The following is a 57,671-nucleotide window of genomic DNA, read 5'->3' on the forward strand; positions in this document are numbered from 1 at the left end:
CGCGCGCTTCGTCGAGCAGGCCCCCGACCTGGTCTCCGCGCAGCCGCAGATCATCTACGTGGACGCCCCCGACGTCACCGGCTGGGGCCCGATGGGCGAGATCCAGCCGCGCTGACCGGGTGAAACCCTTCCTGCTGCTGTCCTCCCGCCCCGAGGACGAGGCCGCGGACGAGGAGCACGCCTCCTTCCTGCGCTGCACCGCCCTGCCCGCCGCGCGGCTGCACCGCATCCGGCTGGAGGCCGGGCCGCTGCCGGCGCTCGACCTCGACGACTACGCCGGCGTCTTCCTCGGCGGCGGCCCGTTCAACTCCTCCGACGCGGAGAAGTCCGCCGTCCAGGTGCGGGTCGAGCGCGACGTCGGCCGCCTGCTCGACGAGATCGTCGACCGGGACCTGCCCTTCTTCGGCGCCTGCTACGGGATCGGCACCCTCGGCACCCACCAGGGCGGCGTCGTCGACCCCACGTACGCCGAACCGGTGTCGGCCGTGCAGGTGACCCTCACCCCGCAGGGCCGGGAGGACCCCCTGCTGGCCGGGGTGCCCGACCGCTTCTCCGCCTTCGTCGGCCACAAGGAGGCGTGCCGCGTGCTGCCGCCCACCGCGCTGCTGCTGGCCTCGTCGGCGACCTGCCCGGTGCAGATGTTCAAGGTGAAGCGCAACGTGTACGCCACCCAGTTCCACCCCGAGCTCGACGTCGCCGCGATCGTCGCCCGGGTGCGCATCTACCAGCACGCCGGTTACTTCGCGCCGTCCGAGGTGGAGGCCGTCGTCCAGCGGCTGACCCCCGCGGTGGTGACCGCGCCCGGCCGGCTGCTGGCGAACTTCGTCGCCCGCTACGGCTGAGGCCGGCGCAGCACCGCGTAGGTGAGCGCGTCGACGAGCGCGTGCCACGACGCCTCGACGATGTTCGCGTGGACGCCGACCGTGGTCCACTCCCCCACCCCGTCGGTGGTGTCGATGAGCACGCGGGTGGTCGCGCTGGTGCCGCCCTTCCAGCCGAGGATGCGGACCTTGTAGTCCGCCAGGGAGACGTCGGCCAGCTGCGGGTAGCGATGCACCAGCGCCTGGCGCAGCGCGTTGTCCAGGGCGTTCACCGGGCCGTTGCCCTCGCCGGTGCTGATGATCCGCTCACCGTCGACGTGCACCTTGACCGTCGCCTCGCTGACGACGACGCCGTTGCCCCAGTGCTCGACGGAGGTCCGGTAGCTCTCCAGCTCGAACAGGGGTGGCGGCGCCTCCGGCAGCTGCGCGCGCAGCAGCAGCTCGAAGGAGGCGTCGGCGGCCTCGAAGGACCAGCCGTCGGCCTCCAGCACCTTCACCTGGTCGACCACCCGGCCGATCGCGTCGGTCTGGCCGGTGAGGTCCACGCCCAGCTCGCGCCCCTTCAGCTCGACCGAGGCCCGCCCGGCCATCTCGGTGACGAGGATGCGCATGTCGTTGCCGACGACCGCTGGCTCCAGGTGGTTGTAGAGCTCCGGGCTGACCTTGATCGCACTGGCGTGCAGGCCGGCCTTGTGCGCGAACGCCGAGGCGCCCACGTAGGGCTGGTGGTCGTCGGGGGCGATGTTGGCGAGCTCGGCGATCGCGTGGCTGACCCGCTGCAGCTCCGGGAGGCACTCGGCGGGAACCGCGGGGACGCCCATCTTGGTGACCAGGTTGGCGATCAGCGCGAACGTGTCGGCGTTGCCGGCCCGCTCCCCGTAGCCGTTCGCCGTCCCCTGCACGTGGGTGACGCCCGCCTCGACCGCGGCCAGGGTGTTGGCGACGGCGCACCCGGTGTCGTCCTGGCAGTGGATGCCCAGCTTCCCGTCCACGCGGGACGACACGTCGGCGACCACCCGACCCACGCCCATGGGCAGCATGCCGCCGTTGGTGTCGCACAGGACGCCGACCTCCGCCCCGGCCTCGAACGCCGCCTGCAGCACGCGCACACCGTAGTCGCGGTCGGTCGCGTAACCGTCGAAGAAGTGCTCGCAGTCGAGGAACACCCGGCGGCCGTGCGACACGAGGAAGGCGACCGTGTCGGCCACCATCGCCAGGTTCTCCTCCAGCGTCGTGCGCAGGGCCTCGCGGACGTGCCGGACGTCGGACTTCGCGACCAGGCAGACCACCGGCGTCCCGGCGTCCAGCAGCGCGCGCACCTGCAGGTCGTCCTCCACGGCGACGCCGGCCTTGCGGGTCGCGCCGAACGCCACGAGCTGCGCGTGCTTGAGCTGCAGCTCGGTGCGCGCACGGGCGAAGAACTCGGTGTCCTTCGGCAGAGCCCCGGGCCACCCGCCCTCGATGAAGCCGACCCCGATCTCGTCCAGCAGCCGGGCGACCGCGAGCTTGTCCGCGACCGAGTAGCTGATGCCCTCGCGCTGGGCGCCGTCGCGCAGCGTGGTGTCGAAGACGTGGAAGTCGGTGCTGGTCATGAGGTCTCCCGGGGCGGTGGTATCGGCCCGAACACGAAAAAGACCCCCCGGGTACGGGAGGTCTGCGCGCAGTCGGGGAGGTGACTGCGCGCTAGGCGATGATGATCGTGCCGGTGGGGTGCATCGCGGTCAGTCAATCACAACTGGAACGGCCCCGACCATGATCGCCGTCCTCACCGCGGGTCCGCCCGCCGCGGGCGGCCCCCCCCCGCCGGCGCCCGGGCGCAGAGGGCGGCCCCCGGGGGGCCTGAACCCGGCCGCTCCTCAGCCGCCGGCGAGCGCCGCGAGGCGGTCGCCCACCTCGGCCGTGCGGATCGTCGCCCGCGGGTCCCGCGTGGACAGGTCGAAGGCGACCGCCGCGTCGACCTTGCGCGCCTGCTCGCTGCGGCCCAGGTGCTCGAGCAGCAACCCGACCGACAGCACGGTGGCGGTCGGGTCGGCGATGCCCTGGCCGGCGATGTCGGGAGCCGAGCCGTGCACCGGCTCGAACATGCTCGGGTTGGTGCCCGAGGCGTCCAGGTTGCCGCTGGCCGCCAGCCCGATGCCACCGGTCACCGCGGCGGCGACATCGGTGACGATGTCGCCGAAGAGGTTGTCGGTGACGATGACGTCGTAGCGGCACGGGTCGGTGATGAAGAACATCGAGGCGGCGTCGACGTGCTGGTAGGCGACGCTGACCTCCGGGAACTCGACCGACACCTCCTCCACGACCCGCGACCAGAGACCCCCGGCGTGGGTGAGCACGTTGGTCTTGTGGATCAGGGTCAGGTGCTTGCGCGGACGGGTGACGGCCCGCTCGAACGCGTACCGGACCACGCGCTCCACGCCGAAGGCGGTGTTGAGGCTGACCTCGGTGGCGACCTCCTGCGGGGTGTCCTTGCGCAGCACCCCGCCGTTGCCGACGTAAGGCCCCTCGGTGCCCTCGCGGACGCACAGCATGTCGATCGGCCCGGCGTCGGCCAGCGGGCTGCGGACGCCGTCGAACAGCTTCGCGGGGCGCAGGTTGACGTGGTGGTCGAGCTCGAAGCGCAGCCGCAGCAGCAGCCCGCGCTCGAGGATGCCCGGCGGGACGCTGGGGTCGCCGATGGCGCCGAGCAGGATGGCGTCGTGCTGGCGGAGTTCGTCGAGCACCGTGTCCGGCAGCAGCTCACCGGTGCGCTGCCAGCGCGCGGCGCCCAGGTCGTAGGGCGTCGTCTCCAGGTCGGGAGCGACCGCGCGGAGGACCTTGAGGCCCTCCGCCACGACCTCGGAACCGATGCCGTCTCCGGGGATCACTGCCAGGCGCATGGGAAGGGACACTAGGTCAGACGGTGGCCGGGTCTGCGGGCCGGGCTGCCGACGCTCCGGTGGAAACGCTCGCCGGCCCCGTCGTCCCGGCCATCCCGGCCGACCGCGGCGGTCCTTGCCCCCGCTCGGGGGCACCGCCATCCTGACCGTGACGCCGGCGCAGGCCGGCCCCGACGGAGGAGAACAGTGAGCCAGTCCGACGACCAGCGTCGTTCCGAGTCCCAGCCGTACGGCGCCGGGAGCGGGCAGGAGCACGGCCAGCCCTCCTACGAGCAGCAGCAGTACGGTCAGCCGCAGCACGGGCAGCAGGGGTATGGCCAGTACGGCCAACCGCAGTACGGACAGCCGCAGTACGGGCAACCCCAGTACGGGCAGCCGCAGGGCTACGGGCAGCAGTACGGAGCACCGTCCCCCTACGGCCAGCAGCCCCAGCCCTACGGCGGGTACGGCGACCCCGGCGTGCCCGCGAAGCCGGGCGGGGTGATCACGGCGGCCGTGCTCGGCTTCGTCTACGGCGCGATCGGGCTGCTGGTCACCTTCTTCCTCCTGATCATCGGCGCCGCCGCCAGCGGCGCCGGCGGCGGTCTGGACGAGGAGATCCCCGGCTTCGGCGCGGTCACCGGTGCCGTCGGGGGCGCGCTCCTCGGCTTCGGCGTGCTCGCCCTGGCGTGGACGGTCGTGATGGTCTGGGGTGCGGTGTGGGCCCTGACCGGCCGCAGCCGGGTGCTGCTGCTCGTCGGCGGCTCGATCGCCCTCACCTTCACCACCATCGGGCTCCTCGGCAGCGTGGTCGACGGCACCGCCGGGGACGTCGTGGTGAACCTGCTCTTCTTCCTGGCGGCGCTCGCGATCGTCGTCCTGCTGTCGCTCAAGCCGGCCGCCCAGTTCTTCGCCGCCCACCGCTACCGCCGCACCGGTCGCTGAACCGGGTGGTTCCGGCCGGAGAAACTCCGGCCGGTGCTGCCCCGGCCCGACGCCGGTGTGACCATTCCTACGACCCGTTCCCCGTCGGTCACGACGAGGACCCCGAGCAGGAGGAAACCGCGATGTCCAGCTCCACCGGTCCCGATCCCGACCACCCGCAGGGCAGCTCACCGCAGGGGCAGCCGGACTGGGGGCCGCCGCCCGGCCAGCAGCCGGCCCCGGGGTACGGCCAGCAGAACCCCCAGCAGTACGGGCAGGGCTACGGCCAGCAGCCCGGCGGCTACCCCGACGCCCCGGCCGGCTACGGGCAGGCGCCCGGCGGGCAGCGCCCGAGTCAGGTCACCGCGGCGGCGATCATCGGGGTGGTGATCGGCGGCCTGGGCACGCTGGGCGGGCTCCTCACCCTCTTCGCCATCGGTGCGGTCTTCGAGATCGACGCGCTGCTGGGCATCCTGGCGCTGCTGTCGTTCGCGGCGGCCGTCGTCCTGCTCATCGGCGGCATCCAGGTGCTGCGGGGGCAGGAGCCGCGGCTGCTGCTGCTGGGCAGCTACGCGTCGATCGGGCTGCAACTGCTGTACCTGCTCTGGGGCCTCGTCCAGGACGAGGGGTTCGTCTTCACCGGCCTGCTGGGCTTCGTGCTGCCGATCCTGGTCGTGGTGCTGCTCCGCACCGAGCAGTCCCGGCGGTACTTCGCCTCGCGCGGTCAGTCCGTCTGACCTCCCGCCGGACGCACGACGGCCCCCGCTGCCTCGGGCAGCGGGGGCCGTCGTCCATCAGTTGCGGGCGGCGGTGCCGGTGTAGTCGTCGGACGCCGACACCCAGCTCATGAGCCCGCGCAGCTTGCGCCCGGTCTCCTCGATCGGGTGCGCCTCGGCGGCGGCCCGCTTGGCCGTGAAGTCCGGCGCCCCGGCGTCCTGGTCGGCGATGAAGGCCGCGGCCCACGAGCCGTCCTTGATCGCGTCGAGGACCTCCTTCATCGACTCCTTGACGCGGGCGTCGATGACCTTCGGGCCGGAGGTGTAGTCGCCGTACTCGGCGGTGTCGGACACCGACCAGCGCTGCTTGGCGATGCCGCCCTCGTACATGAGGTCGACGATCAGCTTCAGCTCGTGCAGGCACTCGAAGTAGGCGACCTCGGGCTGGTATCCGGCCTCGGTGAGGGTCTCGAACCCGGCGGTGATCAGCGCGCTCGCGCCACCGCAGAGCACGGCCTGCTCGCCGAAGAGGTCGGTCTCGGTCTCCTCGGCGAAGGTCGTCCGGATGACGCCGGCGCGGGTGCCGCCGATGCCCTTCGCGTAGGAGAGCGCGAGCGGGAGCGCGCTGCCGCCGGCGTCCTGCTCGACGGCGACGAGGCAGGGCACGCCCTTGCCGTTCTCGAACTCCCGGCGCACCAGGTGGCCGGGGCCCTTCGGGGCGACCATCGCGACGTCGACGCCGGCCGGGGGCTTGATGTAGCCGAAGCGGATGTTGAAGCCGTGGCCGAAGAACAGCGCGTCGCCGTCCTGCAGGTTGGGCTCGACCGACTCGGTGTACAGATGCCGCTGCACGTGGTCCGGGGCCAGGATCATGATCAGGTCGGCCTCGGCGGCCGCCTCGGCCGGCGTGACCACCCGCAGGCCCTCGGCCTCGGCCTTGGCCCGGCTCTTGCTGCCCTCGGGCAGGCCGACGCGGACGTCGACGCCGGAGTCGCGCAGCGACAGCGCGTGGGCGTGGCCCTGGCTGCCGTAGCCCAGGACGGCGACGGTCCGCCCCTGGATGATCGAGAGGTCGGCGTCGTCGTCGTAGAAGATCTCGGCGGCCATGCTGGTGGTTGTTCCCTTCGGTTGGAGGTGCGAAGACTTAGGCGCTGCGTTCGACCGGGCGCAAGGTACCGGCGCCGGACATCGCGCGCGGTCCCCGCCCCAGGGCGACGGTGCCGGACTGGGCCATCTCCTTGATGCCCAGCGGCGCGAGCACCGCGAGCAGCGCCTGGAGCTTGTCGGGTGTCCCGGTGGCCTCCAGCGTCACGGTGTCCGGGTTGACGTCGACGACGCGCGCCCGGAACAGCTCCGCGGTCTGCAGCACCTGGGTGCGCTCGGTCATCGGCGCGCGGACCTTGACCAGCAGCAGTTCGCGCTGCACGGCGGCCTCGCCGTCCAGCTCGACGATCTTGATGATCTCGATGAGCTTGTTCAGCTGCTTGGTGATCTGCTCGAGCGGCTGGCTCTCCGCGTCGACGACGATCGTCATGCGGGAGAGGTCGGGGTTCTCCGTCGGCCCCACCGCGAGCGACTCGATGTTGAACCCGCGGCGGCTGAACAGCGCCGAGACGCGGGCCAGCACACCGGACTTGTTCTCGACCAGCACCGAGAGCGTGTGCCTGCTCATCTGGTTCACACCTGCCCGTCGCCGAAGACCGGGCGCAGGTCGCGCGCGGCCAGGATGTCGTCGTTGCTCGCGCCGGCGGCCACCATCGGCCACACCTGGGCGTCGGCCCCGACCACGAAGTCGATGACCACCGGGGCGTCGTCGATCTCCATCGCCTTCTGGATGACCGCGTCGACCTCCTCCTTGGTCTCGCACCGGAGCCCCACGCAGCCCAGGGCCTCGGCCAGGGCGACGAAGTCGGGGATGCGCACCGGCTTCGGGGTGCCGTCGGCATGGCGCGCGTGCAGCTTCGTGTTCGAGTAGCGGCCCTCGTAGAACAGGGTCTGCCACTGCCGGACCATGCCGAGGTTGCCGTTGTTGATGACGGCGACCTTGACCGGGATCCCCTCGATGGCGCAGGTCGCGAGCTCCTGGTTGGTCATCTGGAAGCAGCCGTCACCGTCGATGGCCCACACGGTGGTCCCGGGGCAGCCGTACTTGGCACCCATCGCCGCGGGCACGGCGTATCCCATCGTGCCGAGCCCGCCGCTGTTGAGCCAGGTGCCGGGCTTCTCGTAGGAGATGAACTGCGCGGCCCACATCTGGTGCTGGCCGACGCCGGAGGTGTAGATCGCCCCGGGCCCCGCGATGGCCCCCAGCCGCTCGATCACGTACTGCGGGGACAGCGCGCCGTCCTCGGGCCAGTCGTAGCCGAGCGGGTAGCGCTCCCGCCAGTCCTCCAGCTGGGCCCACCAGGCCACGAGGTCGGGCGTGCGGCCGGCCTCGTGCTCGGCGCTCAGCGCCTCGACCAGCTGCGCGATGGTCTCCTTCGCGTCGCCCACGATCGGCACGTCGGCCTTGCGGTTCTTGCCGATCTCGGCCGGGTCGATGTCGGCGTGGACCACCAGCGCCTCGGGCGCGAAGCTCGACAGCTGCCCGGTCACCCGGTCGTCGAACCGGGCACCCAGGGCGACGATCAGGTCGGCCTTCTGCAGCGCGGTCACCGCCGCGACGGTGCCGTGCATGCCGGGCATGCCCAGGTGCTGGGGGCTGCCGTCGGGGAAAGCGCCGCGGGCCATGAGGGTGGTGACGACCGGGGCCCCGGTCAGCGCGGCCAGCGCGGCCAGCTCCTCGGTCGCCTGCGCCTTGAGCACACCACCACCGACGTAGAGGACCGGCCGGCGGGCGCCGGCGACCAGCGCCGCCGCCTCGCGGACCTGCTTGCCGTGCGGACGGGTGGTCGGCTTGTAGCCGGGGAGGTCGAGCCGCGGCGGCCAGGTGAAGTCGGTGGTCGCCTGCAGCACGTCCTTCGGGATGTCCACCAGCACCGGACCGGGCCGGCCGGTGGAGGCCAGGTGGAACGCCTCGGCGATCCGCTGCGGGATCTCCGCGGCGCTGGTCACCAGGAAGTTGTGCTTGGTGACCGGCATCGTGATGCCGCGGATGTCGGCCTCCTGGAAGGCGTCGGTGCCGATCGCGGCGCTGGGGACCTGCCCGGTGATCGCGACGATCGGGACCGAGTCCATGTAGGCGTCGGCCAGCGGGGTGACCAGGTTCGTGGCGCCGGGCCCGGAGGTCGCCATGCAGACGCCGACCCGGCCGGTCGCCTGGGCGTACCCGGTGGCGGCGTGGCCGGCGCCCTGCTCGTGGCGGACCAGCACGTGGCGCACGTGCGAGTCGAAGAGCGGGTCGTACGCCGGCAGGATCGCGCCGCCGGGGATGCCGAAGACCACGTCGACGCCGACCGCCTCGAGGGAGCGGACGAGGCTCTGCGCGCCGGTGATGCCGGCCACGGGCTGGGCGGCGGCCTCGGCCACGGAGCGGGCCGTGGTCTCGACACCGGTCAGCGCCGCGGCGGCCTCGCGGGTGGCGGCCTCGGAGTCGGGGGCCTCGTTCGGGGTGGTGGTCATCGCGCGGGTCTCCTGTGCCTTGCGGCGTGGTACGGGCTGGTGCGACGGACGACGTGCTCGCTGTGCGGCAGGTCACGGCCAACAAAAAACCCCTCGTGCCCCGGGCACGAAGGGTCAGCGCGTCGGTCGGTGACCGGACGCGCTAGGCGATTACGAGGACGCCGGGGGTGCGGGCGTCGGCGGGCATGCTGGTGCGAGGCACGGGGACACTGTGCGCCCGCGGCCCGCCCGCCGTCAACCGTCGCGTCCCACCAGGTGGACACCTCCGTCCATTTTCGTCGCGGGGGGCTCGGGGACGTCCAATACCGAGTCGTCGAAGCCGGCGAGCAGCGCGCGCAGCTCGGCGAAGGGCATCGGCCGCCCGAAGAGGTAACCCTGCAGGTAGCGGCAGTCCATGGCCTGCAGCTCGGCCAGCTGGGCCTCGGTCTCCACGCCCTCGGCGACGACGTCCATGCCGAGCGCGCGGCCGAGCTCCACGACGCTGGCCACCAGCGCGCGACCGCGCGGATCCGTGTCGATGCCGGCCACGAACTCGCGGTCCATCTTCAGGATCTGCACCGGCAGCCGGGCCAGGTACGCCAGCGAGGACCACCCCCGCCCGAAGTCGTCCAGCGAGAGCACGACGCCCATGCCGCGCAGCGTCTCCAGGTCGCCGAGCGCCCCCTCGTGCGCGTCCAGCAGCACCGACTCGGTGATCTCCAGGATGAGCTTGTCGGCGGGCAGCTGCGCCGCGGCGAGCACGGCCGCGACGTCCGGGGCCAGGCAGCCGGCCTGCAGGTGGCGCACCGAGACGTTGACGCCCGTCTGCACGTCCCAGCCGTCGGCCAGCAGCACCGCCGCCTGCTCGGTCGCCACCCGGAGCACCCAGCGCTGGAGCGGGACGATCAGCCCGTCCTCCTCCGCGAGCGGGATGAACTCGTCCGGCGGCACGGTGCCCAGGAGCGGGTGCTCCCAGCGCACCAGCGCCTCCAGCCCGAGCACGCGGCGGTCGTGCACGCCGACGACGGGCTGGTACAGCACCCGCAGCTGGCCCTCGGCGATCGCCGCGGGCAGGTCGCGGGCCAGCCGGGTGCGCCGGCCGACCGCCGCGTCGACCGCCTCGCCCGAGGAGCGCACGCAGCGCTTGCCCGCGGCCTTGGCCGCGCGCAGGGCCAGGTCGGCCTGCCGGACGGTGGCCGACACGTCGGCGGCGGGGTCGAGCTCGGCCAGGCCGATGCTGCCCGAGACGGCGAACCGCGGGCCGGCGCCCTGCCCGTCGGGCGACGGCGCCCGGAACGGCCGGTCCAGGGACACGACCAGCCGCTCGGCCAGTCCGGTGGCCTCCTGGAGACCGCCGGGCACCAGGAGCGCGAACTCGTCGCCGCCGAGCCGGGCGACGAGGTCCTGCTCCCGGGCACCGGTGCGCAGCTGGTCGGCCACCTGGGTGAGCAGTGCGTCGCCGGCCTCGTGCCCGGCGACGTCGTTGACGGCCTTGAAGCCGTCGAGGTCGACCAGCAGCACGCAGCTCGGCCGGCCTTCGGCGGCCCGGCCGCGTGCGTCCTCGAGCGAGGAGAGGAACCGGGCCCGGTTGGGCAGCCCGGTGAGGTAGTCGGTCCAGGCCATGCGCTCGAGCTCGCGCTGGGTGGAGCGGTGCGCGGTGACGTCGCGCAGGTGGAGCACGAGACCCGCGCGCAGCGCGCTCCCCGGCACCCCGGCGCGGGCGGCACCGGAGAGCTCGACGTCGCGCCGGTCGCCGCCGCGGGTGACCATGCGGACGGTCGGCGGCAGCGCGGCGGGATCCGCCGGCACGCTGCCGCGCAGGACGTCCTCCAGCACCACGCCGTCGTCGGCGTCGACCAGGTCGGCCAGCCGGCGGCCGGTGAGCTCCCGCTCGGACCACCCGAGCTGGCTGTGCACCGCGCCGGAGACCCAGTGCACCCGGCCGTCGTCGTCCAGGACGACGGTGACGTCCTCGGCGCTGGCGGCCAGCGCCCGGAAGTACGCCTCCGTCTGCGCCAGCCGGCGGGTCAACCGCGCGTCGTCGGCGGCCCAGAGCAGCCCGCGCACCGACATCAGCAGGACGAGCAGGACGACCAGCCCCTGCTCGAGGAGCGTGAACGCGTGCCCGGCGCTGAGCAGCGCCACCACGACGCCGGCCACGCCGTAGCTGGTGGGGTGGCCCAGGACCACAGCGAGCAGCGCGGGAACCGCGGGTTCCCCGGCACCCGTGACCGGCTGGCCGGGGTCCTCGTCGACGGCGCGCACGGCGGCGGCCAGCATGCCCGACCACGCCACCACCGTCAGCACACCGGAGGCGGCGTCGCCCACCACGTTGGCGAGCGCACCCGCGATCGCGACGACGACCAGGGCGACCATCGTGACCAGCAGCCAGACGGCCGACCGCCGGCGCACCCGCGGTACGCGCGAGACGGCCATCAGGGCCACGCCGCAGAGCAGCGCGCCCGAGACGGGGTAGCCGACGGCCAGCAGCGTGTCGACCGGACCGCGGCGGCCGGCGACGGCGTCCGAGAGCACCAGCGAGCCGACCAGCACCAGCGCCACGAGCACGACCGCGCCGTCGAGGAGCTCGCGCACACCCGGCCGGCGACCGGCGCGGGGCGGCAGGAGCGACAGGCAGCTCGCGACCGCGAGGGGGACGGCGAGGACCTGCGGCACGTGTGCCCAGATGCTCTGCGCGTGCGCACCGCCGGGGTCGACGACCGACACGAGCTGTCCGCAGACCAGCAGGGCGGCGACGAGGGCGAGGGCGCGCCAGGGCCGGCGCGACCGGCGGTCGAGCCGGTTGCCGTGCCGGACGACGACCCCCGCCGCGACCGCGGACGAGAGCGCCAGCAGCAGCGGGGTGGTCCGGTGCGCGAGGGGGCCGGACAGCAGCTGGACCGCCACGGTCAGCGCGGCCAGCAGCCCGAGGACCGCGAACGCCGTGGCCGACTCCCGCCGGCACCGGGCGTCCTCGCGTGCGGCCGGGACCTGCACCGCGACCGGCAGCCGCGGGGCAGGGCGGAGCCACGGGTGCGACGGCACGAACACGTGCCTGCCACCGGGCTGCTCGGGCCACGTGCTCACGACCACCGGATCGGCACCGGGGCGGTCCCGCTGAGCCGGTACCGCCCCGGTGTCACCCCGTCGGGGGGGGTCAGCCGCAGATGGCGCCCTGCGCCGCCGACCCGACCAGCTTGGCGTACTTGCCGAGCACGCCGGTGGTGTACCGCGGCGGGAGCGGCGCCCAGCCCTCGGCCCGGCGGGCCAGCTCGTCGGCGTCGACCAGCAGGTCGAGGGTGCGGGTGGTCAGGTCCAGCCGGATCCGGTCGCCGTCGCGCACGAAGGCGATCGGGCCGCCGTCGGTGGCCTCGGGGGCGACGTGGCCGATGCACAGGCCCGTGGTGCCGCCGGAGAACCGGCCGTCGGTGAGCAGCAGGACGTCCTTGCCGAGGCCGGCGCCCTTGATGGCGCCGGTGACCGCGAGCATCTCGCGCATCCCCGGGCCGCCCCGCGGGCCCTCGTAGCGGATGACGACGACGTCACCGGGCTGCAGCGTGCCGTCGGTGACGGCGTCCATGGCCCCCTGCTCGCCGTCGAAGACCCGGGCGGTGCCCTCGAAGACGTCGGCGTCGAAGCCGGCCGACTTCACCACGGCGCCCTCGGGTGCCAGCGAACCGCGCAGGATGCTCAGCCCCCCGGTGCGGTGGATCGGGTCGTTCATGGCGTGCACGATCGTGCCGTCGAGGTCCGGCGGGGCGATCTCGGCCAGGTTCTCGGCCATCGTCTTCCCGGTCACGGTGAGCGCGTCCCCGTGCAGGAGCCCGGCGTCGAGCAGCGCGCGCAGGACGACCGGCACGCCACCGACCCGGTCGACGTCGGTCATGACGTACTTGCCGAAGGGCTTCACGTCCGCGAGGTGCGGCGTCCGGTCGCCGATGCGGTTGAAGTCGTCGAGGGTCAGCTCGACCTGGGCCTCGTGCGCCATGGCGAGCAGGTGCAGCACCGCGTTGGTCGAGCCGCCCAGCGCCATGACGACGGTGATGGCGTTCTCGAAGGCCTCGCGGGTCATGATCTGCCGCGCGGTGATCCCCTTGCGCAGCAGGTTGACCACCGCCTCGCCGGAGGCGACCGCGTACGCGTCGCGCCGGCTGTCGGGGGCGGGCGGCGCGGCGCTGCCGGGGAGGGCCATGCCGATCGCCTCGGCGACGCTGGCCATCGTGTTGGCGGTGTACATGCCGCCGCAGGAGCCCATGCCCGGGCAGGCGGCCTTCTCGATCGCGTCGAGCTCGTCCTGGGTGATCAGCCCGCGGGCGCACGCGCCGACGCCTTCGAAGACGTCGATGATCGTCAGGTCCCGGTCGCCGAGCTTGCCCGGCAGCGTGGAACCCGAGTACAGGAAGACGCTGGCCAGGTCCAGCCGCGCGGCGGCCATGAGCATGCCGGGCAGCGACTTGTCGCAGCCCGCGAGCAGGACCGAGCCGTCCAGCCGCTCGGCGAACATGACGGTCTCGACCGAGTCGGCGATCACCTCGCGGGAGACCAGCGAGGCGCGCATGCCCTCGTGACCCATGGAGATGCCGTCGGACACCGAGATCGTGCCGAACTCCAGCGGGAACCCGCCGGCGGCGTGCACGCCCTCCTTGGCCCGCTTGGCCAGCCGGTCCAGCGACAGATTGCACGGGGTGATCTCGTTCCACGACGAGGCGACGCCGATCTGCGGCTTGGCGAAATCGTCGTCGCCCATGCCCACCGCCCGGAGCATCGCGCGCGCCGGGGCCTTCGCCAGCCCGTCGGTCACCTCGTGGCTGCGGGGCTTGAGCGGGCTGTGGGTCGCGCCCGCGGGCTCGTTTCCGGGGATGAGGTCCTCGCCGATCGTCACGAGCGGGGATGGTAGGCCCGTCCCCCGACGGGCTGCGGGGCGCGGGTGGGAGGATCGCCCTCCGTGACGCCTCCCGCCCGCTTCCGGATGAACCGGAGCGCGCTGCTGCCCGTGATCATCCTGGCCCTCTGCGTCCTCCCCACCGCCCTGGTCAGCCCGTGGACCCTCCTGCTCCTGGTGATCCCGGCCGTGGTGGCCGCGTGGGTGCTGCGGACCGGGGTCGACGTCGGCGACGACGGGATCACCGCCCGCTCGCTGCTGGGTTCCCGCACCGTGGCCTGGTCGGAGCTCTCCCGCCTCCGGCTGGGCGGGCGCGGCGACGTGTGGCTGGGAACGACGGGCGGGACCGAGGTGCGGCTGCCGGTGCTCCGGGTGCGCGACCTGCCCCGCCTGGCCGCCGCCTCGGGCGGGCGCCTCGCCGACCCCTCCGCCCGCCCGGCGGATCAGTAGTCGCCGACGACGTTCGCCAGCGGCTGCCCCGCGAGGATGCGGCCGATCTGCTCGGTGACCGCCGCCGTCGCCCGCTCCCACGTCTCGGGCACCTCACCGCCGATGTGCGGGGTGAGCAGCAGGTTCGGCGCGCACCACAGCGGATGCCCCTCCGGGAGCGGCTCGGGATCGGTGACGTCGACCGCCGCGCGCAGCCGGCCCGAGGTGAGCTCGGCCAGCAGCGCCCCGGTGTCGACGACCGGACCGCGGGCGGCGTTGACCAGCAGCGCGCCGTCGGGCAGGGCGGTCAGGAAGCGCGCGTCGACCATCCCGGTGGTCTCGGGCGTCAGGGGCACGAGCAGCACGACGACGTCGGCCTCGGGCAGCAGCTGGGGCAGCTCCGACATGGTGCGCACCCCCTCCCGCGGGCGGCGCGCGACGTAGGTGAGCCGCACGTCGAACCCGGCGAGCATGCGGCCCACCGTGGTCGCGATGTCACCGGCGCCGATCACCAGCACCCGGGCGCCGACCAGCGACCGGTGCGTGGTGAACGACCACCGGCGGGCCTCGTGCTCGCGGACGAAGAAGGGCAGCCCGCGCTGGGCGGCGAGCGTCGCCGCCATGACCCACTCCGCGGTGGCCGGGGTGTGCGCGCCGCGGGCATTGCACAGCACGACGCCCTCGGGCATCCGCCCCGCGAACCCCTCGGCGCCGGCACTGGTCAGCTGCACCAGCCGCAGGCGTGGCAGCGCCTCGAGCAGACCCTCCGGCGCGGTCCGTGTCGAGGGCACCCAGACCTGGGCCTGCGCGGCCTCCCCGTGGGGTAGTTCGTCCTCCGGCTTCCAGCTGCGCGCCCGCACCCGCGGGGACAGCTCCTCCACCGCCTCGGCCAGCCGCCGGGACGGGACCAGCACGTGCAGCGTCTCGTCCGCCGCCAGCTCCAGGGTCGTCACCGCTTCACGCTAGCCAGCAGCGCGCCCGCGTGCGCACCCCGGCCGCGCGTCCGCCGCACGTACTCTGGGCCGGGTGAGGCGGACGAGGGCGCGGAGCGCACCGCGCGCGGCCGCCGCGCTGCTCGCCGGCCTGCTGCTGGCCGGCTGCGGCGGTGGCGGCTACGAGCCCGCCGGCCCCTTCCGCCCGCTGCCGGAGGGCCCTCCGCCGCAGGTCGGCCCGCCCACGGCGACCCTGCCGCCGCCCGCGGACCCCGCGCAGCCCGGCTCGGGCGAGGAGCAGGGCGACCCCAACGTGGTCGCCAGCGGGCTGAGCGTGCCCACCGGCCTGGTGCTGCTGCCCGACGGCTCGGCCGTCGTCGGCGAGCGGGACACCGGGCGGCTGCTGCAGGTCTTCCCCGACCGGTCGCCGGCGGTGGAGCTCATGACCGTGCCGGGGCTGGACACCAGCGGCGACGGCGGGCTCCTGGGGCTGGCGCTCTCCCCCACCTTCCTCGAGGACGGGCTGCTGTTCGCCTACATCACCACGGCGACCGACAACCGGGTGGTGCGCTTCCCGATCGGTGGGACGCCGAACCCGGTGCTCACCGGCATCCCGCGCGGCGAGACCGGCAACGGCGGCGCGCTGATGACCGGCGCCGACGGGCACCTCTACATCGGCACCGGCGACACCGGGGACCCGGCGCTCGCGGCGGACCCGGAGTCGCTGGCCGGCAAGGTGCTGCGCATCGACGTCTTCGGGCGCGCGGTGCAGAGCCTCAGCCCGGTGTACAGCTGGGGGTACCGCGACGTGACGGCGCTCTGCCAGGACGGCGAGCGGCTGTACGCGACCGACGAGGCGCGCGAGGGCCCCGACGAGGTGGACGTCGTCCAGGAGGACGGCCCGGGCGTCGCCCTGCTGACGGTCCCGGCCGAGGAGGGCGGGCTGGGCGGCTGCGCGGTGGCGAACGGCACGGTGTTCCTCGGCGCCCTGGACGGGCAGCGGGTGCACGTCATCACCCTCGACCAGAACGGCGTCCCGGTCGACGGCGCCGTCGACGAGGTGCTCGGCGGCCGGTACGGCCGGCTGCGCACCGTCGTCCTCGATGCCGAGGGTGCGCTCTGGGTGACCACGTCCAACCACGACGGCATCGGCTCACCCGCTGAGGACGACGACAAGGTGCTGCGGATCCGCCCGCCCGGCGGCCAGCCGAACTCGCCGCTGTAGCACTCAGCGCGTGAACCGGTGGACGACGTGCTGCCGGGAGGTGTCCGGGGTCAGCTCACCCTCCGCGAACCAGGTGGTGACCGCCCGCCGCCAGCGCCCGCCAGGGGGCCTCGTCGGCCGCCACCACCGGGACCAGGGTCTCGGCCGGCCAACGCGCCAGCAGCGGCCGGTCGGCGCGCCGCAGCGGCCGCAGCTCGACCTCGGGCAGCTCCACGCCGCCCAGGCTAGGAGCCGATCAGCCGCTCCTCGAGCATCCGCTTCACGGTCGCGGCGTCGGCCTTGCCGCGGGTGGTCTTCATGACCGCGCCGACCAGCGCGCCGATCGCCTGCACCTTGCCGCCGCGCACCTTCTCCGCGACATCGGGGTTGCCCTCGATGGCGGCGTCGACCGCGGCGACGAGCTCGTCGGACTCCCCCATGATGGCCAGGCCGCGGGACTCGACGACCGCCGCCGGATCGCCCTCGCCGGCGAGCACGCCGTCCAGGGCCTGCCGGGCGAGCTGGTCGTTCACCGTGCCCGCCTGCACCAGGCCCGCCAGCTCGGCGACCTGCCGCGGCGTGACCGGCAGCTCCGCGAGGTCCACGCCGGCGTCGTTGGCCCGGCGGGCCAGCTCGCCCAGCCACCACTTGCGGGCGTCGGCCGGCGAGGCGCCGGCGGCGACGGTCTCGCTCACCAGGCCGAGGGCGCCGGCGTTGACCAGCCACGCCATCTCGGTGGCCGAGAGCCCCCACTCCTCCTGCAGCCGCGCCCGGCGGGCCGCGGGCAGCTCGGGCAGCGCGGCCCGGAGCTTCTCGATCCACTCCTCGTCCGGCGCGAGCGGCACGAGGTCGGGCTCGGGGAAGTACCGGTAGTCGGTCGCCTCCTCCTTGCTGCGGCCCTCCGACGTGCTGCCGGTGTCCTCGTGGAAGTGCCGGGTCTCCTGCACCACGCGCTGACCGGCGTCCAGGACGGCGGCCTGGCGGCGCATCTCGAAGCGCACCGAGCGCTCCACCGAGCGCAGCGAGTTCACGTTCTTGGTCTCGGTGCGGGTGCCCCACTCCAGGCTGCCGATCGGCGCCAGCGAGGTGTTCACGTCCGAGCGCAGGTTGCCCTGCTCCATCCGGACCTCGGACACGCCGAGCGCCAGCAGGATCTCCCGCAGCTCGGTGACGTAGGCCTTCGCGACCTCGGGCGCCTTGGCCCCGGTCCCCGGGATCGGGCGGGTCACGATCTCGACCAGCGGGATGCCGGCGCGGTTGTAGTCGACCAGCGAGTGGTCGGCGCCGTGGATGCGCCCGGTGGCACCACCGACGTGCAGGTTCTTGCCGGTGTCCTCCTCGATGTGCACCCGCTCGATCTCGACGCGGTAGGTCTCGCCGTCGACCTCGACGTCCAGGTGCCCGGCCGTGCACAGCGGCTCGTCGTACTGGCTGGTCTGGAAGCCCTTGGGGATGTCCGGGTAGAAGTAGTTCTTCCGGGCGAACCGCGACCACGACGCGATCCGGCAGCCCAGCGCCAGGCCGATGCGGATGGTCGACTCGATGGCGTCGGCGTTGACCACCGGCAGCGAGCCGGGCAGCCCCAGGCAGACCGGGCAGGTCTGGGTGTTGGGCTCGGCGCCGAAGGTGGTCGAGCAACCGCAGAACATCTTCGACGCGGTGCCCAGCTCGACGTGGGTCTCCAGGCCGATGACCGGCTCGTAGCGGGTCAGGACCTCGTCGTAGTCCACGAGGGTGTCGGTCATGAGGGGGCGTTCTCCTTCGAGCCGATCCCGGCCAGCAGCGCGTGCCCGCGGGCGGCGTCCTGCGCGGCCTCCAGCGCGGCCGCGACCCGGTAGCAGCGGTCGTCGGCCAGGGCCGGCGCCATGATCTGGAAGCCGACGGGCAGACCCTCGGAGAGCCCGCACGGCACCGAGATGGCCGGGATGCCCGCAAGGCTGGCCGGCAGCGTGCACAGGTCGGCGGCGTACATGGCGATCGGGTCGTCCACGCGGGCGCCGATCGACCAGGCCACCGTCGGGCTGGTCGGGCTGACCAGCACGTCGACGTCGTCCCAGGCGGTGGTGAAGTCGCGCGTGATCAGGGTGCGGACCTTCTGCGCCTGCCCGTAGTAGGCCTCGTAGTAGCCGCTGGACAGCGCGTAGGTGCCGAGGATGATGCGGCGCTTCACCTCGGGGCCGAAGCCCTGCTCGCGCGTCAGCGCCATGACCTCGTCGAGGTCGCGGCTGCCGTCGTCGCCGACCCGCAGGCCGTACCGGACGCCGTCGAAGCGGGCCAGGTTGGACGACGCCTCGCTCGGCGCGATGAGGTAGTAGGCCGGCAGCGCCAGGTCGAACGCCGGGCAGGAGACCTGCCGGACCTCGGCGCCCATGCCTTCCAGCAGCGCGACCGCCTCGGCGACGCGCGCCAGCACCCCGGGCTCGTACCCGTCGGTGTGGCCCTCCCCGCCCAGCTCGGTGACGACGCCGACCCGCAGGCCGGCCAGGTCGCCCCCGGCGCCGCGGCGGGCGGCCTCGGCCAGCACGGGCACCGGCGCGTCGATGCTCGTCGAGTCCAACGGGTCGTGCCCGGCGATCGCCTCGTGCAGCAGCGCGGCGTCCAGCACCGTGCGCGTCATGGGGCCGGCCTGGTCGAGGCTGGAGGAGAACGCGATGAGCCCGTAGCGGGAGACCGAACCGTAGGTCGGCTTGTGGCCGACCAGGCCGGTGACGGCGGCGGGCTGGCGGATCGACCCGCCGGTGTCCGTGCCGATCGCCCACGGGGCGAGCCCGGCGGCGACCGCGGCCGAGGAGCCACCCGACGAGCCGCCCGGGATGCGGTCGGTGTCCCACGGGTTGCGGGTGACCCGGTAGGCGGAGTTCTCGGTGGAGGAGCCCATCGCGAACTCGTCCATGTTGGTCTTGCCGAGCAGCACCGTGCCGGCGGCCTTCAGGCGGGCGGCGAGGGTGGCGTCGTACGGCGGCCGCCAGCCCTCAAGGATCTTGGAGCCGCTGGTCGTGGGCACGCCCTCGGTGACGACGACGTCCTTCAGCGCGAGCGGGACGCCGGCCAGCGGGCCGAGCTCCTCGCCCTGCGCGCGGGCGGCGTCGATCGCCTCCGCAGACTCCATCGCGGCCCCGGCGTCGACGTGCAGGTAGGCGCCGATCGTCTCGTCGGCCGCGGCGATGCGGTCGAGGTAGGCCCGGGTCACCTCGACCGAGCTGAGCTCACCGGCCCGCAGCGCCTCGCCGAGCGCGGCGGCGCTGGTGGTGGTGATGTCCGTGGCGGTCACGTCGCTCACGCCTCCTCCCCGAGGATCCGCGGCACCCGGAAGCGGTCGTCCTCCGCCGCCGGCGCGCCGTCGAGGACGACGTCGCGGGGCAGGCTGGGCCGGACGGCGTCGGGACGCATGACGTTGGTCATCGGCACCGCGTGCGTGGTGGGCGGCACGTCGGCGACATCGGCCTTGCCGACCTGCGCGACGGCGTCCAGCACGGCGGCGAGCTGGCCGGCGAAGAGGTCCAGCTCCTCGTCGCTCACCGCGAGCCGGGACAGGTGCGCCAGGTGGGCCACCTCGTCGCGGGTCAGTTGGCCCTTCGGGGAGGGGGTGCTCATGCTGCGGTGGAACTCCACTTCGGCAGTGCCCGGCGGCCCGCTCTCGGCCCGGGACGTGACCGGGTCACTGTACGTGGAGGCCTCCCGGCCCTGGTCAGCGTGAGAGGCTCACCCCGACCGCGATCGACGGAGATCGGCCCGAACCGGCGAGCACGCCCCTCGGAGGAACCGTGTCCTATCTCCTGCGCCTGGTCCTGCCCGACCGGCCGGGCATCCTCGGCGCCGTCGCCACGGCGCTCGGCACCGCGGGCATCGACATCGTCTCGCTGGACGTGCTCGAGCGCGGCAACGGCATCGCGGTGGACGACGTCGTCGTGGACCTGCCCGGCGACCGGTTGCCCGACAGCCTGATCACCGTCGCCCAGGCCGTGCCCGGGGTGCAGGTGGAGTCGCTGCGCCCTTTCGCCGGCCCGCTGGACACCCACCGGGAGCTGGACCTGCTGGACGCGCTGGCCCGCGGTGACCGCCCGCCGACCGTGCTGCTGACCAGGTCGCTGCCGCGGGTCTTCCACAGCGGGTGGGCGGTGGTCCTCGACGACGCGGGGCAGCCGGCCCCGCTGGACGAGGGTGCGGTGCTCGCCGCGTCGGAGGCCGCGCCCTCCTTCCCCGGCCTGACCCTGCCGTGGCTCCCGCTGACGGGGCCGCGGCTGCTGCCCAGCGACGGGCCGTGGCTGCCCGAGCGGTGGCAGGAGATGGCCATCGAGATGATGGCGGTGCCCTACGGGGCCGGCCGCGCGATCGTGCTGGGTCGTTCCGGCGGGCCGGCCTTCCGCCGGTCGGAGCTGCTCCGGCTGGCGCACGTCACCGGCATCGCGACGACGGTGGCCCACCTCCCGCCCGCCTGACGCCGTCGTTCCCCGGAGCGCCGGCTCCCACCGCTGCGACGCCTGCGGCCTCCTCGTCCGGAGCGCCGACTCCCACCGCAGCGACGCCCTGGGCTCCTCTCCGGAGGTCGCGCCGTCCCCCGCGTCCCGTGTGCACCGACGTCACCCGGGCCGCCCGGGTCTCCGTGCCCGGCCCGCGTGCCGTGCCCACTGCGGCCAGGCCGACCACCCGGCCTTCTGGCCTGCGCGAACGCGTCCACAGCTCTTGCGTTCGATCATCGTTCGAACATATGATCGAGCGCATGGCGCAGGTGGCGGCACGGGAAGCGGCGGAGTCCGCATCCGACCCCGCCGCGTCGGGCACGTCGTCGAACTCCGCAGCCGCTGCACCGCCGGCGGGGTGGGCCACCGGCCCGCTCGGGATCGTGCAGGCAGCCGACCGCGAGATCGCCCGTCAGACCGCCGTCCGCGCACGTGCGGTGGCCGAGTTCGCCGCCGCCCGTCCCGCGTCGGCCGACCGGCCGGCCGGGCAGCCGGGGGCGATGAGCGAGGCTCGTCGCGCCGCCCGGCCGGAGGTGCTGGCCGACGTCAGCGAGTGGGCGGTGCAGGAGCTCGTCGTGGCGCTGTCCCTCTCCGCCCAGGCCGCCGAGCAGCTGCTCACCCGGTCCCTCACGCTGGTGCACCGGCTCCCGGCGACGTTGGCCGCACTGGAGCGCGGGGAGCTCCACCCGGGGCACCTCTGGCCGATGCTCGAGCGGGTGGCGCCCATCGCCGACGCGGCGAAGCGGGCCGCCGTGGAGCGCGACCTGCTCGCATGGACGTCCGGCCGGGTGACCACCCCGGCGCAGCTCGGCGCCAAGGCGCGCCGGCTCGGCCTGGCCCGCGATGCGCGCGACGTGGCCGCCCGGCTCGCGGCGTCGCTGCGCGAGCGAGGGGTCTCCGTCCGGTCCGATCGGCGCGAGGGCATGGCTGCCTTCGGCGCACTCCTCACGGTGCCCGAGGCGCAGGCGCTGCTCGATGCGCTCGGCCGGTACGTCGACGCGCTCGACGAGCCGGACGACTCCCGCACCCGCGGTCAGAAGATGGCCGACTGCCTGCTCGACCTGGTGCTGCAGCCGGAGGAGAACGACCTCCCCGCCGTGCAGGCGCAGCTGACCGTGGTGGCCGGTGTGCGGGCCCTGCTCGGTGGCGACCAGCCCGGCGAGATCGGCGGCGAGCCCGTGCCGGCCGAGGTCGTCCGCACCCTCGCCCGCGCCTTGGGCCTGCTGCCCGGGGCGGCGCCGGATCCCGGCGAGGCCAGCACCACGAGCGCGCCCACTGCCGCTGACTCGCCGACGGAGAACAGCCCGGTCGATGCCTGGCCGGAGGACGCCCGCGGCGCCGACGCACGGCCCGATGACGACTGCCCCACCGATTGCTGGCCGCTCCGCACCTGGCCTGCGGAGTGGCGGGAGGCCGACGAGCGGTGGTGGGCGGAGGTCGAGGCCCGCGCCCACCGGGGTGAGTGGGGCGGCGCGGACTACACCCCGGAGGACGAGCTGCTCCGGCGGTGGGCCGAGGAGGCCAGCATCGCGGCCTGGCTCGACGCCGCAGGGGCGTTCGCCGACCCGGTGCCGGACCCGGGACCGGAAGAGGTCGCCGATCCGGGCCCCGAACCGCAACGGAACCGCGAGACCGGCCCCGATGCCGAATCAACGGCGGGCGACGGCAACAGCAGCGGCGCCTCTCGATGGGCCACCGCACATGCGTCGCTGCAGGCTGCCGCGGACGCCCTGCTCGGGCTGGATCGGGCGATCGGTCACGCCCGTCGGGCGGTGGCCGACGCCCAGCGCGCCGACCGCGCGGACGAGAGCACCTGGCTGCGCAGCGCCGCCGGCCGGGTCACCGGTGCCCCGAGCGACCTGGAGGCGTGCGCCGCGGCCGAGGAGACCTGCCGGGCAGCCCTGGCCGCGCTGCTCGACGCCGGCGGCGGCGGGACGCTCGTCGACCGGCCACGGATCGCGGTGGTCGACGAGCTCACCGGCGCGCTGCTCGCACTCACCGACAGCCGTGAGCTCCGCCGCCTGGCCCACTGCGACGACGCCACCTGCCGCCGCGCGCCGGCCCGGTGCACGCACGACCTCACCGGCCGTCCGGGGCTGGGCCCACCCGGCCCGACCGACGGGTACCGTCCCGGCGCCGCGCTGGACCGTTACCTCCGTGCCCGCGACCGTCGCTGCCGCTTCCCCGGCTGCCGCCGGCGCGTGCCGCTCGGCGGGGAGCTCGACCACGACCGCCCCTGGCCCGAGGGGCCGACCAGCACGGAGAACCTCACCGGCTTCTGCACCGGCCACCACCGGGGCAAGCACCAGGCGCCGGGCTGGCAGTACGAGCTGGCGTCCGACGGGCGGCTGACCGTCACCACCCCGACCGGCCTGACCGCGACGACCACTCCCCCGTCCTTCTGACCCGATGACCGATGGCGCGGCCGACGGCAGGGCGCCACGATGCGGGCGCGGTCGCCGAGGGCTACTGCTCGCTGCCGTCGCCGATGGTCGCGACCTCGCGGGCGGCATCCGGGCCCTGGTGGAGCAGCACGCGGAAGCCGTCGTCGTCGAGGATCGGCGCCTTCACCTGGACGGCCTTGTCGTACTTGCTGCCGGGGTCGGCGCCCACCACCACGAAGCCGGTCTTCCTCGACACCGACCCGGTCACCTTGCCGCCGCGTTCCTGGATCGCCGCGACCGCCTGGTCGCGGCTGAGGTCGCGCAGCGAACCGGTGACGACGACGGTGACGCCGGTGAGGGGACCGGGCGGCGCGTCCTCGGCCGCGTCGGCCATCCGCACGCCGGCCTGCCGCCACTTCTCCACGACGTCGCAGTGCCAGTCGACGGCGAACCAGTCGCGCACGGACCGCGCGATCGTCGGACCGACCCCGTCGGCGGCGGCCAGCTCCTCCTCCGTCGCGGCCATGATCCGGTCCATCGAGCGGAAGTCACGGGCCAGCGCCTGCGCGGCGGTGGGGCCCACGTGCCGGATGGACAGCGCCACGAGCACCCGCCACAGCGGTACGTCGCGGCGGGCCTGCAGGTTGGTGAGCAGCTTGGCGCCGTTGGCCGACAGCGTGCCGTTCTTGCGCGTGAAGAACGCCGAGCGTTGCAGCTGCTCCTCGTCCAGGAAGAATAGATCGCCCTCGTCGGTGAGCAGCCGGCTCTGCAGCAGCGCGACCGCCGCCTCGTAACCGAGGTTCTCGATGTCGAACGCCCCGCGCCCGGCCACGTGGAAGACCCGCTCCCGCAACTGCGCCGGGCAGGACCGCGCATTGGGGCAGCGGATGTCGGCGTCGCCCTCCTTCTCCGGCCGGAGCTCGGTGCCGCACTCGGGGCAGTGGGTCGGCATGACGAACTCGCGCTCGTCACCCGTCCGGGCCGCGACCACCGGGCCGAGCACCTCGGGGATCACGTCGCCCGCCTTCCGGATGACGACGGTGTCGCCGATCAGCACGCCCTTCCGCTTCACCTCGCTCGCGTTGTGCAGCGTGGCCAGCTGCACGGTGGAGCCGGCCACCTTCACCGGCTCCATGAACGCGAACGGCGTCACCCGCCCGGTGCGCCCCACGTTGACCCGGATGTCGACGAGCTTCGTCGTCGCCTCCTCCGGCGGGTACTTGAACGCGATCGCCCAGCGCGGCGCCCGGGACGTCGAGCCCAGCCGCCGCTGCAGCGCCACCTGGTCGACCTTGACGACCACGCCGTCGATCTCGTGCTCCACGGAGTGGCGCTGCTCGCGGTAGCGCTCGATGTAGGCCCACACGCCCTCGAGGTCGGCCACGACCTCGAAGCGGTCGCTCACCGGCAGGCCGAGCGCCCGCAGCCCCTCGTACGCGGCCGACTGGCGCTCCGGCTCGAACCCGGTGCGGGCGCCCAGGCCGTGGACCACCAGCCGCAACGGCCGGGACGCGGTGACCTTCGGGTCCTTCTGGCGCAGCGAGCCGGCCGCGGCGTTGCGCGGGTTGGCGAACGGCGGCCGCCCCTGCTCCACCATGGCCGCGTTGACGTCGGCGAACGCCGCCACCGGGAAGTAGATCTCGCCGCGGACCTCGAGCAGCTCGGGCACGTCCTCGCCGGTGAGCTGCTGGGGGACGTCGCGCATCGTGCGGACGTTCGCGGTGACGTCCTCCCCCGTCACGCCGTCGCCCCGGGTGGCGGCGCGGACCAGGCGGCCCTTCTCGTAGACCAGGTCCACGGCCACACCGTCGACCTTCAGCTCGCAGAGGTAGCTGCCCCCTGCCGCCCCCTCCCGCTCGACCCGCGCCGCCCAGGCCGACAGCTCGTCGCTGCTAAAGGCGTTGTCGAGGCTCTGCATCCGCTCCAGGTGCTGCACCGGCGCGAAGGTGGCGGTGAAGCCGCCGTTGACCTTCTGGCTGGGCGAATCGGGCGTGACCAGCGCCGGGTGCGCGGCCTCGATCGCCTTCAGCTCCCCCATGAGCTCGTCGTACTGGCCGTCGCTGATCAGCGGCTCGTCGCGCACGTAGTAGGCGAACGCGTTCCGGTCCAGCTCCTCGGAGAGGTCGCGGTGCCGGGTGCGCACGTCGTCGGGGACCTCGGTGAGGTCCTCGCGGTCGGCCACCGGGGTGACGGACGGTTCGACGAGGTCGGCGTCGGTGCTCACGGTCGAACGGTATCCGGCGGGTACGACGGTCAACCGGGGCTCACCCGCTCGGTGGCCCGGACCGTCAGCCGGGGAGCAGGTACTTCGCGGCCTCGCGCACCTGGCGCATCGCGGCGCGGGCGTAGGACGGCGAGGCCCCGGCCAGGCCGCAGGCGGGGGTGAGGGTCACCGCGTCCGGCAGCCGGTCGGCGGCGAAGCCGAGCTCGCGCCACCACGCCTGCACGCGCGTCGCCGTCGCCTTCGGCGCCGGCAGCGCGGCGTCGATACCCGGGACGACGCCGGGCAGCAGCTGAACGCCCGCGTCCACCGCCTCCCCCACCGCGTCGAGGTCCTGCACCAGGCCCAGGTCGAACGAGAGCCCGGCCGCACCGGCGGCGCGGAACAGCCCCAGCGGCATCCGCGGCGCGCAGCAGTGCACGACCACGGGGCCGGGCAGCGCCCGCACGACGGCGGCCAGCTCCTGCTCGACGACGTCCTCGGCGACCGCCGGCAGCTTCCCGAACCCGCTGGCGGTCGGCAGCGCGCCCTGGAGGATGGCGGGCACCGACGGCTCGTCGAGCTGCACCACGATCCGCGCACCGGGCACCCGGGCCTGCACGGCCGCCACGTGCGCGGCGAGCCCCTCGGCCAGCGACTGGCCCAGGTCGCGGCGGGCGCCCGGGTCCACGACCGCGCGGTCGCCGCGGGTGCGCTCGAGCCCCGCGGCGAGGGTCCACGGCCCGGCAACCTGCACCTTGAACGGTCCGGTCCAGTCCCCGGCGATGTCGTGCAGGGCGTCGAGGTCGCGGGCGAGGAACTCCTCGGCCCGCTGCTGGTCGATCCCGGGCCGCGGGACGAGCCGCCAGCCCGCGGGGGTCAGGTCGACGGCGAGGTCGACGAGCAGAGCGGCGGTGCGCCCGAGCATGTCGGCGCCGGCACCCCGACCGGGCAGCTCGGGGAGGTGCGCGAAGCCCGGCAGCTCGCCGACCACGGTGCGCACCGCTTCGGCCGGGTCGCTGCCCGGCAGGGAGCCCACCCCGCAGGCCGGACCCCAGGGCGCCCCGGCCGGCTCCGGCCCGTCGACGGGGGCGCTCACGCCGACGGCCCCGGGCCGGTCGTCGCGGCGCGGTCACCGGTGGACCGGATCGCGGCCTGGCCGAGGACCCGGTCACCGCGCTCGGGATCCGGCTCGTACAGCACCGCGGACTGCCCGGCGGCCACCCCGCGCTGCTGCTCGTCGAGCAGGATCTGCAGCCCGTCGGCGTCGTTCCCGGTCACCTCGCACAGCACGGGGACGCCGTGCGCGCGCAGCTGCACCTCCGCCCGGAACGGCAGCTCCGGCGGCGCCCCGGTCCACGTGGGGGCGGCGGTGACGATGCGGCCCACCCCGGCGAGGTCGGCGGTACCGATGGTCACCGTGCGGGTCACCGGCTCGATGCCCAGCACGTAGCGCGGCCGCGAGTCGCCGGCGGTGACCCCGAGCCCGCGCCGCTGGCCGACGGTGAACCCGTAGGCGCCCGCGTGCTCCCCCACCGTCGCGCCGGTGGCGGCGTCGACCACCGGGCCCGGCTGCTCGCCCAGCCGGCGGGCCAGGAAGCCGCGGGTGTCGCCGTCGGGGATGAAGCAGATGTCGTGCGAGTCGGCCTTGGTGGCCACGGCGAAACCGCGTTCGGCGGCGATCTCCCGCACCCGGTCCTTGGTCATCCCGCCGAGCGGGAACACCGCCGCCGCCAGCTGCTCGGCGGTGAGCACCCCGAGCACGTAGGACTGGTCCTTGGCGGCGTCGACCGACCGCCGCAGCTCGCCGTCGGCCAGCCGGGCGTGGTGCCCGGTGACGACGGCGTCGAAGCCCAGCGCCCGCGCCCGGTCGAGCACCGCGGAGAACTTGATCTTCTCGTTGCAGCGCAGGCAGGGGTTGGGGGTGCGCCCGGCGGCGTACTCGGCGACGAAGTCGTCGACGACGTCCTCGGTGAACCGCTCGGCCAGGTCCCACACGTAGAAGGGGATGCCGAGCTCGTCCGCCACCCGGCGGGCGTCGTGCGCGTCCTCGACGCTGCAGCACCCGCGGGCGCCGCTGCGCAACGTCTGCCGGTCCGGGGAGAGCGCCAGGTGCACGCCGGTGACGTCGTGCCCGGCGTCGACGGCGAGGGCCGCGGCCACGGCGGAGTCCACACCGCCGCTCATCGCGGCGAGGACCCTCACCGGCGCCCCGTCCCGGCCCGCCGGGCCCGCTCGACCACCGGTGCGACGACGTCGAGGAGCGCGTCGACGTCGGCGTCGGTGCTGGTGTGCCCGAGGCTGAACCGCAGCGAGCTGCGGGCCCGGTCGGGGTCGGCGCCGACGGCCAGCAGCACGTGGCTGGGCCGGGCCACCCCGGCGCTGCACGCCGAGCCGGTCGAGCACTCGATGCCGCGCGCGTCCAGCAGCATGAGCAGCGCATCGCCCTCGGCGCCGGGGAACGACAGGTGGGCGTTGCCGGGCAGCCGGCCGGGCCCGGAGCGCACGACGTCGTCGAGCGCCGGGCCGTTGAGCTGCGCGTCGGGCACCTGCTCGGCGACGCCGGCCACCAGCCGGTCGCGCAGCCGCGCCAGCTCGGCGGCCCGCTCGACGCGGCCGCGCACCGCCGCGTCCGCCGCCACCGCCAGCCCGACGATGGCGGCGACGTCGAGCGTGCCGGAGCGGACGTCGCGCTCCTGGCCGCCGCCGTGCAGCAGGGGGGTGCACTCGGCGTCGCGGCGCAGCAGGAGCGCACCGGCGCCCATCGGGCCGCCCAGCTTGTGCCCGGTCATGGTGAGGGCGTCGACCCCGCTGGCGCCGAAGTCGACCAGCACCTGCCCGACCGCCTGCACCGCGTCGGTGTGGAACGGCACGCCGACGTCGTGCGCGGTGGCCGCGAGGGCGGCGACGTCGCTCACCGCACCGATCTCGTTGTTGGCCCACATCACGCTGGCGACGGCGACGTCGCTGCCGTCACCGAGCGCCTCGGCGAGCGCGCGCGGGGTCACCCGGCCCGAGGGCTCCACGGCCAGCCAGGTCACCTCGGCGCCCTCGTGCTTGGCCAGCCACTCGACGCTGTCCAGGACGGCGTGGTGCTCGGCCGGGCTGACGACGATCCGGCGACGGCGGGAGTCCGCCTCGCGCCGGGCCCAGAACAACCCCTTGACCGCGAGGTTGTCGCTCTCGGTGCCGCCGCCGGTGAACAGCACCTCCGACGGCCGGGCGCCCAGCGCCTCGGCCAGCCGCTCGCGGGCCTGCTCCGCGGCGCGGCGTGCCGCCCGGCCGCTGGCGTGCAGCGACGAGGCGTTGCCCACGCGACCGAGCTGGCCGGTCATCGCGGCCAGCACCTCGGGCAGCATCGGCGTGGTCGCCGCGTGGTCGAGGTAGACCGGTTCCGAGTAGGTCATGACGCGCTCAATGTAGTCGCGGGCACGGCCGGGCCGGCCGTCGCCGCCGGAGGACCACCCGCCCGCGGGGCGAGCACCGCACCCGCGACCGCCACGGCCGAGAGCAGCACCACACCGGCCACCACCGCCGCCGGGAGCGAGAGCGTGCCGGCCGCGGCCGCGGCGACGAGCACCCCGACCACGCCGATGCAGGCGGCGGCGCCGGTGACGTCGGCGATCTGGAAGGCCGCGGAGTCCGCGCCGCGGGTCGCGTCCGACGAGCGCTCCAACAGCAGCACGCTGAGGCTCGGCATCCCCAGGCCCATGCCGAGCCCGGCGACCGCCCAGCTGGCGTAGGCCGGCCACCCGCCGACCCCGGGGACGGCGATGGCGGCGGTGGCCAGCAGCCCGGCGGTGAGCACGCCGAACGCGAGCCGCAGCAGCCGCACCCGCGACCAGTGCGGGTTGCGGCCCTGCAGCTGCGAGGCGGTGGCCCAGCCCAGGGCGCCGGCGGTGAGGGGGATCCCCGCCGCGGTGGCCGAGTAGCCGTGCAGCTCGGTGAGCGCCAGCGGCAGCAGGGCGTCCATGCCGAAGAAGGCGCCGGCCAGCAGCCCGCGGCCGGCGACCACCGCGGGCAGCCCCGGGCGGGCGACGGCGGTCCCGGGCGGCAGGAGCGGCCGCAGGCCGACGACCAGGGCCAGCAACCCGGCGGCGGCGATCCCGGCCGCCAGGAGGTCCAGGCGCTGGCCCGCGTACTGCAGGGCGCTGATGCCCACTCCGGCCAGCAGCGCCCACCAGCGGCGGGCGGAGGCGGGCGCCGCGGCTCCGGCGGGCCGGGGCAGCACGCGGACGGCGGGCAGCACCAGGCCGAGGCCCAGGAGGATCAGCGGCAGCAGGCCGAGGAAGACCAGCCGCCAGGTGAGGTGGGTGGTGAGCAGCCCGGCGACGACCGGGCCGATCAGCGCCGGGAGCACCCACGCGGCGGCGAACGCGCCGAACAGCCGCGGCCGCAGCCCCGGCGCGAACGCCTGCCCGGCCACCACGTAGAGGGAGACGGCGATGACGCCGCCGCCGACCCCCTGCAGCGCCCGGGCCGCGACGAACACCGCCATGTGCCCCGAGACGCCGGCGGCGAGCAGCCCCGCCGCGAACACCGCCACACCGGTCAGCAGCGCCACCCGGGACCCGCGGCGGTCACCGAGGTCGCCGCCGAGCACCATCCCGACCACGGAGGCGACGAGGAACGCGCTGAACGGCCACGCGTACCAGGCCAGCCCGTCCAGCTCGGCGACCGCGGTCGGCATCGCCGTCGCCACCGCCATCGCCTCGAAGGCGACGAAGGTGACCAGCATCAGCAGCCCGGCGGTGGTGAGCCGGTGCGCCCGGTCGAACAGCGCCGGGGGCGCTCCGGTGTCCACGCCGTGCCCAACCACCCGTGCCCCCGGCTGCTTCCCGTCACCGGACATGCGTCGAGGGCCGGCCCCCTCACGGGAACCGGCCCTCGACGGGTGCTGCTACTTGCGGGCGTTGATCTGCTCGGTGGCGGCCGGCACGACCGTGTTCAGGTCACCGATGACGCCGAAGTCGGCCAGCTCGAAGATCGGCGCCTCGGGATCCTTGTTGATGGCGACGATCGTCTTGCTGGTCTGCATGCCGGCGCGGTGCTGGATGGCACCGGAGATGCCGACGGCCACGTACAGCTGCGGCGAGACGGTCTTGCCGGTCTGCCCCACCTGGAAGCTGTGCGGGTAGAAGCCGGAGTCGACCGCGGCGCGCGAGGCACCGACGGCCGCACCGAGCGAGTCGGCCAGGCCCTCGATGACCGAGAAGTTCTCGGCGCTGGCCACACCGCGGCCACCGGAGACGACGATCGAGGCCTCGGTGAGCTCGGGGCGGTTGCTCTTCTGCTCGACGACGCGCTCGACGACGCGGACCTGCTTGGCCGAGTCGCTCACCGACACCGACACGGGCTGCTCGGCACCGGCGGACGGGGCGGCCTCGGGGGTGACCGAGTTGCCGCGCAGCGTGTAGATCGGGGTGCCGACCGTCACCTGCGAGTGCACGATCGTCGCCCCGGCGAACGCCGCCTGGGTGGCGGTGCCGTCGGAGGCGATCTCGGTGACGTCGGTGAGGAAGCCGCTGCCGGTCTTGATGGCCAGGCGGGCGGCGATCTCCTTGCCCTCCGGCGAGGACGGGATGACGACGGCGGCCGGCGACTTCTCGCTCACCAGCTGCGCCAGCACCTCGGCCTTGGGGGCCACCAGGTAGTCGTCGATGTCGGCGGACTCTGCGACGTACACCGTGGCCGCGCCGTACTCCGCGAGGACGTCCTTCACGCCGGCGGCCGTGCCCGGCGCACCGAGGACGACGGCCGACGGCTCACCGAGCGCGCGCGCCGCGGTCAGGGCTTCCAGGGTGGTCTTGCGGACGCCGCCACCGGCCGGGTTGAGCTCGGCAAGGACCAGGACCTCTGCCATGGGGTGTTCTCCTCTTCCTTCGATCCGGGCGGGGTCAGACGATCTTCTGGCCGACGAGGTAGTCGACGAACTTCTGCGCGCCGTCGCCCTCGTCGGTCACCTTGACGCCCTCGCCCTTCGGCGGGCGGCCGGCGAAGTCGAGCACCTTGCTGGTGGCGCTGGCCAGGCCGACGCTGCCGGCGTCGACGCCCAGGTCGGCCAGGGTCTTGGTCTCCACCGGCTTCTTCTTCGCGGCCATGATCCCCTTGAACGAGGGGTAGCGCGGCTCGTTGATCGTGTCCCAGGTCGAGATGATCGCCGGGAGCGGGGCCTCGAGGGCCCAGAAGCCGCCGTCGGTCTGCCGCTCCACCTTCGCGGTGCCGCCCTCGATGGTGACCTTGCGGGCCCCGGAGAGCTGCGGGAGGCCGAGGCGCTCGGCGAGCAGGGCGGGCATGACCGACAGCTGCGCGTCGGTGGCCTCCGCGCCGCACATGACCAGGTCGTACTCCATCTGGCCCAGCGCCGCGGCGATGACCGCGGAGGTCTGCACCGCGCACGAGCCGTGGATCGCGTCGTCGACGACGTGCACGGCCTTGTCGGCGCCCATGGACAGCGCCTTGCGGATGGCGTCGGTGGCGGACTCGGGGCCGACGGTCAGCACGGTGACCTCGCCGCCCTGCGCCTCCTTGATGGTGAGCGCCTCCTCGATGGCGTACTCGTCCATCTCGTTGATGACGTTGTCGGCGGCCGCCCGGTCGACGGTGTTGTCGGCCGGGTCCAGCTTCCGCTCACTACCCGAGTCCGGGACCTGCTTGACAAGAACGACGATGTTCATCGCGCTGAACCTTCCTCAGGACGCGTTCAGGATGCGGGCACGGGGCCCGCCTGGCTCTGATGATGGAGGCTACTGCGGGGTAACGCCGCCGCGGCACGAGGGGCGGGTGAGGCACATCACGCCGGAGTGACCGGTGGGGTCGCCCACTCCCCCGTCGCGGCGAACCGCTCCAGCGCCTCCTCGTGCGGCGGCAGGTCCAGCCCCTGGGCCGCCACCCAGTCGTCGGAGTAGTACGTGCGCGCGTACCGCTCCCCGCCGTCGCACAGCAGCGTCACGACGCTCCCGCGGCGGCCCGCGGCGACCATCTCGGCGACCAGGCAGAAGGCCCCCCACAGGTTGGTGCCCGTGGACCCGCCCGCCCGGCGCCCGGTCACCCGCTCCAGGTGCCGCATGGCCGCCAGCGAGGCGGCGTCCGGCACGCCGATCATCCGGTCGACGATCGTCGGGACGAACGAGGGCTCGACCCGTGGCCGGCCGATGCCCTCGATCCGCGACGGGGTCCCGGTGGTCCACGCGGGGTCGCCGGCCGCGTAACCGGGCAGGAAGGCGGAGTTCTCCGGGTCGACGACGGCCAGCCGGGTGGGGTGGCGGCGGTAGCGGATGTACCGGCCGATGGTGGCGCTCGTGCCTCCCGTGCCGGCGCCCACGACGACCCATTCGGGGACCGGGTGCCGCTCGGCGGCGAGCTGCTCGAAGATCGACTCGGCGATGTTGTTGTTGCCGCGCCAGTCGGTGGCCCGCTCCGCGTAGGTGAACTGGTCGAGGTAGTGGCCCCCGCAGTCGGCGGCCAGCCGGCGGGCCTCCTCGTAGATGTCGGGCGCCCGGTCGACGAAGTGGCACCGGCCGCCGTGGAACTCGATGAGCGCGATCTTCTCCGGGCTGGTGGAGCGCGGCATCACCGCGACGAAGGGCAGGCCGAGCATGCGGGCGAAGTAGGCCTCGCTGACCGCCGTCGACCCGCTGGAGGCCTCGACGACCGTGCTGCCCTCGGTGATCTGCCCGGAGCAGAGCCCGTACAGGAACAGCGACCGGGCCAGCCGGTGCTTGAGGCTGCCGGTGGGGTGGGTCGACTCGTCCTTCAGGTAGAGGTCGACGCCCCACTCGGGCGGCAGCGGGTAGACCAGCAGGTGCGTGTCAGCGCTCCGCCGCGCGTCGGCCTCGACGACGGCGACCGCCCGGTCGACCCAGGCCCGGCCGCCGGGGTCGGACCGGTCGACGACGTCGTCCACGCCGGTTCAGCGGCCGCTGAACTCGGCCTTGCCGGGGCCGCTCTCCAGGAACGAGCGCATCCCGGACTGCTGGTCCTCGGTGTCGAACAGCTCGGCGAACAGCCGGCTCTCCAGGTCCAGCCCCTGGTCCAGGGGCAGGTCCAGCCCCTCGTCGATCGCCCGCTTCGCGGCGGCCAGGGCCAGCGGCGGGCCGGCGGCGAGCTTGCGCGCCATGGCCAGCGCGGTGTCGTAGACCTCGGCGTCGGGGACGACGGCGTCGGCCAGCCCCATCTCCAGGGCCTCCTCCGCGCCGACGTGCCGGCCGGTGAAGACCAGGTCCTTCGCCCGGGCCGGGCCGACCAGCCGGGCCAGCCGCTGGGTGCCGCCGGCGCCCGGGATGATGCCGAGCAGGATCTCGGGCTGGCCGACCTTCGCGCCCGCGCCGAGCACCCGGAAGTCCGCGCACAACGCCAGTTCGTAGCCACCGCCCAGCGCGTAGCCGGTGACCGCGGCGATGACCGGCTTCGGGATCCGCGCCACCGCGCGGAAGGAGTTCTGCAGCTCGCGCCCCCAGGCCTCCATCGACCGCCCGTCCAGCTGCGACATCGCCTTGATGTCGGCGCCCGCGGCGAAGACCCGCTCCCCGCCGTAGAGGACGACGGCGCGCACGTCGGCCCGTTCCCCGGCCTCGAGCGCCGCGGCCCGGACCTCCAGGTGCAGCTGCTCGTCGATCGCGTTCATCTTCGGCCGGTCGAGGCGGATGGTGCCCACCTCGTCGGCCACCTGCAGGGTCACGAACTCGGGCGTCGATGCCATGGACGGCACCCTAGCGAGCCCGGCGAGCGGTGAAGCGGCCGTCGGTGCGGCTGAGCTCGAGCGGGAGCCCGAAGGTGTCGGAGAGGTGCCCGGCGGTGAGGACGTCGTCGGCCGCGCCGGAGGCCACGACCTCCCCCTCCCGCAGCAACAGCGCGTGGGTGTAGCCCGGCGGGATCTCCTCCACGTGGTGGGTGACCAATACCTGCGCGGGCGCGTAGTGGTACCGCGCCAGGTCCGACAGCCGGGCCACGAGGTCCTCGCGCCCCCCGAGGTCGAGGCCCGCCCCGGGCTCGTCGAGCAGCAGCAGCTCGGGGTCGGGCATCAGCGCGCGGGCGATCTGGGTGCGCTTGCGCTCGCCCTCGCTGAGCGTGCCGAACGGCCGGTGCGCGTACTGGGCCACGCCCCACTGCGCCATGAGCAGCCCGGCCCGGGTCAGGTCGTGGACGTCGTAGCGCTCCCGCCACCGGCCGACGACGGCGTAGCCGGCCGAGACGACGATGTCGCCGGTCTTCTCCGACGGCGCGATCCGCTGGGCGAGCGAGGCGCTGGTCAGCCCGATGCGGGGCCGCAGCTCGAAGACGTCGACGGCGCCGAGCGTCTCGCCCAGCAGCCGCACCTCGCCCCGCGTCGGGTGCAGCTGCGCGGCGGCCAGCTGCAGGAGCGTGGTCTTCCCCGCCCCGTTGGGGCCGAGGACCACCCAGCGGTGGTCCTCCTCCACCACCCAGTCGACGCCGCTGAGCAGGTGGTTCCCGCCCCGCACGACGTCGACCCCGGTCATCCGTACGACCGCCCCCGCGAGGGCGTCAGCATTCGGCACGCCCCCATCCAACCAACCCTCGCGCCGGTCGGTGCGCCCGCTCCGGGCGGGGACCAGGCACGATCGCCCGGTGACCGAACACGCAGCGGCCGGACACCTGCTCCCCGACGTGCTGCCCGGCGCACCCGCACCCCTCGGTGCGGTGTGGGACGGCCGCGGGACGAACTTCGCGCTGTGGTCGGCCGGCGCCTCCGCCGTCGACCTGTGCCTGTTCGACCCCGACGGCACCGAGCACCGGCACCGGCTGGAGGAGACCACCCACCAGGTCTGGCACGGCCGGCTCCCGGGCGTCGGCCCGGGGCAGCGCTACGGCTACCGGGTGCACGGCGGCTACGACCCGTCGTCCGGTTTCCGCTACAACCCGGCCAAGCTGCTGCTCGACCCCTATGCCCGGGCCGTCGACGGGGACCTGGAGCTGCACACCGCGCTGTTCGGGCACCCCTTCGAGCACGCCGACTCCGCCGTCCCCGACGACCAGGACTCCGCGCCGCACGTGCCCCGCGGCGTCGTCGTCCACGACCCGTTCCCCTGGGACGGCGACCGCCCGCTGCGGCGCTCCTGGTCGGACACCGTGATCTACGAGGTGCACGTCAAGGGCGCGACCGCCCGGCACCCGGGCGTGCCGCCGCACCTGCGCGGCACCTACGCCGGCCTCGCCCACCCGGCGTTCGTCGAGCACCTGCTCGCGCTCGGCGTGACGGCGGTGGAGCTCCTGCCGGTGCACCACTTCGTCAGCGAGCCGCACCTGCTGCGCCGCGGGCTGACCAACTACTGGGGCTACAACACGCTCGGCTACTTCGCGCCGCACGCCGCCTACAGCGCCGCGGGCAGCGGTGGCCAGCAGGTCACCGAGTTCAAGACGATGGTGAAGGAACTGCACGCCGCCGGGATCGAGGTGATCCTCGACGTCGTCTACAACCACACGGCCGAGGGCGACCACACCGGGCCCACGCTGTCGTTCAAGGGCATCGACAACCCGGGCTACTACCGGCTCGACGGTGGCAACCCCGCCCGCTACACCGACTACACCGGCTGCGGGAACACCCTCGACGTGCGCCGGCCGGCGGTGCTCGGCCTGCTCATGGACTCGCTGCGCTACTGGGTGACCGAGATGCACGTCGACGGCTTCCGCTTCGACCTCGCCGCAGCACTCGCCCGGTCGATGCGCGACGTCGACCGGCTGTCGGCGTTCTTCGACGTCGTGCACCAGGACCCGGTGGTCAGCCAGGTGAAGCTGATCGCCGAGCCGTGGGACGTCGGCCCCGGCGGCTACCAGGTGGGCAACTTCCCGCCCCCGTGGACGGAGTGGAACGGCAAGTACCGCGACACCGTGCGCGACGTGTGGGCGGGGGCGCACGTCGGCGTGCGCGACCTCGCCTACCGGCTGACCGGCTCCTCGGACCTCTACCGCTCCGACGGCCGGCGCCCGTTCGCCAGCATCAACTTCGTCACCGCGCACGACGGCTTCCCGCTCGCGGACCTGGTCACCTACGAGCACAAGCGCAACGAGGCCAACGGCGAGGAGAACCGGGACGGCGAGAGCCACAACCGGAACTGGAACTGCGGCGTCGAGGGGCCGACCGACGACCCCGAGGTGCTCGCGCTGCGGGCCCGCCAGGTGCGCAACCTGCTGGCCACGCTGCTGCTCTCCACCGGGGTGCCGATGCTCACCGCCGGCGACGAGCTGGGCCGCACGCAGGGCGGCAACAACAATGCCTACTGCCAGGACAACGAGATCTCCTGGCTGGACTGGGCGGCCGCCGACGAGGACCTGCTCGCCTTCGTCACCCGGCTTGTCCGGCTGCGGCGCGGCGCCCCGGTGCTGCGGCAGGAGGCGTTCTTCGAGGGCCACGAGCTGGCGGGCACCGAGGGCACCCGCGACCTCGCCTGGTTCGCGCCGGGCGGCGGTCAGCTCACCACCGCGGACTGGTTCGACACCGGCCTGCAGACCGTGGGCATGTACCTCGACGGCCGCGGCATCCGGCACCGCGACGAGCACGGCCACCCGGTGGTCGACGACTCCTACCTGGTGCAGCTGCACGCGGGGCCCGACCCGGTGACCGTCGAGCTGCCCGGCCCGCCGTGGGCGGACGGCTACGAGCTGGTGATCTCGACGGAGTACGCCCGCGGTACCCCGCCGGCGCTCACCTTCCTCCCGCCGGGGCCGGTGGAGCTGCCCGGCCGCTGCGTCTGGCTGCTGCGGGTCGAGCGCCGCCCCTGACGCGGGGCACGAGCATGTGCGCGGAGGCCCCGTTCCAGAGCTCGGAACGGGGCCTCAGCGCACATCGTCGGGGGCTACCAGTCTTGGGGCTGCTCGAGGCGCAGCGGGTGGTCCAGGCCGGGGCCGTAGGACCAACCGTGCAGGTCCTCGTCGGACTCCTCCACGACCTCGACGACGTCGGTAAGGGCGTAGATCCCTATCCCGCTGCCGGCGACGTCCGCGACCACGGAGAGCGGTCCGGCTCGGTCCGGCGAGTCGTCCAGGTAGTGGACCAGCCGTGCTTCCTCGACCTCCCCGCCGTCTCCAGCGAGCCGCACGGAGGACCCCGGTCGCGGCGATCCGGACGGCACCGGCCCGGTCGGCGCCGCGAACACCCAGTGCACCGTGGGGCCGTGGGTGCCGTACTCCAGCGCCTCGCCGGGGTACCAGACCACCCACGTCGGCCCGGCTATCTCGCGGCGCTGCCCGTCGACGTCACGTACCCACATGCGCCCCGAGAGCAGGATCAGCAGCACCTTCTGCGACACCCGGCGGGCGATCACCGGCAGCCGGGTCGGTGAGCTCAGGGCGAGGTCGTCGGCGGGTTCCCCGATGTGCACGGGGTGATCAGACAGCAGCCGGACGGGCACGGCAACGACCGGTGCACGCGAGAGGCCCGGAACCTCGTCGATTCCGGGCCTCTGGCGTGCAGCGCTTCGCGTCAGTCCTGGGGCTGCTCGAAGGTGATGACGGTCCAGCCCAGCAGCAGGCGGTCGCCGTCGGAGAGCGGGTGGGCCACCCCCGGCTCCAGCTGCGTCCACTCGGTGGCCTCGGGGCCGGCGACGTGGGTGCCGTTGAGCGAGCCCAGGTCGACCAGCGAGACCTCGCGGCCGCTGCGGGTCAGCGCGGCGTGGGCCGAGGAGAGCACGTTCTGGGTGTCGGCGATCGGCACCGCGCGGGCCGAGCCGCTGGACACCATCTCGTGGTTGTCGGGACGCCGGCCGAGCACCAGGTCCTCGTCGATGGTGACGACCATGCCGTCGTCGAAGCGCAGGATCGGCGTGGCATCGGTCGACTCGGGCCGCCAGAAGGCCGTCTGCTCGCCCGACTCGGGGCGGGCCGCGGCCGCAGACACCGAGGCGCCACCCGACCCGAAGCCGGAGTCGGTGCCCGCCGAGAACGACTGCGCCGCCACAGGGGCCGCGGCGGCGGGTGCCGCCCCGGCCAGGTGCAGCGTGGCGCCGCCGCCGGGCACGGTGCCCTCGACCAGGTCGTAGCTCACGCCCGGCGGGGTGCGCGGCGCGGACTGACCGGGGCCGACGTACAGCGACTGCCCCAGCGAGACGCCGGTGGCGAGCGTGCCCCCCTCGATCGACGACCCGGAGACCGGGACACCGTCGACGGCCGGCTGTCCCTTGCCCGCCCAGAGCGCGACGCCCGTACCGGCGTCGGTCGTGAGGACGAGGGCGAACGAGGCGCCACCGGAGGCCAGCGAGCTCACCTCGCCGGCCACGGCGGCCAGCACTCGGTCGGCCCCGGGGCCCGACACGCCCAGGCAGGCGTGCAGGGCCGACACGAGGGCGGGCGAGCCGGGAGCGTCGACCCACAGCAGGCCGCCGCCACGGCGCGCGACGACGGCATCTCCGGGGAGGACTTCACAGCGGTCGGGCATGGCGTCCAGCCTAGTGATGCGCGAGCGTTCTGGCTGGCCGCGGGCCACCGCCACGCCGGGGCGTGACGACGTCACACGAGGTCACTGTGACCGGCGTGGCCCGAGTGCCCGCTGGTTCGCGCTCAGGCGGTGCTGACCACGCCGAGCTCCGCCGGGTCGGCCAGGTGCTCGGAGTGCGGGAGCACCCGCACCGTGTAGCCGAAGGCACCCGTCCGCTCCAGCGGCAGGGTCGCGGTGAACCAGTGCCGCGAGCCGTCGGTCTGCTCGTGGCTCATGGGCACGGTGGTCACCTCGTGCAGCCCGTCGGCGTCGTCGACCCGGCCGTAGGCGGCCTGCACCTCGACGTCGTCGGGCTGCAGCCCGGGGAGCTCCACCTCGGCGCGCAGCGCCAGCGTCGAGCCGATCTCGGGGGTGTCACGGGCTCCGGTCGCCTCCACGTGGGCCACCCGGACGTCGTGCCAGTGCGCCAGCAGGTGCGCCCGCCACGACGCCTCCGTGCGCGCGGGCGCGTACCCCTCGGCGGCCATCGCCCGGGCCGACTCCGCGGCCGGCACGTAGAGGTCGCGGACGTAGTCGCGCACCATGCGGGTCGCCAGCACGCGGGGGGCGGTCTCCCGCAGCGTGTGCCGCACCATCTCGACCCACCGGCCGGGGATCCCGTCGTGGTCGGTCTCGTAGAACCGCGGCAGCACCTGGGTCTCGAGCAGGTCGTAGATCGCCCGGGCCTCCACCTCGTCGCGGCGGTCGGGGTCGGCGACGCCGTCGGCGGTCGGGATCGCCCAGCCGTTCTGGCCGTCGAACCACTCGTCCCACCACCCGTCCCGGATGGAGAGGTTGAGGCCGCCGTTGAGCGCCGCCTTCATGCCCGAGGTCCCGCAGGCCTCCAACGGCCGCAGCGGGTTGTTCAGCCAGACGTCGCAGCCCCAGTAGAGGTAGCGGGCCATGCCGATGTCGTAGCCGGGCAGGAACGCGATGCGGTGCCGGATCTCCGGGTCGTCGGCGAACGCGACCATCTGCTGGATCAGCTTCTTGCCGCCGTCGTCGGCCGGGTGGCTCTTGCCGGCGATGACCAGCTGCACCGGGCGCTCGGGGTCGAGCAGCAGCGCCTTGAGCCGCTCGGGGTCGCGCAGCATCAGGGTCAGCCGCTTGTAGGAGGGCACCCGGCGGGCGAAGCCGATGGTGAGCACGTCGGGGTCGAAGACGCTGTCGGTCCAGCCGACCTCGGCCTCGGTCGCCCCGCGCGAGAGCGCGGTCTCCCGGACGCGCCGGCGGACCTCGTCGACGAGGCGGGCGCGGAGCATGCGCCGGGTGCCCCACAGCTCCGCGGCCGGGATGCGGTCGACCCCGTCGAAGTGCACCTCGCCGTCGACCTCCACCGGGTCGCCCTGGCTGGAGGTCTGGGTGCCCATCTCGACCAGCTCGCGGGCGGTCCAGGTGGGGGCGTGCACCCCGTTGGTGATCGAGCCGATCGGCACGTCGCCCTCGTCGAAGCCCGGCCACAGGTCGTTGAACATGCCGCGGCTGACGTGCCCGTGCAGCTGGCTGACGCCGTTGGCCCGCTGGCCCAGCCGCAGGCCCATGTGCGCCATGTTGAACTTCGCCGGGTCGTCCTCGGCGCCCAGCGGCAGCAGCTGGTCCATCGGCACGCCGAAGCCGGCGAAGTAGCGCTCGATGAGCGCCTTCGGGAACCGGTCGATGCCCGCCGGCACCGGGGTGTGCGTGGTGAACACGGTGCCCGCGCGGACGGCCTGCAGCGCCTCGGCGAAGCCCAGGCCGTGCGCCTCGCTGAGCTCGCGGATGCGCTCGACGCCCTGGAAGCCGGCGTGGCCCTCGTTGGCGTGGAAGACCTCCGGCTGCGGGGTACCGGTCAGCGAGCAGTGGGCGCGCACCGCCCGCACCCCGCCGATGCCCAGCAGCATCTCCTGGCGGAGACGGTGGTCCTCGTCGCCGCCGTAGAGCCGGTCGGTCACCAGCCGCTCGGCGGGCGCGTTCTCCTCGATGTCGCTGTCGAGCAGCAGCAGCGACACCCGGCCCACCTGCGCGCGCCAGACGTGGGCGTGCAGCGTGCGCCCCTCGGGCAGCGGCACGGTGATGACCACGGCCGAGCCGTCCGCCTGGCGCAGCAGCTTGATGGGCAGGCCGTGCGGGTCCAGCGACGGGTAGTGCTCGAGCTGCCAGCCGTCGGCCGACAGCCCCTGGCTGAAGTAGCCGGCCCGGTAGAGCAGGCCCACGCCGATCAGCGGGACGCCGAGGTCGGAGGCGGCCTTGAGGTGGTCGCCGGCGAGGATGCCGAGCCCGCCGGAGTACTGGGGCAGCACCTCGGTGATGCCGAACTCGGCGGAGAAGTAGGCGATGCTGCGCGGCGCCTCGTTCCCCAGCGACTGGTACCAGCGCGGCGTGGCGAGGTACTCCTCCAGGTCGTCGACGGCGTCGGTCAGCCGGCGGACGAAGCGCCGGTCCTTGGCGAGGGTGGCCAGCCGCTCGGCCGACACCTCGCCGAGCGCCTTGACCGGGTCGCCGCCGCAGCGGCGCCAGAGGTCGGGGTCCAGCGCCTCGAAGAGGTCGCGGGACTCGGCGTGCCAGGACCAGCGGAGGTTCATCACCAGCTGGGACAGGGGCAGGAGCGGCTCCGGCAGAGCCGCGCGGACGGTGAACCGACGGAGTGCTCGCACCGGGCGAGCCTAGCGAGATCCGGGCCCACCGGCAGGGGCGTCGGGCACCGTCCGGGACGGCACGCCGCAGCCCGGACGGGTGAGGCGCAGACACCGGAACGGCTGCCGAGATGCTGGTGAGGCGGCAGCTCAGTAGCGTGGTCGGCGATGACTGGCCGCCCTGATCTCCGCCTCGGCATCACCGATGTCGCCCCCGTCGTGTCCTGCGGGTCCTTCTCCGCCCGCGCCGTGATCGGCGAGCACGTCCCGATCACCGCCACCGTCTTCCGCGAGGGCCACGACGCCGTCGCGGCCAACGTCGTCTGGACGCCGCCGGGCGGCGACGAGGCGAGCGGGCCCTTCCTGCGCATGGCGAAGCTGCCCCCCGAGCCGGACCGGTGGCTCACCACGGTCGTGCCCGACCGCGAGGGGCGGTGGACCTTCCGCGTCGAGGCGTGGAGCGACCCGCTGGCCACCTGGCGGCACGCCGTCGAGGTGAAGGTCGAGGCCGGCCAGGGCCCGGACGAGCTGGCCAACGACCTCGAGGAGGGCGCCCGGCTGCTCGACCGCGTGGCCGCGGACGCCGACGACGAGTGGCGCAGCCGCGTCGAGGCCGCGGCCGCCGCGCTGCGGGACACCTCGCAGGAGCTCACCGTCCGGATCGCCCCGGCGCTCGCCGCCGGCCTGCAGCGCTACCTGCACGAGCACCCGGTGCGCGAGCTGGTCACCCGCTCGCAGCCCTACGAGGTGTGGGTGGACCGCGAGGAGGCCCTCTTCGGCTCCTGGTACGAGTTCTTCCCGCGGTCGGAGGGCCCGGTGGTGGCCGGGGTGCCCACCCACGGCACCTTCACCACGGCCGCCGACCGGCTGCCGGCCGTCGCCGACATGGGCTTCGACATCGTCTACCTGCCGCCGATCCACCCGATCGGCACGGTGAACCGCAAGGGACCGAACTCCAGCCAGTTCCCCGGCGGCAACCCGCACGAGATCGGTCCGGACGACGTCGGCTCGCCGTGGGCGATCGGCAGCGCCGAGGGCGGGCACGATGCCGTCCACCCGCAGCTGGGCACGATGGACGACTTCAGGGCCTTCGTCGCCCGCACCCGCGAGCTGGGCATGGAGGTGGCCCTGGACTTCGCGCTCCAGGCGGCCCCGGACCACCCCTGGGTGGCCGAGCACCCGGAGTGGTTCACCACCAAGCCCGACGGCACGATCGCCTACGCGGAGAACCCGCCGAAGAAGTACCAGGACATCTACCCGGTCAACTTCGACAACGACCCCGAGGGCATCTACGCCGAGTGCCGCCGGGTGCTCCAGGTGTGGATCGACGCCGGTGTGACGATCTTCCGCGTCGACAACCCGCACACCAAGCCGCTGAACTTCTGGCACTGGCTGATCTGGGACGTCAAGCAGAGCCACCCCGACGTGCTCTTCCTCGCCGAGGCGTTCACCCGGCCGGCGATGATGCACCAGCTCGCCCGGCTCGGGTTCACGCAGTCCTACACCTACTTCACGTGGCGGACCGGACGCGAGGAGCTCGAGGAGTACGGCCGGGAGCTGGCCGCCAACAGCCACTACATGCGGCCGAACTTCTTCGTGAACACCCCGGACATCCTCCACGAGTCGCTGCAGTTCGGCGGCCCGCCGATGTTCAAGATCCGCGCCGTGCTCGCGTCGATGATGAGCCCGACGTGGGGCGTCTACTCCGGCTTCGAGCTGTTCGAGCACGTGGCGGTGAAGCCGGGCAGCGAGGAGTACCTGAACAGCGAGAAGTACGTCCTCCGGCCGCGCGACTGGGCCGGCGCGGAGGAGTCGGGGCGGAGCCTTGCCCCCTACCTGCGGCGCCTCAACGAGGTGCGGCGCGCCCACCCGGCGCTGCAGCAGCTGCGCACGCTGCGGTTCCACCAGGTCGACAACCCCAACCTGCTCTGCTTCTCCAAGACCGATCCGGCGTCGGACGACGCCGTCCTGGTCGTCGTGAACCTGTCCAGCCGGGACACGCAGATCGGGACGACGGCGCTGGACCTCCCGGCGCTCGGCCTGGACTGGCACGAGCGCTTCGGCGTCACCGACGAGCTGACCGGTGCCCGCTACGACTGGGGCCAGTTCAACTACGTGGAGCTGGACCCCTACCGGGAGCCGGCGCACGTCTTCTCGCTCAGCTTCCCGCGACCCGTCCAGTTCCCCCCGCCAGTCGCCTAGCCACCGCTTCCCGGTCCCGTCCGGGGCCCACCCCGAGCACGCGAGGGGTGCGGCCCGGACAGGGCCTCCCACCGAGAGGGGAACCCGCTCCCGATGACCGTTCCCGTCCCCGACGCACCCGCGAACCGGTCCGCCCTGCCACCGCCGGGCACCGACCCCGAGTGGTACAAGCGCGCGGTCTTCTACGAGGTGCTCGTCCGCGGCTTCGCCGACAGCAACGCCGACGGCGTCGGCGACCTGCGCGGCATGCGCGACAAGCTGGACTACCTGCAGTGGCTCGGCGTCGACTGCCTCTGGCTGCCGCCGTTCTTCGCCTCCCCGCTGCGGGACGGCGGCTACGACGTCAGCGACTACACCGCGGTGCTGCCGGAGTTCGGCACGATCGAGGACTTCAAGGAGTTCCTCGACGAGGCCCACGCCCGCGGCATGCGCGTGATCATCGACTTCGTCATGAACCACACCTCGGACCAGCACCCCTGGTTCCAGGCCAGCCGGAGCGACCCCGACGGCCCCTACGGCGATTTCTACGTCTGGGCCGACGACGACAGCGGCTACGCCGACGCCCGCATCATCTTCGTCGACACCGAGAGCTCCAACTGGAGCTTCGACCCGGTGCGCAAGCAGTACTTCTGGCACCGGTTCTTCTCGCACCAGCCCGACCTCAACTTCGAGAACCCGAAGGTGCGGGAGGCGATCATCGACGCCCTGCGCTTCTGGCTGGACCTCGGGATCGACGGCTTCCGCCTCGACGCCGTGCCCTACCTCTTCGAGGAGGAGGGCACCAACTGCGAGAACCTGCCGCGCACCCACGAGTTCCTCAAGCAGGTGCGCAAGGTCGTCGACGCCGACTACCCCGACACCGTGCTGCTCTGCGAGGCCAACCAGTGGCCGGCCGACGTCGTCGAGTACTTCGGCGAGGACGGCGACGAGTGCCAGATGGCCTTCCACTTCCCGGTGATGCCGCGCCTGTTCATGGCCGTCCGGCGCGAGCAGCGCTTCCCGATCTCGGAGATCATGGCCCAGACGCCGGACATCCCCGAGAACTGCACCTGGGGGGTCTTCCTCCGCAACCACGACGAGCTGACGCTCGAGATGGTCACCGACGAGGAACGCGACTACATGTGGGCCGAGTACGCCAAGGACCCCCGCATGAAGGCCAACATCGGCATCCGCCGGCGGCTGGCCCCGCTGCTGGACAACGACGTCAACACCCTCGAGCTGTTCAACGCCCTGCTCCTGTCGCTGCCGGGCTCCCCGGTCCTGTACTACGGCGACGAGATCGGGATGGGCGACAACATCTGGCTCGGTGACCGCGACGGCGTCCGCACCCCGATGCAGTGGACGCCGGACCGCAACGGCGGCTTCTCCACCGCCGACCCGCAGCGCATGAACCTGCCGCTGAACCAGGACCCGGTGTACGGCTACCAGGTCACCAACGTGGAGTCGCAGCTGCGCAACAGCAACTCGCTGCTCCAGTGGGTCCGGCGGATGATCCAGGTCCGCGGGCAGCACCCCACCTTCGGGCTGGGCACCTTCGAGGAGGTCGGCTCCCGCAACCCGACGGTGCTCTCGTTCGTCCGCCGGTTCGGCGACGACATCGTGCTGTGCGTCAACAACCTCTCGCGCTTCCCGCAGCCGGTGGAGCTGGACCTGCGCGAGTTCGAGGGCTACACGCCGATCGAGCTCACCGGGCGGGTGGAGTTCCCGCAGATCGGCGTCCTGCCGTACATGCTGACCCTCGCCGGGCACGGCTTCTACTGGTTCGAGCTCGCCAAGCCGATCGAACCCGCTCCCGACGAGCACGAGGACTGGGCCAACGCGACGTCCAGCGCAGTGGCCGACACCCTGCTGGCCGCGGGCGTGGTCAGCGCCGCCGACGAGCCGTCCGACGAGTCCGGAGATGTCCGATGAGCGCGCTGACCGACCTGTTCCGCGACTGGATCCCGCACCAGCGGTGGTTCGGTGGCAAGGGCCGCGAGTGGGCCGAGGTCACCGAGGACGGGTTCTTCCTCGACCGGGGGAACCCGGTCCTCTCGGTGCACCGGGTCCGCATCCGGTACACCGATGACGTCGTGGAGACCTACCTGGTACCGCTGTCCTGGCGTGACCACCCGGCCGAGGACCTCGAGCAGGCGCTCGTCGGCGCGGTCGCGAACGAGGGCAACGAGACCTACGCCTACGACGCGATGCGCGACCGGGAGTCCACCGCGCCCTGGTTGATCCACCTGGCCCAGGGGTCGGCCATCGGGCCGATGCGCTTCTCCCCCGCCGGCGAGGGCGACATCCCCGAGGGCCTGCCGGGCGACATCGTCTCCACCGAGCAGAGCAACACCTCGCTGGTCTACGGCCAGGAGGCGATCCTCAAGCTCTTCCGGCGGCTGGAGCCGGGGCTCAACCCCGACGTCGAGATCCACGACGCGCTGCGCCGGGCGGACAACCCGCACATCGCCGCGCTCCTGGGCCACATCGAGATCGACGACCCGCAGGGCGGGGACCCGGCCACGGTCGCGATGCTGCAGACCTTCGTCCCCAACGCCAGCGACGGGTGGCGGCTGGCCACCGCGAGCGTCCGCGACCTCTACGCCGAGGGCGACCTGCACGCCGACGAGGTCGGCGGCGACTTCGCCGCCGACAGCGAGCGGCTGGGCGCCGCGACCGCCTCGGTGCACGCCGACCTGGCGCGGGTCCTGCCCACCGAGGAGGCCGCGGCCGGCTGGCTGGGCACCGTCGCCCAGCAGATGTCGGACCGGCTGGACGCCGCGGTCGAGATCGTGCCGCAGCTGCAGGAGCACGCCGAGGCGCTGCGGCAGGTGTACGCCGCCGTCGCCGGCAGCGAGGAGCCGGTCGTGCGGCAGCGGGTGCACGGCGACCTCCACCTGGGTCAGGTACTGCGCACGGCCACGGGCTGGATCATCCTCGACTTCGAGGGCGAGCCGGCCCGCGCGCTGGCCGCCCGCCGCGAGCTCGACAGTCCGCTGCGCGACGTCGCCGGGATGCTCCGCAGCTTCGACTACGCCGCCCGGCACCTGCTCGTCGAGCAGCCGGAGGACACCCAGCGCGAGTACCGCGCCCAGGAGTGGGCGGCCCGCAACCGGGCCGCGTTCTGCGCCGGCTACTCGGAGGCCAGCGGGATGGACCCGTGCGGGGAGTCACCACTCCTTCGGGCGTTCGAGGCCGACAAGGCGGTTTACGAATGCGTCTACGAGGCGAGGAACCGTCCGCACTGGCTGATGATCCCGCTCCAGTCGATCGCCCGGCTCGCCGGTCGCGGCTGAGCTCCCGAACCGACGGACCAGAGCACCGAGAACGGACGAAGGACGGCGAGACGATGACGACCGACGACCGAGGCGAGAGCCCCGTGGCCGGCAAGGACGATCTGCAGCGCGCCGTGGAGGAGAAGGTGGCGCAGGCGGAGGCGGCCGCGGGCAGCGAGCCGCCGGTGAACGCCGAGCCGGCCAAGAAGAGCACCAAGCGGGCCGCGGCCAAGAAGGCGGCGCCCGCGAAGAAGACCGCGGCCGCCAAGAAGGCGGCCCCGGCGAAGAAGGCGGCGCCGGCCGAGGCGGCCACCGACACGAAGGCGACGGCGGCGAAGCGGTCGACGGCCAAGAAGGTCGCCGCCGCGCCCACCGCCACCGAGGCCACCCCGGAGCAGGGCGGCGAGGACACCGAGGTCACCGCCAACCCGGTGGTCGCACCGGCACCGATCGCCGAGCCCGGTGACGGCACCGGCGCCCCGGCCGGCCAGCCGGTCGCCCCCGACCCCGACCCGGCGACGCCGCCCACCCCGCAGGCCCCGGACGAGGACCGGGCGGCCTCCGACGGGTCCGCGGAGCCCGCGGCGCCGGTCCTCCCGGCCGACGCCCCGTCCACCGCCGGCACCCCGACCGCGGATGCCCCGACCGCCGGCATCCCGACCGCGGTTGCCCCGACCGGCGACGGATCCCCCGCGGGCGGCTCCCCCGCGGGGGGCACCACCGCCGGCGCGGCCGGGGACGCCGACGTCGAGGAGTTCGGCGAGGACGACCTCCGGGCGATCGTCGAGGGCTGGTCGCGCGACCCGCACCGCATCCTCGGCGCCCACCGCACCGATGACGGCTGGGCGGTGCGCACGCTGCGCCCGGACGCCGTCAGCGTCGCCGTCCTCGACGAGGACGGGAGCCGCTACGAGGCGGCGCAGCTGCACGGCGGCGTCTACGAGGCGTCGCTCCCGCGCCAGCCCGGGGACTACCGGATCGAGGTCGTCTACGGCGACGGCCAGGGCGGGACGACGACGCACACGGTCGACGACCCCTTCCGCTGGCTGCCCACCCTCGGGCCGCTCGACGAGCACCTCATCCGCGAAGGACGCCACGAGCGGCTGTGGGAGGTGCTCGGCGCGCACGTCCGGCGCTACGAGACCCCGCGCGGCACGGTCGAGGGCGTCTCCTTCGCCGTCTGGGCGCCCAGCGCCCAGGGCGTCAAGGTCACCGGCGACTTCGACTACTGGGAGGCCCGCGCCTACCCCATGCGGATGCTCGGGTCCTCCGGCGTCTGGGAGATCTTCATCCCGGGCGCGCAGGTCGGCACCCGGTACCGCTACCACGTGCTCGGCGCCGACGGCACCTGGCGGGAGAAGGCCGACCCGCTCGCCTTCGCCACCGAGGTGCCGCCGCTGAACGCCTCCGTCGTCACCGCATCCACCTACGAGTGGGCCGACGACAGCTGGCTCGAGCAGCGGGCCGAAGCCGGCTGGCACCAGCGGCCGATGAGCGTCTACGAGGTGCACGCCGGCTCCTGGCGCCAGGGGCTGTCCTACCGCGAGATGGCCGACGAGCTCGTCGACTACGTCCGCGACGCCGGGTTCACCCACATCGAGTTCATGCCGCTGGCCGAGCACCCGTTCGGCGGCTCCTGGGGCTACCAGGTCACCTCCTACTACGCGCCGACGTCCCGCTACGGCTCCCCGGACGACCTGCGCTACCTGATCGACCGGGCGCACCAGGCCGGCATCGGCGTCATCGTCGACTGGGTGCCCGCCCACTTCCCCAAGGACGAGTGGGCGCTGGCCCGCTTCGACGGCACGCCGCTCTACGAGCACGGTGACCCGCGCCGTGGCGAGCAGCTGGACTGGGGTACCTACGTCTTCGACTTCGGCCGCTCCGAGGTCCGCAACTTCCTGGTCGCCAATGCGCTGTACTGGTGCAAGGAGTTCCACATCGACGGCATCCGCGTGGACGCGGTGGCCTCGATGCTCTACCTGGACTACTCCCGCAGCGAGTGGCTGCCCAACAAGTACGGCGGCCGGGAGAACCTGGAGGCGGTGGCCTTCCTGCAGGAGTTCAACGCCACCGTCTACCGCGAGGTCCCCGGCGTCATGACGATCGCCGAGGAGTCCACCGCCTGGCCGGGGGTCACCCGGCCCACCCACCTGGGCGGCCTGGGCTTCGGGTTCAAGTGGAACATGGGCTGGATGCACGACTCGCTCGCCTACGTCGAGCGCGAGCCGATCTACCGCAGCTACCACCACGGCCAGCTCACGTTCTCGATGCACTACGCGTACAGCGAGAACTACGTCCTGCCGATCAGCCACGACGAGGTCGTGTACGGCAAGGGCTCGATGCTGCGGAAGATGCCCGGGGACCGCTGGCAGCAGCTGGCCAACCTCCGGGCCTACCTGGCCTACATGTGGGCCCACCCGGGCAAGCAGCTGCTGTTCATGGGGTCGGAGTTCGCCCAGGACTCGGAGTGGGCGGAGAGCCGCTCGCTGGACTGGTGGCACCTCGACGACCCCGCGCACCGCGGCATCCTGCAGCTGGTCACCGACCTCAACGGCCGCTACAAGGAGCTCGACGCCCTCTGGTCGCTGGACGTCGACCCGGCCGGGTTCCAGTGGATCGACGCCAACGACGCCTCGGGCAACGTGCTCTCCTTCCTCCGCTACGGCGCCGCGCAGCAGGGCGACGGCCCCGCCGCCCCCGTCGAGGAGAGGGCCGCCGAGGAGGCCGCGCAGGGCTCGGCGCTGGCCTGCGTCGTCAACTTCTCCGGCGCCCCCCACCACGAGTACCGCATCGGGCTGCCCCGCCCCGGCCAGTGGCGCGAGGTGCTGAACTCCGACGCCGAGGGGTACGGCGGGTCCGGCGTCGGCAACTACGGCGGGATCGAGGCCGAGCCGGAGCCCTGGCACGGCCAGCCGTACTCGGCGACCATCTCCGCACCTCCGCTGGGCACCGTCTGGTTCCTGCACGAGGGCTGATCGACCGTCGTCTCCACCCGGCCGCGCCGCTCCGGTGCGGCCGGGTGGTGGCCGCTCCCCCGGCCCACCGGGCATGCTGTGCGGCGCACGCCCGCGCCGCACGTGGAGGAACCGCCCGATGAGACAGCTGCTGCACCGGGTGGCCCCCGTGGTCGTCGCGGCGCTGGTGCTCACCGGTTGCGCCGCCGGCACCGTGCGGGGGCAGGCGACACCGCCGGACGACGGGCCGACCGACGTGACCGCCGGCGAGTTCCCCGTCACGGGAGCGGGCGACGAGCCCATCGACCAGTTCGCCCGCAACGCCCTGGCCGACCTCGACGCCTTCTGGGCGCAGGCCTACCCCGAGTACTTCGGCGAGGAGTACACGCCCCTGGCGGGCGGCTACTTCTCGGTCGACTCCGAGGCCCTCGACGAGAGCGCCTACCCCGGGACCGGGATCGGCTGCGAGGGCTCGTACACCGCACCGGAGGACGTCGCCGGCAACGCGTTCTACGACCCCACCTGCGACGTCATCGCCTACGACCGCGCCCTGCTGCAGGAGCTCTCCGACGACTACGGCCGCTTCCTGGTGCCCGTGGTGATGGCGCACGAGTTCGGCCATGCGATGCAGGGGCGCTTCGGGTTCGCCGAGTCCGGCCGCAGCATCCAGGACGAGACCCAGGCCGACTGCCTGGCCGGGGCGTGGACGCGCTGGGTCGCCGACGGCCGGGCCGCCCACCTCTCGCTGCGCGAGCCCGAGCTCGACGACGTCGTCCGGGGGTTCCTCCTGCTCCGCGACGACGTGGGTAGCGACCCGGACGACGTCGAGGCCCACGGCTCCTACTTCGACCGGGTCTCCGCGTTCTACGACGGCTTCGAGCGCGGCCTGGGCACCTGCCGCGATGCATTCGGCGCGGACCGGCTGTTCACCGCCGCGGCCTTCACGCCCACCGACCTCGACCAGGGGAACGCCGACTTCGCCGACATCGTGGACTGGGTCGGCGCCACCCTGCCCGTCTTCTGGGGCGAGGTCTTCCCGGCCGCGTTCGGCGGGGAGTTCGAGGAGCCCGAGATCGCCGGCTTCGTCGGCAGCGCGCCGGGCTGCGACGGGCTCGACGGCCGGGACCTGGGCTACTGCGCCGACGACCGGACCGTCTACATCGACGAGACCGACCTGGCGGTGCCCGCCTACGACGAGATCGGCGACTTCGCTCTCGCCACCGCCATGGCCCTCCCCTACGCCCTGGCGGTGCGGGATCAGGCCGGTCTCACGGTCGACGACGGCGAGGCCACCCGGTCGGCCGTCTGCCTCACCGGCTGGTACCAGGCGCAGTGGTACAACGCCGAGTTCTCCGACGTCGTCGGCGCCGAGATCAGCCCCGGCGACCTCGACGAGGCCGTCCAGTTCCTGCTGCGGTACGGCGTCGAGGACGAGGTCTTCCCCGGCACCGACGCCTCGGGCTTCGAGCTGGTCGGCGCCTTCCGGAACGGTTTCCTGGACGGCGGAGCGGCCTGCGGGATCGGGGTCTGACCCCCCGCCGTCTAGAAGAGCGCGGCGGTGAGCTGGCGGCGGGCCGTCGCGACGCGGGGGTCGGCGTCGCCGACGACCGCGAAGAGCTCCACCAGGTGCTTGCGCGCCTCGTCCCGGTGCTCTCCCCCGGTGCGGCGGACCACGTCGAGCAGCCGGTCGAAGGCCGCCTCGATGTTGCCGGTGCCCAGCAGGAAGTCGGCGGCGCGGGTCTGCGCGGCGACGTCGTCGGGCGCGGCGTCCGCGGCGGCGAGCGCGTCGGGGCCGGCCTCCTCGGCCCGGCGGAACAGCTGCACCTGGCGCAGCGCGATGCCGGCGTCGGGGTGGTCGGGCTCCTCGGCGAGGACCGCCTGGTAGGCGGCCTCGGCCGCGGCCAGGTCACCGCGCTCCAGGGCGGCCTCGGCGGCGTCCAGCCGGGGGTCCTCCGCCTCCTGCTGCGGCTCGGCGCCCGGGACCGCCCCACCGGTGGTGGCCTGCACCAGCTCTGTGACGAACTGGCGGGCCTGCTCCTCGGGGATCGCCCCGGTGAACTCGGCGACCAGCTGCCCCTGCCACACCGCCTTGACGGCGGGGATGCCCTGCACGCGCAGCCCCTGGGCCAGCGCCGGGTTGGCCTCGACGTCGACCTTCGCCAGCACCCAGGAGCCGCCGCCCTCGACGGCCAGCCGCTCGAGCACCGGGGAGAGCTGCTTGCACGGCCCGCACCACTCGGCCCACAGGTCGAGCACGACCGGCACCTGGAACGACCGGTCCAGCACCTCGGTCTGGAAGGTGGCCTCGGTGACGTCGACGACCGCACCCCCCGGGGCACCCGCCGGCGCGGTGGCGCTCGGCGGCGGGGCGGCCTGGGCGCGCGCTGCGGCCTCCGAGCGCGCCTTGACGGCGGCGAGGTCGACGGCGCCGGCCATGGCGGCGGCCACCTGGGCCTGCTGCGCCTGCGCGCGCGGGTCGGGACGTCCGGGGCGGGTGGGCTGCATGACCTCGATCATCCCACCGCGGGTCCGGGCGTGTCCGGGCCGGGGCTCAGCCCTCCGCCCAGACGCCCAGCTGGTTGCCGCTGGGATCCTCGAAGTGGAACCGGCGCCCGCCCGGGAACTCGTACGGGCCCTCGACCACGCGCCCACCGGCGGCCTCCACCGCGGCGACGCTCGCGTCGAGGTCCGCGGAGAACAGCAGCACGAGCGGGCCGCCCGCCGTCGGCGGCTCGCTGTCGCGCCGGAGGCTCCCCACCTTGCCGTCCGCGCTCCGACGAGCGGGGCCCGGAGGGTTCCCGAGGAGGCGCGCTGCCGCCGCCCTGCGAGGTCGGTACGCCGAGCGGGGGCCGGAGGCTCCCCGAGGTGTGCCGAGGAGCGGCTCAGCGCCCGTCGGGGACGGCACGTGGCCGCGGTGCGGTCCGGAGGACCGCGATGCCACAGCTCAGAATCGGGCGGGCTCGGTGTAGCCGCCCCACTCCGCGCGGAGGGCGTCGCAGATCTCGCCGAGAGAGGCCTCGGCTCGCACGGCGTCGAGCATCGCGGGGACCATGTTCGCCTCGGTGCGCGCCACCTCGACCATGCGCACGATGGCCGCACGTACGGCGTCGTCGTCCCGCTGCTGCCGGCGGCCGGCCAGCTCGGCCTTCTGCTCGACCTCCACCTGGTGGCTGACCCGCAGGATGTCCAGCTTGTCGTGGGCGTCCACCGAGCCGACCAGCGTGTTGACGCCGACGACCTTCTTGTCGCCCTTCTCCAGGGCCCGCTGGTAGACGAACGCGGCCTCGGCGATCTCGCCGGTGAACCAGCCGTCCTCGATGCCCCGCAGGATGCCCGAGGTCATCGTGCCGTCGGTGCCCATGTCGCGGATGCGGGCGAAGATCTCCTCCGCCTGGCGCTCGAGCTCGTCGGTGAGCGCCTCGACGTACCAGGAGCCGCCGAGCGGGTCGGCGACGTTCATGACGCCGGTCTCCTCGGCGATCACCTGCTGGGTGCGCAGCGCGATCTGCGCGGCCTTGGCGCTGGGCAGCGCCAGCACCTCGTCGAGGGCGTTGGTGTGCAGCGACTGGGTGCCGCCGAGGACCGCGGCCAGCGCCTCCACCGCCGTCCGGGTGATGTTGTTGTCCGGCTGCTGGGCGGTGAGGCTGACGCCGGCGGTCTGGGTGTGGAAGCGCAGCTGCTGCGCCTTCTCGGTCCGGGCGCCGTAGACGTCGCGCAGCCAGCGCGCCCAGATGCGGCGGGCGGCGCGGAACTTGGCGATCTCCTCGAAGAAGTCGACGTGCGCGTCGAAGAAGAACGACAGCCCGGGGGCGAACTGCTCGACGTCCAGGCCGCGGGAGAGCCCCAGCTCCACGTAGGCGAAGCCGTCGGCCAGCGTGTACGCGAGCTCCTGCGCGGCCGTCGAACCGGCTTCGCGGATGTGGTAGCCGGAGACGCTGATCGGCTTGTACGCCGGGATGTGCTCGGCGCAGTACTCCATGAGGTCGCCGATCAGGCGCAGGTGCGGCTCCGGCGGGAAGAGCCACTCCTTCTGCGCGATGTACTCCTTGAAGATGTCGGTCTGCAGCGTGCCGTTGAGGCGGCCGAGGTCGGCGCCCTGGCGTTCGGCGGCGACCAGATACATGCAGAAGACCGGGACGGCGGGGCCGCTGATGGTCATCGACGTCGTGGTGGCCTCGAGGTCGATGCCGTCGAAGAGCACGTCCATGTCGACGGCGGTGTCCACGGCCACGCCGCAGTGCCCGACCTCCCCGAGGCTGCGCGGGTCGTCGGAGTCGCGGCCCATGAGCGTGGGCATGTCGAACGCGACCGAGAGCCCGCCGCCGCCCTCGGCCAGGATCATCTTGTAGCGCTCGTTGGTCTGCTTGGCGTTGCCGAAGCCGGCGAACTGCCGGATGGTCCAGGCCCGCCCGCGGTAGCCCGTGGCGTGCAGGCCCCGGGTGAACGGGAACTCGCCCGGGTAGCCGATCCGCTCGAAGCCCTCGACGGTGCGCTCGTCGGCGGGGCCGTACACCGGGTCGACCTCCACGCCCGAGAGCGTGGTGAAGTCCGCGTCACGCACCCGCCCCGCGGCCAGCGCCGCGTCATACCGCTGCTGCCACCGCTGCCGGGCGTCGTCGCTCATGCCGAAGATGCTAGGACGTCCAACTATCGTGTGTCGAGCGTCACGGCGCGTCGCCGGCGACGTCCCCGGCGCCCAGCCGCGCCCGGCGCAGCGTCGTGAACAGCGCCTCGTGCTCCTCCTCCGCGAGGTCCCCCAGCCCGAAGTCGAGCGCGGTCAGCGCCCGCGTGCCCTCCTCGACGACGGCGCGGCCGCGGTCGGTGATCGCGGCCAGGACACCGCGGCCGTCGGCGGGGTTGGGGCGGCGGTCGACGTACCCCGCGGCCACCAGCCGGTCGATGGCGTTGGTGACGCTGGTCGGGTGCACCATGAGCCGGCTGCCGATCACCTTCAGCGGCAGCTCCCCCGACCGGCTGAAGGTGAGCAGCACGAGGACCTCGTAGCGGGCGAACGTCAGCTCCAGCGGGCGCAGCACCTCGTCGAAGCGGGCGAGCAGGATCTGCTGGACGCGGAAGACCGACGTCGCCGCCCGCATCGCCGACGACGGGCCGAAGTGCTTCTCCCACTTCTCCCCGGCGCGCTCGATCGGGTCGAACGGCAGCCCCAGCGGTCGGACCATGCGCGGCACGCTACCTGCGCACCGGTCCCACGCCGCCGCCCTCGGCCGGTGTCGACTCGTCGTGGTGTCGACCCCCGGACCACCGGCTCGCGGTCGAGTACGAGGGGCGGTGGCACGGCGAGCGGCAGAACGTGGCCCGGGACCGCCGGCGCCGGAACGGCCTCGCCGCGGCCGGCTGGACCGTGGTCTTCGTGACCGCGGAGGACCTCGCCGAACCGGTGCAGCTGATCGCCCGCATCGCCGCAGCCCTGCGGCTCGTCCACTGACTGCCGACGACGCGTCGGGTCCGGGCCGCCCGACCCCACGCCCGCTCGACAACGGGCGGGACCGCTCAGCGCAGCGGCGGGCGCAGCGGCGGGACGTGCCGCACACCGAACACCTCGGCCAGGGCCACGCGTGCGGCCTGGTCGCCGCAGGCACCGTGGACGGCGGGGCCGGGCGGGGTGGCCGACGACGCCAGGTACACCCCGCGGGCCGGCGTCTTGTAGGTGTTCCAGCGCGGGACCGGCCGGGCGAGCATCTGCCAGAGGGTGGTCTGCCCGTTGGAGATGTCGCCGCCCAGGTAGCTGGGGTTCCACTGCTCCATGGCGACGGCGTTCTTGGTGTGGCGGTCGACGATCGTGTCGCGGAAGCCGGGCGCGAACCGCTCGACCTGCTGCTCGATCGCGTCGGTCATGTCGACGTCGGAGCCGTGCGGCACGTGCACGTAGGCCCAGAAGATGTGCCCGCCGTCCGGGGCGCGGCTGGGGTCGGGCACGGTGGGCTGGACGGCGAGCACGTAGGGCCGGTCGGTGACCCGCCCCTCGTTGGGCGCCCGCTCCCCGGCGATCGTCTCCTCCAGGGTCCCGGCGACGTGGACGGTCCCGGCGCGGCGGACGTCGGCGTTGGCCCACGGCACCGGCTCGGACAGGATCCAGTCGATCTTGAAGACGCCGGCGCCGTGCCGGTACCGCTGCACCCAGCGGCGGTAGCCCTCGTGCACCCGGTCCCCGGCCATCGCCACGAACGCATCCGGCGAGGTGTCGAGCAGCACGGCGGGCACGCCCTCGAACTCGCGCAGGTCGGTGACCAGGTGGCCGGTCACCACCTCGCCGCCCTGCTCCTCCAGGGCGGTCACCATGGCGTCGGCGAGCTTCTGCGATCCGCCCTCGACCAGCGGCCACCCGGCGTGGTGGGACAGCATCGCGAGCAGCATGCCGAGCGCCGAGGTCAGCGGCTGGCGCAGGTCCAGCATCCCGTGGGCCGCGGCACCGGCGATGAGCGCCCGCCCCTCCGGGGTGCCGAAGTACCGGTGCGCCAGCCAGCGGACGTTGGGCAGGCCGGTGAGCCCGAACGTCGCGATCTGCAGCGGGCTGCGCGTCGGCAGGCTGCGCAGCCGGCTGGTGAGGAAGAAGTCGACGATGTCGGCGCCGTGCTCCACGAGCGGCTCGAACAGCCGGCGGTACCCGTCGGCGTCCACCCCGAGGCCGGCCGCGGTCTCTTCCAGGGAGCGGTGGGAGACCGCCGCGCGGCCGCCGTCCAGCGGGTGCGCGAAGTTGACCTCCGGGTGCACCAGGCGCACGCCCCGCGCCGGCAGGTCGAACTCGCGGAAGAAGGGCGCCGCGGCGGCCAGCGGCTGCACCGTCGAGCAGACGTCGTGGTGGAACCCGGGGCGCATGAGCTCCTCGGTGCGCATCCCGCCACCGGGCCGCTCGCCCGCCTCGACCACCTGCACCCGCAGGCCGGCGGCGGCCAGGCGGAGGGCAGCGGCCAGCCCGTTGGGCCCTGCTCCGACGACGACGGCGTCCGCCGTGCCGTTCACTGCCGTAGTCCGTTCACCCGTCCCATCCTGGCCGGTGGGCGCCCGACCTGCGCGGTCAGCGCCTACAGCTGGCCGAGCAGCTCGTCGGCGGCGCGGTAGGGGTCGGTCCCGCCACCCACCACCGCGTCGGCCAGCGTGCCCAGCGCCGCCGAGCCGCGCACGTCGCCCATCCGCTCGCGCAGCGTGGCCAGCGCGATCGCCTCGATCTCGCGGGCGGCCCGCTCGCTCCGCCGGCGGTGCCCCTCACCCGAGGACTCCAGCCACTGCCGGTGCTCCTCGATCCGCGCCAGCACCTCGTCGACGCCGTTGTCGGTGTCGCGGGCGGCGACCGTGCGGCAGATCGGCGGGCGCCAGTGGCCCGCCTCGGAGTGCCGACCCCCGAGGGAGAGCATGTAGCGCAGGTCGCGCACCGTCTGGTCGGCGCCGTCCCGGTCGGCCTTGTTGACGACGAAGACGTCGGCGACCTCCAGGATCCCGGCCTTGGCCGCCTGGATCCCGTCGCCCATGCCGGGGGCGACCAGCACGAGCGTGGTGTCGGCGAGCGAGGCGATCTCGAGCTCCGACTGCCCGACCCCGACCGTCTCGATCAGCACCACGTCGCAGCCGGCCGCGTCGAGCACCCGCAGCGCCTGCGGCGTGGCCCAGGAGAGCCCGCCGAGGTGCCCGCGCGAGGCCATCGACCGGATGAAGACGCCGCTGTCGCCCGCGTGGTCCTGCATGCGCACGCGGTCGCCGAGCAGGGCGCCCCCGGAGAAGGGCGAGGACGGGTCGACGGCCAGCACCCCGACCCGCTTGCCCGCCTGCCGGAGCGCGCGCACCAGCGCGGTCGTCGACGTCGACTTGCCGACACCCGGCGAACCGGTGAGGCCGATGACCTGGGCGCTGC

The 57,671-nt window shown here is 74.0% G+C and carries 46 protein-coding genes (2 of these 46 running past the window's edge); 15 read left to right on the top strand and 31 right to left on the bottom strand.

Features of this window, described 5'->3' with window-relative positions:
* Together QOZ88_RS11155 and QOZ88_RS11160 are read left to right on the top strand one after the other, a co-directional pair.
* Positions 1-115, top strand: partial view of a putative quinol monooxygenase gene (locus QOZ88_RS11155; protein WP_305999839.1) — the 3' end only. It extends 212 nt beyond the left edge of the window; 115 of the gene's 327 nt are visible here — the last part of the coding sequence; the start codon falls outside the window, past its left edge; the stop codon is at positions 113-115.
* 4 nt (positions 116-119) lie between these two features.
* On the top strand, positions 120-842 hold the full coding sequence (locus QOZ88_RS11160) for a glutamine amidotransferase (RefSeq protein ID WP_305999840.1): 723 nt from the start codon (positions 120-122) through the stop codon (positions 840-842).
* Here QOZ88_RS11160 and cimA read toward each other — a convergent pair.
* Together cimA and QOZ88_RS11170 are read right to left on the bottom strand one after the other, a co-directional pair.
* The gene (gene cimA / locus QOZ88_RS11165) at positions 833-2,413 is read right to left on the bottom strand and encodes a citramalate synthase (protein ID WP_305999841.1); all 1,581 of its coding nucleotides are present in this window, start codon (positions 2,411-2,413) and stop codon (positions 833-835) included. The two genes, QOZ88_RS11160 and cimA, sit on opposite strands and share 10 nt — an antisense overlap.
* A 264-nt stretch (positions 2,414-2,677) precedes the next feature.
* Positions 2,678-3,700: a 3-isopropylmalate dehydrogenase gene (locus tag QOZ88_RS11170; RefSeq protein WP_305999842.1), complete on the bottom strand. Its 1,023-nt coding sequence runs from the start codon at positions 3,698-3,700 to the stop codon at positions 2,678-2,680.
* A 186-nt stretch (positions 3,701-3,886) separates the two neighbouring features.
* Here QOZ88_RS11170 and QOZ88_RS11175 point away from each other — a divergent pair, with 186 nt between their 5' ends.
* Together QOZ88_RS11175 and QOZ88_RS11180 are read left to right on the top strand one after the other, a co-directional pair.
* On the top strand, positions 3,887-4,624 hold the full coding sequence (locus tag QOZ88_RS11175; protein WP_305999843.1) for a hypothetical protein: 738 nt from the start codon (positions 3,887-3,889) through the stop codon (positions 4,622-4,624).
* Between the two features lie 122 nt (positions 4,625-4,746).
* Positions 4,747-5,340: a hypothetical protein gene (locus QOZ88_RS11180; RefSeq protein WP_305999844.1), complete on the top strand. Its 594-nt coding sequence runs from the start codon at positions 4,747-4,749 to the stop codon at positions 5,338-5,340.
* A gap of 57 nt (positions 5,341-5,397) precedes the next feature.
* On the opposite strand, the gene ilvC is transcribed toward QOZ88_RS11180, so the two are convergent.
* The 5 genes from ilvC to ilvD form a co-directional block, all read right to left on the bottom strand.
* Positions 5,398-6,426, bottom strand: a complete 1,029-nt coding sequence (gene ilvC / locus QOZ88_RS11185) for a ketol-acid reductoisomerase (protein ID WP_305999845.1) — start codon at positions 6,424-6,426, stop codon at positions 5,398-5,400.
* A 37-nt stretch (positions 6,427-6,463) separates the two neighbouring features.
* A complete protein-coding gene (gene ilvN / locus QOZ88_RS11190; RefSeq protein ID WP_305999846.1) occupies positions 6,464-6,991 on the bottom strand; it encodes an acetolactate synthase small subunit in 528 nt (175 codons plus the stop codon).
* 5 nt (positions 6,992-6,996) lie between these two features.
* Positions 6,997-8,880 (bottom strand): acetolactate synthase large subunit, encoded by a 1,884-nt coding sequence (locus tag QOZ88_RS11195; protein ID WP_305999847.1) that lies wholly within the window; start codon positions 8,878-8,880, stop codon positions 6,997-6,999.
* 234 nt (positions 8,881-9,114) lie between these two features.
* A complete protein-coding gene (locus QOZ88_RS11200; protein WP_305999848.1) occupies positions 9,115-11,946 on the bottom strand; it encodes a putative bifunctional diguanylate cyclase/phosphodiesterase in 2,832 nt (943 codons plus the stop codon).
* Between the two features lie 70 nt (positions 11,947-12,016).
* A complete protein-coding gene (gene ilvD, locus QOZ88_RS11205) occupies positions 12,017-13,741 on the bottom strand; it encodes a dihydroxy-acid dehydratase (protein WP_305999849.1) in 1,725 nt (574 codons plus the stop codon).
* Positions 13,742-13,804: 63 nt separating this feature from the next.
* Between ilvD and QOZ88_RS11210 the strand changes: the two genes are divergently transcribed.
* On the top strand, positions 13,805-14,191 hold the full coding sequence (locus tag QOZ88_RS11210) for a PH domain-containing protein (protein WP_305999850.1): 387 nt from the start codon (positions 13,805-13,807) through the stop codon (positions 14,189-14,191).
* Here the strand turns inward: QOZ88_RS11210 and QOZ88_RS11215 are convergent.
* Positions 14,185-15,123 (bottom strand): 2-hydroxyacid dehydrogenase, encoded by a 939-nt coding sequence (locus QOZ88_RS11215; protein WP_305999851.1) that lies wholly within the window; start codon positions 15,121-15,123, stop codon positions 14,185-14,187. The genes QOZ88_RS11210 and QOZ88_RS11215 overlap by 7 nt on opposite strands.
* A 73-nt stretch (positions 15,124-15,196) precedes the next feature.
* Between QOZ88_RS11215 and QOZ88_RS11220 the strand changes: the two genes are divergently transcribed.
* On the top strand, positions 15,197-16,327 hold the full coding sequence (locus tag QOZ88_RS11220) for a PQQ-dependent sugar dehydrogenase (RefSeq protein WP_305999852.1): 1,131 nt from the start codon (positions 15,197-15,199) through the stop codon (positions 16,325-16,327).
* Between the two features lie 55 nt (positions 16,328-16,382).
* On the opposite strand, the gene QOZ88_RS11225 is transcribed toward QOZ88_RS11220, so the two are convergent.
* Genes QOZ88_RS11225 through gatC form a run of 4 tightly spaced genes read right to left on the bottom strand, consistent with a single transcriptional unit; the run spans position 16,383 to position 19,900 of the window.
* Positions 16,383-16,541: a hypothetical protein gene (locus QOZ88_RS11225; protein WP_305999853.1), complete on the bottom strand. Its 159-nt coding sequence runs from the start codon at positions 16,539-16,541 to the stop codon at positions 16,383-16,385.
* A 10-nt stretch (positions 16,542-16,551) separates the two neighbouring features.
* A complete protein-coding gene (gene gatB, locus QOZ88_RS11230; RefSeq protein WP_305999854.1) occupies positions 16,552-18,051 on the bottom strand; it encodes an Asp-tRNA(Asn)/Glu-tRNA(Gln) amidotransferase subunit GatB in 1,500 nt (499 codons plus the stop codon).
* Positions 18,048-19,586, bottom strand: a complete 1,539-nt coding sequence (gatA, locus tag QOZ88_RS11235; protein WP_305999855.1) for an Asp-tRNA(Asn)/Glu-tRNA(Gln) amidotransferase subunit GatA — start codon at positions 19,584-19,586, stop codon at positions 18,048-18,050. The genes gatB and gatA overlap by 4 nt, the downstream gene beginning before the upstream one ends.
* Positions 19,583-19,900, bottom strand: a complete 318-nt coding sequence (gene gatC / locus QOZ88_RS11240; protein ID WP_091933348.1) for an Asp-tRNA(Asn)/Glu-tRNA(Gln) amidotransferase subunit GatC — start codon at positions 19,898-19,900, stop codon at positions 19,583-19,585. Before gatC ends, gatA begins: the two co-directional genes overlap by 4 nt.
* A gap of 170 nt (positions 19,901-20,070) precedes the next feature.
* Here gatC and QOZ88_RS11245 point away from each other — a divergent pair, with 170 nt between their 5' ends.
* Positions 20,071-20,745 (top strand): ACT domain-containing protein, encoded by a 675-nt coding sequence (locus QOZ88_RS11245; protein ID WP_305999856.1) that lies wholly within the window; start codon positions 20,071-20,073, stop codon positions 20,743-20,745.
* Between the two features lie 281 nt (positions 20,746-21,026).
* Entirely contained in the window at positions 21,027-23,171 is a 2,145-nt protein-coding gene (locus QOZ88_RS11250; protein WP_305999857.1) for a DUF222 domain-containing protein, read from the top strand.
* A 61-nt stretch (positions 23,172-23,232) separates the two neighbouring features.
* Here QOZ88_RS11250 and ligA read toward each other — a convergent pair whose 3' ends face one another.
* The 10 genes from ligA to QOZ88_RS11300 all read right to left on the bottom strand — a co-directional run bounded on the left by ligA (position 23,233) and on the right by QOZ88_RS11300 (position 34,868).
* Complete coding sequence (ligA, locus tag QOZ88_RS11255; protein WP_305999858.1) at positions 23,233-25,374, bottom strand: NAD-dependent DNA ligase LigA; 2,142 nt, start codon at positions 25,372-25,374, stop codon at positions 23,233-23,235.
* A 64-nt stretch (positions 25,375-25,438) separates the two neighbouring features.
* Positions 25,439-26,449 carry a methionine synthase gene (locus QOZ88_RS11260; protein ID WP_305999859.1) on the bottom strand — a complete coding sequence of 337 codons (1,011 nt, stop codon included), beginning with the start codon at positions 26,447-26,449 and terminating at the stop codon, positions 25,439-25,441.
* Positions 26,446-27,555: a tRNA 2-thiouridine(34) synthase MnmA gene (mnmA, locus tag QOZ88_RS11265; protein WP_305999860.1), complete on the bottom strand. Its 1,110-nt coding sequence runs from the start codon at positions 27,553-27,555 to the stop codon at positions 26,446-26,448. The genes QOZ88_RS11260 and mnmA overlap by 4 nt, the downstream gene beginning before the upstream one ends.
* Entirely contained in the window at positions 27,552-28,757 is a 1,206-nt protein-coding gene (locus QOZ88_RS11270) for a cysteine desulfurase family protein (RefSeq protein ID WP_305999861.1), read from the bottom strand. The genes mnmA and QOZ88_RS11270 overlap by 4 nt, the downstream gene beginning before the upstream one ends.
* Complete coding sequence (locus QOZ88_RS11275; RefSeq protein WP_305999862.1) at positions 28,754-30,154, bottom strand: MFS transporter; 1,401 nt, start codon at positions 30,152-30,154, stop codon at positions 28,754-28,756. The genes QOZ88_RS11270 and QOZ88_RS11275 overlap by 4 nt, the downstream gene beginning before the upstream one ends.
* Positions 30,155-30,250: 96 nt before the next feature.
* Complete coding sequence (locus QOZ88_RS11280) at positions 30,251-31,213, bottom strand: electron transfer flavoprotein subunit alpha/FixB family protein (RefSeq protein WP_305999863.1); 963 nt, start codon at positions 31,211-31,213, stop codon at positions 30,251-30,253.
* A 34-nt stretch (positions 31,214-31,247) separates the two neighbouring features.
* The gene (locus QOZ88_RS11285) at positions 31,248-32,027 is read right to left on the bottom strand and encodes an electron transfer flavoprotein subunit beta/FixA family protein (RefSeq protein ID WP_305999864.1); all 780 of its coding nucleotides are present in this window, start codon (positions 32,025-32,027) and stop codon (positions 31,248-31,250) included.
* Between the two features lie 116 nt (positions 32,028-32,143).
* Positions 32,144-33,256, bottom strand: coding sequence for an L-cysteine desulfhydrase Cds1 (locus QOZ88_RS11290; protein WP_305999865.1), 1,113 nt, complete (start codon positions 33,254-33,256; stop codon positions 32,144-32,146).
* A 6-nt stretch (positions 33,257-33,262) separates the two neighbouring features.
* Entirely contained in the window at positions 33,263-34,051 is a 789-nt protein-coding gene (locus QOZ88_RS11295; RefSeq protein ID WP_305999866.1) for an enoyl-CoA hydratase/isomerase family protein, read from the bottom strand.
* A 10-nt stretch (positions 34,052-34,061) separates the two neighbouring features.
* Positions 34,062-34,868: an ABC transporter ATP-binding protein gene (locus tag QOZ88_RS11300; protein ID WP_305999867.1), complete on the bottom strand. Its 807-nt coding sequence runs from the start codon at positions 34,866-34,868 to the stop codon at positions 34,062-34,064.
* A 70-nt stretch (positions 34,869-34,938) separates the two neighbouring features.
* Between QOZ88_RS11300 and glgX the strand changes: the two genes are divergently transcribed.
* Positions 34,939-37,089, top strand: coding sequence for a glycogen debranching protein GlgX (gene glgX / locus QOZ88_RS11305; RefSeq protein WP_305999868.1), 2,151 nt, complete (start codon positions 34,939-34,941; stop codon positions 37,087-37,089).
* 74 nt (positions 37,090-37,163) lie between these two features.
* Here the strand turns inward: glgX and QOZ88_RS11310 are convergent, their stop codons facing one another.
* The 3 genes from QOZ88_RS11310 to glgP all read right to left on the bottom strand — a co-directional run bounded on the left by QOZ88_RS11310 (position 37,164) and on the right by glgP (position 41,412).
* Positions 37,164-37,688, bottom strand: a complete 525-nt coding sequence (locus QOZ88_RS11310) for a hypothetical protein (protein WP_305999869.1) — start codon at positions 37,686-37,688, stop codon at positions 37,164-37,166.
* Between the two features lie 101 nt (positions 37,689-37,789).
* Positions 37,790-38,740 (bottom strand): FHA domain-containing protein, encoded by a 951-nt coding sequence (locus QOZ88_RS11315; protein WP_305999870.1) that lies wholly within the window; start codon positions 38,738-38,740, stop codon positions 37,790-37,792.
* A 122-nt stretch (positions 38,741-38,862) separates the two neighbouring features.
* Complete coding sequence (glgP, locus tag QOZ88_RS11320) at positions 38,863-41,412, bottom strand: alpha-glucan family phosphorylase (RefSeq protein WP_305999871.1); 2,550 nt, start codon at positions 41,410-41,412, stop codon at positions 38,863-38,865.
* A 147-nt stretch (positions 41,413-41,559) separates the two neighbouring features.
* On the opposite strand from glgP, the gene QOZ88_RS11325 reads away from it, so the two are divergent.
* The 5 genes from QOZ88_RS11325 to QOZ88_RS11345 all read left to right on the top strand — a co-directional run bounded on the left by QOZ88_RS11325 (position 41,560) and on the right by QOZ88_RS11345 (position 51,335).
* Positions 41,560-43,593 (top strand): alpha-1,4-glucan--maltose-1-phosphate maltosyltransferase, encoded by a 2,034-nt coding sequence (locus QOZ88_RS11325; protein ID WP_305999872.1) that lies wholly within the window; start codon positions 41,560-41,562, stop codon positions 43,591-43,593.
* 93 nt (positions 43,594-43,686) lie between these two features.
* Positions 43,687-45,504, top strand: a complete 1,818-nt coding sequence (treS, locus tag QOZ88_RS11330) for a maltose alpha-D-glucosyltransferase (protein ID WP_305999873.1) — start codon at positions 43,687-43,689, stop codon at positions 45,502-45,504.
* Positions 45,501-46,868: a maltokinase N-terminal cap-like domain-containing protein gene (locus tag QOZ88_RS11335; RefSeq protein ID WP_305999874.1), complete on the top strand. Its 1,368-nt coding sequence runs from the start codon at positions 45,501-45,503 to the stop codon at positions 46,866-46,868. Before treS ends, QOZ88_RS11335 begins: the two co-directional genes overlap by 4 nt.
* 53 nt (positions 46,869-46,921) lie before the next feature.
* The gene (gene glgB, locus QOZ88_RS11340) at positions 46,922-49,825 is read left to right on the top strand and encodes a 1,4-alpha-glucan branching protein GlgB (protein WP_305999875.1); all 2,904 of its coding nucleotides are present in this window, start codon (positions 46,922-46,924) and stop codon (positions 49,823-49,825) included.
* A 118-nt stretch (positions 49,826-49,943) separates the two neighbouring features.
* Positions 49,944-51,335, top strand: a complete 1,392-nt coding sequence (locus QOZ88_RS11345; RefSeq protein WP_305999876.1) for a neutral zinc metallopeptidase — start codon at positions 49,944-49,946, stop codon at positions 51,333-51,335.
* A gap of 11 nt (positions 51,336-51,346) precedes the next feature.
* Here the strand turns inward: QOZ88_RS11345 and QOZ88_RS11350 are convergent, their stop codons facing one another.
* The 4 genes from QOZ88_RS11350 to QOZ88_RS11365 form a co-directional block, all read right to left on the bottom strand.
* The gene (locus tag QOZ88_RS11350; RefSeq protein ID WP_305999877.1) at positions 51,347-52,309 is read right to left on the bottom strand and encodes a tetratricopeptide repeat protein; all 963 of its coding nucleotides are present in this window, start codon (positions 52,307-52,309) and stop codon (positions 51,347-51,349) included.
* A gap of 46 nt (positions 52,310-52,355) precedes the next feature.
* Positions 52,356-52,562: a VOC family protein gene (locus QOZ88_RS11355; RefSeq protein ID WP_305999878.1), complete on the bottom strand. Its 207-nt coding sequence runs from the start codon at positions 52,560-52,562 to the stop codon at positions 52,356-52,358.
* 186 nt (positions 52,563-52,748) lie between these two features.
* Entirely contained in the window at positions 52,749-54,428 is a 1,680-nt protein-coding gene (locus QOZ88_RS11360) for an acyl-CoA mutase large subunit family protein (protein ID WP_305999879.1), read from the bottom strand.
* Between the two features lie 40 nt (positions 54,429-54,468).
* Complete coding sequence (locus tag QOZ88_RS11365; protein ID WP_305999880.1) at positions 54,469-54,984, bottom strand: MarR family winged helix-turn-helix transcriptional regulator; 516 nt, start codon at positions 54,982-54,984, stop codon at positions 54,469-54,471.
* A 131-nt stretch (positions 54,985-55,115) separates the two neighbouring features.
* On the opposite strand from QOZ88_RS11365, the gene QOZ88_RS11370 reads away from it, so the two are divergent.
* Positions 55,116-55,250 (top strand): hypothetical protein, encoded by a 135-nt coding sequence (locus tag QOZ88_RS11370; protein ID WP_305999881.1) that lies wholly within the window; start codon positions 55,116-55,118, stop codon positions 55,248-55,250.
* Between the two features lie 65 nt (positions 55,251-55,315).
* Here QOZ88_RS11370 and QOZ88_RS11375 read toward each other — a convergent pair whose 3' ends face one another.
* Both QOZ88_RS11375 and meaB read right to left on the bottom strand, forming a co-directional pair.
* Positions 55,316-56,785 carry a phytoene desaturase family protein gene (locus QOZ88_RS11375; RefSeq protein WP_305999882.1) on the bottom strand — a complete coding sequence of 490 codons (1,470 nt, stop codon included), beginning with the start codon at positions 56,783-56,785 and terminating at the stop codon, positions 55,316-55,318.
* 62 nt (positions 56,786-56,847) lie between these two features.
* Positions 56,848-57,671 carry the 3' portion of a methylmalonyl Co-A mutase-associated GTPase MeaB gene (gene meaB / locus QOZ88_RS11380; RefSeq protein WP_305999883.1) on the bottom strand. The gene runs 214 nt beyond the window's last position, so the window shows 824 of its 1,038 coding nt (coding positions 215-1,038); the start codon falls outside the window, past its right edge — the gene reads right to left on this strand; its stop codon occupies positions 56,848-56,850.

It is taken from the genome of Blastococcus carthaginiensis, from assembly GCF_030731085.1.
Taxonomy (GTDB): Bacteria; Actinomycetota; Actinomycetes; order Mycobacteriales; family Geodermatophilaceae; genus Blastococcus; species Blastococcus carthaginiensis.

Coding starts and splice junctions, on each gene's coding strand:
- cimA (WP_305999841.1), bottom strand. CDS start 2,413: ATGACCAGCACCGACTTCCACGTCTTCGACACCACGCTGCGCGACGGC.
- QOZ88_RS11170 (WP_305999842.1), bottom strand. CDS start 3,700: ATGCGCCTGGCAGTGATCCCCGGAGACGGCATCGGTTCCGAGGTCGTG.
- QOZ88_RS11180 (WP_305999844.1), top strand. CDS start 4,747: ATGTCCAGCTCCACCGGTCCCGATCCCGACCACCCGCAGGGCAGCTCA.
- ilvC (WP_305999845.1), bottom strand. CDS start 6,426: ATGGCCGCCGAGATCTTCTACGACGACGACGCCGACCTCTCGATCATC.
- ilvN (WP_305999846.1), bottom strand. CDS start 6,991: ATGAGCAGGCACACGCTCTCGGTGCTGGTCGAGAACAAGTCCGGTGTG.
- QOZ88_RS11195 (WP_305999847.1), bottom strand. CDS start 8,880: ATGACCACCACCCCGAACGAGGCCCCCGACTCCGAGGCCGCCACCCGC.
- gatB (WP_305999854.1), bottom strand. CDS start 18,051: ATGACCGACACCCTCGTGGACTACGACGAGGTCCTGACCCGCTACGAG.
- gatC (WP_091933348.1), bottom strand. CDS start 19,900: ATGAGCACCCCCTCCCCGAAGGGCCAACTGACCCGCGACGAGGTGGCC.
- QOZ88_RS11250 (WP_305999857.1), top strand. CDS start 21,027: ATGGCGCAGGTGGCGGCACGGGAAGCGGCGGAGTCCGCATCCGACCCC.
- QOZ88_RS11270 (WP_305999861.1), bottom strand. CDS start 28,757: ATGACCTACTCGGAACCGGTCTACCTCGACCACGCGGCGACCACGCCG.
- QOZ88_RS11280 (WP_305999863.1), bottom strand. CDS start 31,213: ATGGCAGAGGTCCTGGTCCTTGCCGAGCTCAACCCGGCCGGTGGCGGC.
- QOZ88_RS11285 (WP_305999864.1), bottom strand. CDS start 32,027: ATGAACATCGTCGTTCTTGTCAAGCAGGTCCCGGACTCGGGTAGTGAG.
- QOZ88_RS11295 (WP_305999866.1), bottom strand. CDS start 34,051: ATGGCATCGACGCCCGAGTTCGTGACCCTGCAGGTGGCCGACGAGGTG.
- QOZ88_RS11315 (WP_305999870.1), bottom strand. CDS start 38,740: ATGCCCGACCGCTGTGAAGTCCTCCCCGGAGATGCCGTCGTCGCGCGC.
- QOZ88_RS11325 (WP_305999872.1), top strand. CDS start 41,560: ATGACTGGCCGCCCTGATCTCCGCCTCGGCATCACCGATGTCGCCCCC.
- treS (WP_305999873.1), top strand. CDS start 43,687: ATGACCGTTCCCGTCCCCGACGCACCCGCGAACCGGTCCGCCCTGCCA.
- QOZ88_RS11335 (WP_305999874.1), top strand. CDS start 45,501: ATGAGCGCGCTGACCGACCTGTTCCGCGACTGGATCCCGCACCAGCGG.
- glgB (WP_305999875.1), top strand. CDS start 46,922: ATGACGACCGACGACCGAGGCGAGAGCCCCGTGGCCGGCAAGGACGAT.
- QOZ88_RS11345 (WP_305999876.1), top strand. CDS start 49,944: ATGAGACAGCTGCTGCACCGGGTGGCCCCCGTGGTCGTCGCGGCGCTG.
- QOZ88_RS11350 (WP_305999877.1), bottom strand. CDS start 52,309: ATGCAGCCCACCCGCCCCGGACGTCCCGACCCGCGCGCGCAGGCGCAG.
- QOZ88_RS11360 (WP_305999879.1), bottom strand. CDS start 54,428: ATGAGCGACGACGCCCGGCAGCGGTGGCAGCAGCGGTATGACGCGGCG.
- QOZ88_RS11365 (WP_305999880.1), bottom strand. CDS start 54,984: ATGGTCCGACCGCTGGGGCTGCCGTTCGACCCGATCGAGCGCGCCGGG.